This window comes from Ereboglobus luteus (assembly GCF_003096195.1).
Taxonomy (GTDB): Bacteria; Verrucomicrobiota; Verrucomicrobiia; order Opitutales; family Opitutaceae; genus Ereboglobus; species Ereboglobus luteus.
On record NZ_CP023004.1, the window covers coordinates 3601722 to 3659392 of the forward strand.

The 57671-nt window shown below is 60.0% G+C and carries 36 protein-coding genes and 2 pseudogenes (2 of these 38 cut by a window edge); 23 read left to right on the forward strand and 15 right to left on the reverse strand.

What is annotated here, in order from left to right; translation table 11 throughout:
* The 4 genes from CKA38_RS13135 to CKA38_RS13150 form a co-directional block, all read left to right on the forward strand.
* Nucleotides 1-1277, forward strand: partial view of a beta-N-acetylhexosaminidase gene (locus tag CKA38_RS13135; RefSeq protein ID WP_161554909.1) — the 3' portion only. The gene continues 394 nt to the left of window position 1, outside the view; 1277 of the gene's 1671 nt are visible here — the last part of the coding sequence; its start codon lies beyond the left edge, outside the window; it ends in the stop codon at nucleotides 1275-1277.
* A gap of 60 nt (nucleotides 1278-1337) precedes the next feature.
* Nucleotides 1338-3308 carry a sodium:solute symporter family protein gene (locus CKA38_RS13140; protein WP_108825889.1) on the forward strand — a complete coding sequence of 657 codons (1971 nt, stop codon included), beginning with the start codon at nucleotides 1338-1340 and terminating at the stop codon, nucleotides 3306-3308.
* A 54-nt stretch (nucleotides 3309-3362) separates the two neighbouring features.
* Entirely contained in the window at nucleotides 3363-4772 is a 1410-nt protein-coding gene (locus CKA38_RS13145; protein ID WP_108825890.1) for an ROK family protein, read from the forward strand.
* Nucleotides 4773-4942: 170 nt separating this feature from the next.
* Nucleotides 4943-5794 carry a PIG-L deacetylase family protein gene (locus CKA38_RS13150; protein ID WP_108825891.1) on the forward strand — a complete coding sequence of 284 codons (852 nt, stop codon included), beginning with the start codon at nucleotides 4943-4945 and terminating at the stop codon, nucleotides 5792-5794.
* Between the two features lie 57 nt (nucleotides 5795-5851).
* Here CKA38_RS13150 and CKA38_RS13155 read toward each other — a convergent pair whose 3' ends face one another.
* From CKA38_RS13155 to CKA38_RS13170, 4 genes are all read right to left on the reverse strand, one after another.
* The gene (locus CKA38_RS13155) at nucleotides 5852-7201 is read right to left on the reverse strand and encodes a glycoside hydrolase family 30 protein (RefSeq protein ID WP_161554910.1); all 1350 of its coding nucleotides are present in this window, start codon (nucleotides 7199-7201) and stop codon (nucleotides 5852-5854) included.
* A 229-nt stretch (nucleotides 7202-7430) separates the two neighbouring features.
* The gene (locus tag CKA38_RS13160; protein ID WP_108825893.1) at nucleotides 7431-8390 is read right to left on the reverse strand and encodes a helix-turn-helix transcriptional regulator; all 960 of its coding nucleotides are present in this window, start codon (nucleotides 8388-8390) and stop codon (nucleotides 7431-7433) included.
* The gene (locus CKA38_RS13165) at nucleotides 8369-9298 is read right to left on the reverse strand and encodes an NAD-dependent epimerase/dehydratase family protein (RefSeq protein ID WP_108825894.1); all 930 of its coding nucleotides are present in this window, start codon (nucleotides 9296-9298) and stop codon (nucleotides 8369-8371) included. The genes CKA38_RS13160 and CKA38_RS13165 overlap by 22 nt, the downstream gene beginning before the upstream one ends.
* Nucleotides 9295-10398: a phosphotransferase enzyme family protein gene (locus tag CKA38_RS13170; protein ID WP_236919038.1), complete on the reverse strand. Its 1104-nt coding sequence runs from the start codon at nucleotides 10396-10398 to the stop codon at nucleotides 9295-9297. Before CKA38_RS13170 ends, CKA38_RS13165 begins: the two co-directional genes overlap by 4 nt.
* A gap of 219 nt (nucleotides 10399-10617) precedes the next feature.
* On the opposite strand from CKA38_RS13170, the gene CKA38_RS13175 reads away from it, so the two are divergent.
* The 3 genes from CKA38_RS13175 (at nucleotide 10618) to CKA38_RS13185 (ending at nucleotide 14115) form a co-directional block, all read left to right on the forward strand.
* Nucleotides 10618-11451: a bestrophin-like domain gene (locus CKA38_RS13175; protein ID WP_108825897.1), complete on the forward strand. Its 834-nt coding sequence runs from the start codon at nucleotides 10618-10620 to the stop codon at nucleotides 11449-11451.
* A 31-nt stretch (nucleotides 11452-11482) separates the two neighbouring features.
* A complete protein-coding gene (locus CKA38_RS13180; protein WP_202863912.1) occupies nucleotides 11483-13102 on the forward strand; it encodes a sulfatase family protein in 1620 nt (539 codons plus the stop codon).
* Between the two features lie 71 nt (nucleotides 13103-13173).
* Nucleotides 13174-14115, forward strand: a complete 942-nt coding sequence (locus tag CKA38_RS13185; protein WP_108825899.1) for an amidohydrolase family protein — start codon at nucleotides 13174-13176, stop codon at nucleotides 14113-14115.
* Nucleotides 14116-14190: 75 nt separating this feature from the next.
* Here the strand turns inward: CKA38_RS13185 and CKA38_RS13190 are convergent, their stop codons facing one another.
* From CKA38_RS13190 to rph, 3 genes are all read right to left on the reverse strand, one after another.
* Entirely contained in the window at nucleotides 14191-14790 is a 600-nt protein-coding gene (locus CKA38_RS13190; RefSeq protein ID WP_425482472.1) for a DUF1287 domain-containing protein, read from the reverse strand.
* Entirely contained in the window at nucleotides 14780-15181 is a 402-nt protein-coding gene (locus CKA38_RS15545) for a hypothetical protein (protein WP_152032869.1), read from the reverse strand. The genes CKA38_RS13190 and CKA38_RS15545 overlap by 11 nt, the downstream gene beginning before the upstream one ends.
* A 176-nt stretch (nucleotides 15182-15357) precedes the next feature.
* The gene (gene rph / locus CKA38_RS13195; protein ID WP_108825902.1) at nucleotides 15358-16110 is read right to left on the reverse strand and encodes a ribonuclease PH; all 753 of its coding nucleotides are present in this window, start codon (nucleotides 16108-16110) and stop codon (nucleotides 15358-15360) included.
* A gap of 313 nt (nucleotides 16111-16423) precedes the next feature.
* On the opposite strand from rph, the gene CKA38_RS13200 reads away from it, so the two are divergent.
* From CKA38_RS13200 to CKA38_RS13220, 5 genes are all read left to right on the forward strand, one after another.
* The gene (locus tag CKA38_RS13200; RefSeq protein WP_108825904.1) at nucleotides 16424-17197 is read left to right on the forward strand and encodes an endonuclease/exonuclease/phosphatase family protein; all 774 of its coding nucleotides are present in this window, start codon (nucleotides 16424-16426) and stop codon (nucleotides 17195-17197) included.
* A gap of 173 nt (nucleotides 17198-17370) precedes the next feature.
* Nucleotides 17371-17829 carry an early set domain-containing protein gene (locus tag CKA38_RS13205; RefSeq protein ID WP_108825906.1) on the forward strand — a complete coding sequence of 153 codons (459 nt, stop codon included), beginning with the start codon at nucleotides 17371-17373 and terminating at the stop codon, nucleotides 17827-17829.
* A 215-nt stretch (nucleotides 17830-18044) separates the two neighbouring features.
* The gene (locus CKA38_RS13210) at nucleotides 18045-19814 is read left to right on the forward strand and encodes a hypothetical protein (RefSeq protein WP_236919039.1); all 1770 of its coding nucleotides are present in this window, start codon (nucleotides 18045-18047) and stop codon (nucleotides 19812-19814) included.
* Nucleotides 19815-19933: 119 nt separating this feature from the next.
* Entirely contained in the window at nucleotides 19934-20695 is a 762-nt protein-coding gene (gene hisF, locus CKA38_RS13215) for an imidazole glycerol phosphate synthase subunit HisF (RefSeq protein ID WP_108825910.1), read from the forward strand.
* Nucleotides 20696-20817: 122 nt separating this feature from the next.
* Entirely contained in the window at nucleotides 20818-22209 is a 1392-nt protein-coding gene (locus CKA38_RS13220; protein ID WP_108826589.1) for a class II fumarate hydratase, read from the forward strand.
* A gap of 85 nt (nucleotides 22210-22294) precedes the next feature.
* On the opposite strand, the gene CKA38_RS13225 is transcribed toward CKA38_RS13220, so the two are convergent.
* Nucleotides 22295-23782, reverse strand: coding sequence for a CobW family GTP-binding protein (locus tag CKA38_RS13225; RefSeq protein ID WP_108825911.1), 1488 nt, complete (start codon nucleotides 23780-23782; stop codon nucleotides 22295-22297).
* A gap of 104 nt (nucleotides 23783-23886) precedes the next feature.
* Between CKA38_RS13225 and CKA38_RS13230 the strand changes: the two genes are divergently transcribed.
* From CKA38_RS13230 to CKA38_RS13240, 3 genes are all read left to right on the forward strand, one after another.
* On the forward strand, nucleotides 23887-25161 hold the full coding sequence (locus CKA38_RS13230) for a glutamate-5-semialdehyde dehydrogenase (RefSeq protein WP_192881138.1): 1275 nt from the start codon (nucleotides 23887-23889) through the stop codon (nucleotides 25159-25161).
* Nucleotides 25162-25261: 100 nt separating this feature from the next.
* Nucleotides 25262-27727 carry an MG2 domain-containing protein gene (locus tag CKA38_RS13235; RefSeq protein ID WP_108825913.1) on the forward strand — a complete coding sequence of 822 codons (2466 nt, stop codon included), beginning with the start codon at nucleotides 25262-25264 and terminating at the stop codon, nucleotides 27725-27727.
* Between the two features lie 315 nt (nucleotides 27728-28042).
* Nucleotides 28043-31195: an alpha-2-macroglobulin family protein gene (locus tag CKA38_RS13240; protein ID WP_161554911.1), complete on the forward strand. Its 3153-nt coding sequence runs from the start codon at nucleotides 28043-28045 to the stop codon at nucleotides 31193-31195.
* Between the two features lie 396 nt (nucleotides 31196-31591).
* Here the strand turns inward: CKA38_RS13240 and ruvA are convergent, their stop codons facing one another.
* The 3 genes from ruvA to dapA all read right to left on the reverse strand — a co-directional run bounded on the left by ruvA (nucleotide 31592) and on the right by dapA (nucleotide 34347).
* Nucleotides 31592-32203: a Holliday junction branch migration protein RuvA gene (ruvA, locus tag CKA38_RS13245; protein ID WP_108825916.1), complete on the reverse strand. Its 612-nt coding sequence runs from the start codon at nucleotides 32201-32203 to the stop codon at nucleotides 31592-31594.
* Between the two features lie 255 nt (nucleotides 32204-32458).
* A complete protein-coding gene (gene dapB, locus CKA38_RS13250) occupies nucleotides 32459-33193 on the reverse strand; it encodes a 4-hydroxy-tetrahydrodipicolinate reductase (protein WP_108825918.1) in 735 nt (244 codons plus the stop codon).
* A gap of 263 nt (nucleotides 33194-33456) precedes the next feature.
* On the reverse strand, nucleotides 33457-34347 hold the full coding sequence (gene dapA, locus CKA38_RS13255) for a 4-hydroxy-tetrahydrodipicolinate synthase (protein WP_108825920.1): 891 nt from the start codon (nucleotides 34345-34347) through the stop codon (nucleotides 33457-33459).
* Nucleotides 34348-34483: 136 nt separating this feature from the next.
* On the opposite strand from dapA, the gene CKA38_RS13260 reads away from it, so the two are divergent.
* Entirely contained in the window at nucleotides 34484-35449 is a 966-nt protein-coding gene (locus CKA38_RS13260; protein ID WP_152032870.1) for a hypothetical protein, read from the forward strand.
* A 105-nt stretch (nucleotides 35450-35554) separates the two neighbouring features.
* Complete coding sequence (locus CKA38_RS13265; protein ID WP_108825923.1) at nucleotides 35555-37609, forward strand: sulfatase-like hydrolase/transferase; 2055 nt, start codon at nucleotides 35555-35557, stop codon at nucleotides 37607-37609.
* 71 nt (nucleotides 37610-37680) lie between these two features.
* On the opposite strand, the gene CKA38_RS13270 is transcribed toward CKA38_RS13265, so the two are convergent.
* Nucleotides 37681-38379 carry a L,D-transpeptidase family protein gene (locus tag CKA38_RS13270; RefSeq protein WP_108825925.1) on the reverse strand — a complete coding sequence of 233 codons (699 nt, stop codon included), beginning with the start codon at nucleotides 38377-38379 and terminating at the stop codon, nucleotides 37681-37683.
* 110 nt (nucleotides 38380-38489) lie between these two features.
* On the opposite strand from CKA38_RS13270, the gene CKA38_RS13275 reads away from it, so the two are divergent.
* Both CKA38_RS13275 and CKA38_RS13280 read left to right on the forward strand, forming a co-directional pair.
* Nucleotides 38490-39293 carry an Hsp33 family molecular chaperone HslO gene (locus CKA38_RS13275; RefSeq protein WP_108826591.1) on the forward strand — a complete coding sequence of 268 codons (804 nt, stop codon included), beginning with the start codon at nucleotides 38490-38492 and terminating at the stop codon, nucleotides 39291-39293.
* Nucleotides 39294-39426: 133 nt separating this feature from the next.
* A complete protein-coding gene (locus tag CKA38_RS13280) occupies nucleotides 39427-40461 on the forward strand; it encodes a redoxin domain-containing protein (RefSeq protein WP_108825926.1) in 1035 nt (344 codons plus the stop codon).
* A gap of 110 nt (nucleotides 40462-40571) precedes the next feature.
* Here the strand turns inward: CKA38_RS13280 and argC are convergent, their stop codons facing one another.
* On the reverse strand, nucleotides 40572-41606 hold the full coding sequence (argC, locus tag CKA38_RS13285; RefSeq protein ID WP_108825928.1) for an N-acetyl-gamma-glutamyl-phosphate reductase: 1035 nt from the start codon (nucleotides 41604-41606) through the stop codon (nucleotides 40572-40574).
* Between the two features lie 273 nt (nucleotides 41607-41879).
* Between argC and CKA38_RS13290 the strand changes: the two genes are divergently transcribed.
* From CKA38_RS13290 to CKA38_RS13300, 4 genes and pseudogenes are all read left to right on the forward strand, one after another.
* Nucleotides 41880-50483 carry an autotransporter outer membrane beta-barrel domain-containing protein gene (locus tag CKA38_RS13290; protein WP_108825930.1) on the forward strand — a complete coding sequence of 2868 codons (8604 nt, stop codon included), beginning with the start codon at nucleotides 41880-41882 and terminating at the stop codon, nucleotides 50481-50483.
* 226 nt (nucleotides 50484-50709) lie between these two features.
* Nucleotides 50710-53130: pseudogene (locus CKA38_RS16570) on the forward strand (glycosyl hydrolase); the annotation flags it as partial.
* A 137-nt stretch (nucleotides 53131-53267) separates the two neighbouring features.
* A pseudogene (locus CKA38_RS17005) lies at nucleotides 53268-53453 on the forward strand (hypothetical protein); the annotation flags it as partial.
* Between the two features lie 111 nt (nucleotides 53454-53564).
* Nucleotides 53565-54242 (forward strand): glycosylhydrolase-like jelly roll fold domain-containing protein, encoded by a 678-nt coding sequence (locus CKA38_RS13300; RefSeq protein ID WP_236919040.1) that lies wholly within the window; start codon nucleotides 53565-53567, stop codon nucleotides 54240-54242.
* A gap of 160 nt (nucleotides 54243-54402) precedes the next feature.
* Here CKA38_RS13300 and CKA38_RS13305 read toward each other — a convergent pair whose 3' ends face one another.
* Nucleotides 54403-57171: a glycoside hydrolase family 2 TIM barrel-domain containing protein gene (locus tag CKA38_RS13305; RefSeq protein WP_108825936.1), complete on the reverse strand. Its 2769-nt coding sequence runs from the start codon at nucleotides 57169-57171 to the stop codon at nucleotides 54403-54405.
* A 38-nt stretch (nucleotides 57172-57209) separates the two neighbouring features.
* A protein-coding gene (locus tag CKA38_RS13310; protein ID WP_108825937.1) for a sugar porter family MFS transporter crosses the window boundary here: on the reverse strand, nucleotides 57210-57671 show its 3' portion. It continues 963 nt past the right edge of the window; 462 of the gene's 1425 nt are visible here — the last part of the coding sequence; its start codon lies off the right edge, out of view — the gene reads right to left on this strand; the stop codon is at nucleotides 57210-57212.

The following is a 57671-nucleotide window of genomic DNA, read 5'->3' on the forward strand; positions in this document are numbered from 1 at the left end:
TGCAAACACTCGCGCAACTCGTGGCGCGGGACGGCGCGCGCGTCACGCTGCCAGTCGTGCGCATTCACGACGCGCCGCGATTCAAGTGGCGCGGCGTGTTGTTCGACGACGGACGGCACTTCTTCGGCCCGGTTGCGGCGAAGCGATTGATCGACGCCATGGCGCTGTATAAATTCAACACGCTGCACTGGCATCTCACCGAGGACCAGGGCTGGCGCATTGAGATAAAAAAATATCCCAGGCTCACGCAAATCGGCGCGTGGCGCGCCAACTCTCCCACGCCCGGCGACCGCAACAAGCCCGACGGCGTGCCGCACGGCGGTTATTACACGCAGGACGAGGTCCGCGAGATCGTCGCCTACGCGCACCAGCGCGGTATCACCGTCGTCCCCGAAATCGAAATCCCGGGGCACGCCGCCGCCGCCATCGCCTCCTATCCGGAGCTTGGCAACAGCGACATCGAAGGCTACGCGCCCAAGGTCGTCGAAACTTGGGGCGTCAAGCCCTACGTCTTCGCGCCCAAGGATGAGACGTTTCGCTTTTTGCAGGATGTGCTCGACGAGGTTTGCGAGCTGTTCCCCAATTCAAAATACATCCACATCGGCGGCGACGAGGCTCCGAAAAAACAATGGAAGGCGTCCGCCTTCGCGCAAAAAATCATTCGTGAAAACAACCTGAAGGACGAGTTCGAGCTGCAATCGTGGTTCCTCGCGCGCATCGAAAAATATCTCAACGCGCGCGGCCGCCGCATCGTCGGCTGGGATGAAATCCAGGAGGGCGGCCTGTCGCCAACCGCGACGATGATGGTCTGGCGCGATTGGAAGTGGGCGCGGCTCGCCATCGAAAAAGGCAACGATGTCGTGATGACGCCAAACTCCCATTGTTATCTGGACTACCTCGCCTCCGCCGACGACAAGCTGGCCGATCCCTATTACGAGCAGCCCGCCCTCAATCGTTCCGGCAACCGTCCGCAGCGGCTCGTCACGCTGGAGAAGGCGTATCACTTCGAGCCCATTCCCGAGGGCACGCCGCCGGAGCGCGAGAAGCAAGTGCTCGGCTGCCAGGCGAACCTTTGGGGCGAATATCTTTTCGATTGGAACCGCGCCGAGTATAACCTGTATCCGCGCATGTTCGCGCTGGCGGAGGTTGCGTGGAGCCCGAAGGAGGCGCGCGACTGGAGCTGCTTCCAAAAGCGCCTGCCTTCCGCGATTCGTTATCTCGACAAGGTCAACGCCAACTACCGCCGTCCCGACGGCTCGCCCGCGCGGGCGCGATAATTAATTGTCTCAATACGCATCATTGCTTCCTTGTTGTAGAAGAAAACCCACACACTCCCCATGCTAACAAACCTCTCGTTTCTCGATTTGGCGATCATCGCCGGCTTTCTGATCTCGGTGGTGCTCGTCGGTTCCGCCGCCGCGCGCCGCTCGGGCCGCAGCGCCGGCGACTTCTTTCTCTCCGGCCGCTCCATGCCCTGGTGGCTGCTCGGCGTCTCGATGGTGGCGTGCACGTTTTCGTGCGACACGCCGAACCTCGTCACCGACATCGTGCGCACGCACGGCGTGGCGGGCAACTGGGTGTGGTGGGCGTTTCTGCTGACGGGCATGCTGACGGTTTTTGTCTATGCGAAACTCTGGCGCCGCTCGGCGCTCGACACCGACCTCGGCTTTTACGAGATCCGCTACAGCGGGCGTCCCGCGGCGGCCCTGCGCGGATTTCGCGCGCTGTATCTGGGCGTGTTTTTTAATGTCATGATCATGGCCACCGTGTCGCTCGCGGCGATCAAGATCGGGCAGGTGCTCTTCGGCCTTTCGCCGGTGGAAACATTGCTGTGGGCCATGGCGGGCGTGGCGGTTTACGCGACGCTCGGCGGATTGACCGGGTCGATCTGGGCGGATTTTTACCAATACTCCGTGGCGATGGTAGGCGCGATTTTTGCGGCGGTTTACGCGGTCAAATCGCCCGAGGTCGGCGGCATCTCGTCGTTGGGTGAATTGTTTTCCAACGCCGACGTCTCGGCGCGCATGGCGATGTTTCCCGACCGCGAGGGCGGACTTTCGACACTGATGACATTGTTGATTCTCCCCGTGGCCGTGCAGTGGTGGAACGTCTGGTATCCCGGTTCCGAACCCGGCGGCGGCGGCTACATCGCGCAACGCATGCTCTCGGCGAAAAACGAAAAGAACGCCGTTGGCGCCACGCTCCTGTTCAACTTCCTGCACTACGCCGTCCGACCTTGGCCGTGGATCATCGTCGCGCTGGTTTCGTTGACGCAATTTCCCATCACCCCGCCCGACCAGCAGGCCGCCGCGCGCACGTGGCTCGCCGCGAATCAGGATCTCGTCACACGCTACGAAAGCGGCGACGCGACACTCGGCGAAACCGTGCGCAACGAGGTGCGCCAGGCGCGCGCCGACGCCGCCGGAACGGGCAGCCTCGCGCGGGAGTTTCCCCGGGTGGACGAGCAGTTCTTGCGGCACGACATCGCGTATCCCGGCATGATTTCCAAGATGCCCAAGGGCTGGCTCGGTTTGATCGTCGCCTCGCTCATCGCCGCCTACATGTCCACCATCGCCACGCACCTGAACTGGGGCTCCTCCTACGTGGTGCAGGATTTCTACACGCGCTTCATCCGCAAGGACGCCAGCCCGCGCCACGCCGTGCTCGTCGGTCGGCTCTCGATGCTCGCGCTGCTTGTGCTTTCGGGAGTGGTCGCGCTCTGGATGCAAAACGCGAAGGATTCCTTCGACATTCTCCTCCAAATCGGCGCCGGCACCGGGTTGCTCTACATCCTGCGCTGGTTCTGGTGGCGCATCAACGCGTGGAGCGAAATCACCGCGATGATCGTCTCCTTCGCCGTCGCCTGCTTCTTCCAATGGGGCGCGCCGCATCTCGGCATCGAGGCGGCCATGCGCGAGAGCGGCTGGTTCTCGATCATGGATTACAGTGCGTGGAAACTCGTCCTCGGCATTTTGCTGACAACCGCCGGCTGGCTGACCGTGACGTTCCTCACGCAACCGGAGCCGCAGGAAGTGCTCGCGAAGTTCTGTGAAAAAATTCGCGCGGGCGGTCCCGGCTGGCGCAAGGTGAGCGCGGCGATGCCCGCGTCGTCGGTTGCGAAGGGCAAGTGGGACGTGCCCACCGGCCTGCTGTGCATGATGGTCGGCTGCCTTGCGATCTGGTCGGCCCTGTTCGGCATCGGCAATTTGCTCTACGGGCGCTCGACGCTGGGCATCGTGCTCTGCGTCGTCGCGGTGCTCGCCACGCTTGCCACGCTGCGGCTCTCCACGCGCATCAAGCTGGGCTGACACCAGGGCGCACGCAAGGTGCGCCCCTACAAATTTCAAAAATCTATTTTTCCCATGACAGACATTCGTCCGAAAATCACACCTCCCCTCGATCCCGCCTTTGTGCCCGCCTCGCTTTGGACGCGCGCCTACGGCCGGCTGGTGGCAAACGACAACGGCGCGCGCGACGTCGAAATCACGCTCGTGCGCGGCGATGGCGGCCGCACAACCCATCGCACGCGCGCACTCGCCGCGGGTCATCCGCGGGCCGCGCTCACGCTCCGCCACATCGAGCGCATGATCAAGTTTCTCCTCTGGCAGCGCGGCGGCTGCCGTGTGCTCATCGCGGGCGCGGACGAACTGGTCGAGCCGCTCAAGCGCATTTACGGAGCGCAGGGCGAGCGCGCGTTCGACTGCGAAATGATGGGGGCTAAGATTTACGGAAACCCCTTCGAGGTCGCCCGCGCGGATGAGTCGAACGCGGCGTCCGCATTCGAGTCGCAGGACGAGCTTTCGGTTGGCGGGCATCTCGACGGCTGCCGCATCGGTTTCGACCTCGGCGGAAGCGATCGCAAAGTCGCCGCGCTCATCGACGGACGCGTGGTGTTTTCCGAGGAAATCCCGTGGAGTCCGTATTTCGAAAAAGATCCCTCGTATCACATCGACGGCGTGCAGGATTTGCTTGTTCGCGCCGCCGCGCACCTGCCGCGCGTCGATGCCATCGGCGGCAGCTCCGCCGGCGTGTATGTGAACAACGAGGTGCGTGTCGCGTCGCTTTTCCGCAACATCACACCCGAGCTTTTTGAGAAAAAAATCCGCCGCATGTTTCCCGACCTGCGCGAACGCTGGGGCGGCGTGCCCTTCGAGGTCGTCAACGACGGCGAGGTGACCGCGCTCGCCGGCTCGATGTTCATGAAGGACAACGCCGTGCTCGGCGTCTCGATGGGCACCAGCCAGGCCGGCGGCTACGTCACCACCAAGGGCGGTATCACGCCCTGGCTCAACGAGCTCGCGTTCGTGCCAGTCGATTACCGCGAGGACGCGCCCCGCGATGAATGGTCGGGCGACGGCGGTTGCGGCGTGCAGTATTTTTCGCAGCAAGGCGTGGCGCGCCTCGCCCGCGCCGCCGGTTTCGGATTCCCCGAAACCATGCCGATGCCCGAGCAACTCGAAGCCGTGCAGGAGGCCATGAAAAAGGCTGATCCGCGCGCGCGCGCCATCTACGAAACCGTGGGCGACTGCTTCGGCTATTCGCTCGCCCACTACGCGGATTTCTACGAGCTGCGCAACATCCTCATCCTCGGCCGCGTGACATCCGGCGAGGGCGGCCGCGTCATCATCGACCGCGCGCGCGCCGTCTTGGATGCGGAGTTCCCCGAACTCTCCTCGCGCCTCGCCTTGCGCACGCCCGGCGAGCAGGAAAAACGCCACGGCCAGGCCATCGCCGCCGCCAGCCTGCCGGCGATAACTGACATGCAAAAATGACGACGACGATTTTTCTTTGGAGTGCGGTGGCAGAGCGAAGCGGCGACACCGCTTTGAACGATTTGCGAATTTTCTCCGCATTCGAAAGCGGCGTCGCCAGGCTCTGAGCCCTCTGCCGCCGCACTCCAAAACAGGCAATTTTCAACAACCAACAACCACACATACGCATCATGAAATTCACACGCAACGAAGCCGACACCTTTGTTCCCGAATCCGCGCTCGCGCCCGCCGACGCGCTCAAGCGCACCACGCACCTGTGCATCGCCGCGCATCAGGACGACATTGAAATCATGGCCTACCAAGGCATCGCCGCCTGCTTTGGCCGCGACGACAAATGGTTTTCCGGCGTCGTCGTCACCAACGGCGCGGGCAGCCCGCGCTCGGGCCCCTACAAGGATTACACAGACGAAGCCATGCAAGGCATCCGCCGCCGCGAGCAGCGCAAGGCCGCCTATGTCGGCGATTATTCGATTCAGTTTCAGCTCGCGCATCCCAGCGCGGCGGTGAAGAACCCGGCCGACGCCGGCGTGCAAGCCGACCTCGCCGCGATCCTCGCCGGATGCGCGCCCGAGGTCGTCTATTTGCACCAGCCCGCCGACAAGCACGACACGCACATAGCGGTGCTCTCGCACAGCCTCAAGGCGTTGCGCGCGCTTCCAGCGGAGCGTCGTCCGAAAAAAGTGATCGGCTGCGAAGTCTGGCGCGACCTCGACTGGCTGTGCGACACCGACAAGCACGCGCTCGACACCGGCGCGCACCCGAACATCGGTGCCTCGCTCGTCGGCGTCTTCGACTCGCAGATCACGGGAGGCAAGCGCTACGACCTCGCCACGGCGGGCCGCCGCCTCGCGAACGCCACCTACCACACCTCGCACGCCACCGATGTTTACGAAGGCATCAACTGGGCCATGGACCTGACGCCGCTCGTGGAAAACCCCGAGTATTCAATTTCCGAATACACGCTCGCCTACATCGACCGCTTCCGCCAGGACGTCGCCGACCGCATCAAGAAGTTTTCTTGATAAGCACGCACGCAAGGGCGCGCCACAGCGCGCGCCCCCGGCATTGCGATGAGATAATTATTGTTTGTCGATGATGACGGTTGTCAGCGACCAGCTGTTCAGCGGCAGGCAGACGGCCAGATACTGGTTCTTGAATTTGACCTGAAAGCGCTGGCGCACCTTGGGGTTTTCACCGGCGGCAACGACGATCACAAACTGGCCGTCCGGGTTTTTGAATGTGATGGCGGTCAGCGCGTCGTCCGGCTGCTCAATGGCCATGATCTGCGCGCCCCGCTTTACGTAGGGGCTGAAGTGGTAGAACACTGCGCACTGCGTGCTCTTGCTCACTTTTCCGGTTTCGGTGTCGATCGACATCAGGCCGCCGCAAGGGAATCTTCCGGTGTTGGGCTGGCCGTCCTCGTCCAAGAGCAGATTCCAACTGGTGAAGGAGGAGCAGCCGTTGTTGAGGGCGCCAAAAATCACCTCCGACCACCATTTCGGAGTCTGGATGTCTTTCAGCGCCAGGTTGGGGCCGCGCTCGGTCAGGTGCATTTTCGTGCCCGGATTTTGTTTCAAAACTTCCCGCATCATCTCGGGCTTTCCGGCGTAGGGATGCCATGCCACGGCCGCCGCGTTGCGCTTCACATCGGGATCCGCGAGCATCTGGTTCACGCGATCACGGCCTTCGTAATCCCAGTCATACAACCATATTTCCGTGTCGAGTCCCGCATCCTTGAACGCCGTGGGCATCAGTTTTCCGGCCAGTTCGATTTCCTGTTTTGCGGAGACAAGCGTCGCGGGGCAGCCGCCGCGCTGGTCGGTTCCCGGTTCGTTTTGCACCGAGACGGCGTCGATGCGAATGCCGCGTTCCTTGTAGGCCTTGAGATAGGCTGTCCAATAGGCCGCGAACGACGGCAAATATTTGTCGAGCAGGCTGCCGCCGCACATGGCGCCGGAATCTTTCATCCAGCCCGGGACGCTCCACACGGCCGCGTAGGTGAACAGGTCGGAGCGGTAACTGTGGACGCGCTTGATGATCGGAATCATATAGGCCTCGTCGCGCGCCACGGAAAATTTCTTCATCTCAACATCGCCCTCGTGATCGTTGTAGTTGTAGAGCTCGGTTGCGTAGTCGCTCGATCCGCAGTTGAGGCGTATCATTGAGATGTTCATGCCGCGGGAGCTGAACGCTTCCTTGAGCACTTTGTGGCGGGCTTCGATATCCATCTGTGAAAGCAGCCAGCAACTGGCGTCGGTCATTGAAACCCCGATGCCGAAATATTCGTGCGAAGGCCTGGCGGCATCCAAGTCGATCGACTTGAGCAAACTGTATTCGTGTCGCGTGAAAGGTGTCGACGACACTTCGCGCAGGGCCTTGTCCTTTGTGGTTTGCAGGATGCGAAACTGGATTTCGTTGTCCTTCGGCACATAAGATCCGGCGAAGGCGGATAACGCACAGCCAATCAGGGCAGGCACTAGGAGGAGGTTTTTAAGAGGGCGCATAGCGCGCATGTGAAACGCAAGGAATTGCTGAGTCGATTAAAACATTCAGAATAAATATTTATTAATGTTTGGCGCAGTCTGTTTGGGGCAGGGCGAACCGTCCCGGTGAATCGCGCATAGTCTCAGCTCACCGGGACGGTTCGCCCTGCCAAATTTATTCGCGGGAGGTTGTTCGCACGAATTTTCCGTAGGCGCGCGGCGACATGCCCATGGCGTTTTTGAATGCGCGGCTGAACGCGAAGATCGACTCGAATCCGCATGCCCTTGAGATTTCCTCAATGCTGCCGCGTTCCGGATCGCCGAGCATTGACGCGGCAATCAACAGTCGCGACTCGCGCATGTAGCTGCCGAGACTCACGCCCAGGTTTTTGCGAAAAATCGCCCGCAAATAACTAATCGAGTAGCCGGTGTGCGCGGCGAGATCGGATATGCTCACGGACTCGCCGAGGTGCGAACGCACATAGGCGTTGATTTTTTCCAAAATCGCGCCGCGCGTGTCCGACTCCTCGCCGTCGTTGCGAATCACGCAATCGGCTTCGCGGCATTTGGCGAGTCGTTGCAAAAAGCTGGAAACCTTGAACACCAAATTCAAGCCGCGCCCGGGGCCGGAGGGGGGCGACACATATTCCTTGATCAGCGCATCGAGGTCTTCGATTTCGCACGCGCCGAGTTTGCGCGGCGAGTTGCGCAGGAGCTGCAGGGTGGCGGCGCTTTTCATCTCGAAGGTGACAAACACCCACTTCATCGGCCCTTTCTCAATGTCCAGATAATGGTGAAACTGGTGCGGAAATATCAGGCAAGCCATGCCGGGTGTGAGTTGATACGGCACGCCGTCCACATGAATGCGTCCGGTTTTCTGAAGCGGCACCACCAATTCGTAGCGATGATGGTAATTATGCGTCACGCCGCGCGGCCGCAGCATGTCCGGCGAGGTGCGCTTGAAAATGATGATGTTGTCGGCAACCGCGGCGTCCTCCAGTTTCGCGCCGGAAAACAAGTCGGCCGGATTGACCAGCCGGGTGAGCGATTTGCCGATTCGATCGCAGGCTGCCTTGAGCGAAACCTGGTCGTTTGCGCGCGCGCCGCTCTTTTCTATCGGGCTTCGTCGTGGCATGCCTTGTAATACGCGAGCGTTTCGTGCAGCCCCGTCTCAAGCGATCCCGACAGCGGAACGCCGGCCTGGCGCAGCGCGTCCACGTTTGCGCGCGAATGGCGCACGTCGCCGGCGCGCTCCGGCGCGTGACGGATTTCGGAGCGCGAGCCGGACATGGCGATGATGCGTTGCGCCAGTTCGAGTATCGTGATCTGCCCGCCGTAACCCGCGTTGAACACGCCGGCCAGTCCGGGAGTGGTGGCGGCCTGAATGCACGCCGCAGCGAGGTCTTTCACGTAGATGAAATCGCGCGTCTGTCCGCCGTCGCCGAAGAGGGTGAGCGGTTCGTTCGCGAGCGCCTTTTGCATGAAAATCGGCACCGCGGCGGCGTAGGCGCTTCCGGGGTCCTGGCGCGGGCCGAACACGTTGAAGAACCGGAATGCGACCGTGTCGAGCCGCCCCGTTTCGGCGAACTGGCGGCAGTAGTATTCGCCGTCGAGCTTGGTGACGGCGTAGGGGCTGCGCGGTTCGGGAAGCATTGCCTCGAGTTTCGGCACGGAGGGGTTGTTTCCATAGACGGCGGCGGACGAGGCGAAGAACAGTTTGCGCACGCCGGCCGCGGCGGCCTCCTCAAGCACATTGAGCGTGCCGGTCACGTTGAGGGAAACGCATTCGTGCGGACGCTCAACGGATTCGGGCACGCTGATCAGCGCGGCGAGGTGAAACACATAATCGACACCGCGCATGGCCGCGCGGAGCGCGTCGCGGCTCAGGATGGAGTCCTCGATAAACTCCACGTTCATGCCCGCCAGATTTTTTTCGAATCCCGTGCGCAGGCTGTCGAGCACGCGCACTTCGGCGCGGCCTTGCAATTGTTCCGCGATGTGGCTGCCGATGAATCCGGCTCCGCCGGTGATGAGCACTTTCATTGTGAGGTCTCCTTGTTTGCGATGCGTGTGGTGATGGTTTCCATTGCGGATTGTTGAGAGTCGATGCTGCGCGCGAGGGCGAATTGCGTGCGACAGCGGTCAAGGTTGTGGCCGGGGCGTTTTGTTTTGAAATACACGTCGCCCTCAAGGTAATCGGTGAGAAAGCGCAGACCGATTTCGAAGGTGATGAGTTTGCCCGAAAAAGCGAGGTGCGCGCGCTCGGCCTCGTTCAGGAATGAGCCGGCGGCGCTCAAGTAGCCGGAGACAAGCCCCTCGTAAAAGGGCATGCGCATGGAGATTTTGGAGAGGTCGCGCTCGTCCTCCGCGCCCGAGTTTGTCGCGGAGCGCACCATGTCGCCAAAGTCGTAGAGGGCGAGGCCGGGCATCACGGTGTCGAGGTCGATCACGCAAATGCCCTCGTGCGTGGCGTCGTCGAGCATTACGTTGTTGATCTTGGTGTCGTTGTGCGTGATTCGCTCGGGGATCGCGCCGCTTTTTTGGAGGTTGAGCAGCACGTCCACCATGGATTCGCTTTTTAGCGCGAAGTCGATTTCATCGCGCGCATTCGCCGCGCGGTTGTGCGCGTCGGCCGCGAGCGCGCGCTGGAAGTTTTCGAAGCGTTTGCGCGTGTTGTGAAAATCGGGGATGGTTTCGCGCAGGCGCCCGCCGGGCAGGTCGTTCAGCAGGCCTTGAAACGTGCCGAAGGCGCGGGCCGCCTCGCGCGCGTGCGACGGGGTTTCGACGATGTCGTAGGTGCGCGCGTTCTCGATAAAAAGGTAACACCGCCAGGCGTGGCCGCCGGCGGCATTGAGATGGGAGCGCCCGTCACGGGTCGGCACAAGGGTGAGCGCGCGGCGCGAGGCGTCGGCGCCTTTTTCCTTTGCGCGGCGAGAGGCGTGGCTGGTGACGCGTTCGATGTTGTCCATCAGCGCCGCGACATCCTTGAAAATATTTTGGTTTATTTTTTGAAAGATGTAGCGAACCGGCGCGCCCGACTGGTCGAATCGCGCGACGAAGGTGTCGTTGATATGCCCGGAACCGTAGGGTTGCGCGTCCAGGAACTGCCCGTGCAGCATGAATTGTCCGGCTACATCGGCCAAGTCCGAGGGTGGGGAAGGGGGGCGTTATGGCTCATCGTAAAGAATTATGGGTAGGTCATTAAGATAGTCGTTTTTGTCAATTAATTTTCATTTTTAACTTTTTAGATGCTCGCCAAAACACCGGCATCCGCGCGGTGATAGGGATTGTCAAACAACAGCCTCCCGGCAAACCATCAACTGTGTATTTCACCAACAACCCTCAACTTCATCCTTTTCGCCATGCCCAAGCCATTGCCTGAAGTTTTCCATTATTTCCACGAGGCCGCGTTTTTTATTGTTCTGGTCGCGCTTCTGTTGCTCGTCACCGAATGCGCGTTCCGCTACGGGCGCCGGCGCGCCGCAAATGCGCGCGAGCATCTGAGCGGCCAGGTCACCGCGCTCGGCGGCACGCTGCTGGGGCTTGTCGCGTTGATGCTCGGTTTCGCCTTCGGCATGGCGCTCGGGCGCTTCAACACGCGGCAGGATTTGCTGCGGCAGGAGGTCAACGACCTTCAAACCTCCTACCTGTTCGCCGACCTCCTGCCGAGGGATGGCGCGCAAAAAATGAAGTCGCAGATTTACGAATACACGGGCCTGCGCGCCGAGTATTACACGCCGGGCACGCGCGCCGACCAGATGCGCGACAACATCGACCGCACAAACATCCTGCAAAATGAAATGTGGACGGAGACCGTGCGATTGCTCGAACGCGCCAACACCGAAAAGGCCGGCGTCGGCGCGGATCAAATCGTAAACTTCATGGACACGCTCACCCGCGTGTTTTCCGATGAAAACGACCGCACCGCCGCGCGCGGCAATCACATTCCCGAGGCGATCATCTGGCTGCTGATATTTGTCTCGGCCTGCGCCACCGGCACGCTCGCCTACGGCATCGGCTTGAAAAGCACGCGCATCTTCTGGCCAAACGTCGTTCTGGTCATGGCCATTTGCTCGGTGTTGACCATCATCCTCGACCTCGACCGCCCGATCCGCGGCGTCATCATCATCAACCAGGGCAGCATGGCCGCGCTTCACCAGACGATCGGCGGGGATATCAAGGCGCCGAGGGAGTAGATTATCAAGGAGCGCAAAAAATAATACCGGCATGAAGATTGTCAAAAATACCGCGGGCGGCGTTTTGTGCGCGATGGCCGCGCCGTTGCTGTTCACGTCCGGCGCGGTCGCGCAGCCGGACGCCGACAATGCAGGCCGGCCCAACATATTGTTTTGCATCGCCGATGACGCGTCGTTCGGGCACATGTCGGCATATGGTTGCAAGTGGGTGAGCACGCCCGCGTTTGACCGCGTGGCGAGGGAGGGTGTTTTGTTCATGCGCGCCTACACGCCGAATGCCAAGTGCGCGCCGTCGCGCGCGGCGGTGCTCACGGGGCGCAACAGCTGGCAGCTCGGAGCGGCGGCGAACCACGGGTGTTATTTTCCTGTGGAATATCGCACATTCATGGAGGCGATTTCCGGAATGGGGTATGAAACCGGCTTCACGGGAAAAGGGTGGAGTCCGGGCGATCCGGGGATCGCGGAGGATGGAACGCGCCGGCAATTAACCGGCGCGGAATACAATGGGGGGAAAACAACCCCGCCGACAAAAGGCATTTCGCCAATCGACTACGCGGGGAACTTCGAGTCGTTTTTAAAATCGAGAAAACCCGGCCAACCGTTTTGTTTTTGGTATGGAGGGCGCGAGCCTCATCGCAAATATGAATACGGCTCCGGTGTCGCTGTCGGTGGCAAAAACACGGCGCAGATTGACCGCGTGCCCCCGTATTGGCCCGACACCGAAACCGTGCGCAACGACATGCTCGATTACGCGTTGGAAGTGGAGCATTTCGACAGGCACCTCGGACGCATGCTGGAGGCGTTGGAGCGAGTGGGCGAATTGGAGAACACAATCATCGTCGTCACTTCCGACAACGGCATGCCGTTTCCCCGGATGAAGGGGACCGCTTACGAGGCATCCGTGCACATGCCGCTGGCGATTTGCTGGCCGCGCGGCATAAAAAATCCCGGGCGTGTTTCACGCGATTATGTGAGCTTTATAGATTTCGCCCCGACAATCATCGAGGCCGCCAGCGGAGCTCCACAGGCGGCAACCATGGCCCCGGTTCAGGGGCGGAGTTTGATGGATATATTTCAGAACAATGCGCGGGGACGGGAAATGTTGCTCGTCGGACAGGAGCGGCACGACCTGGGGCGTCCGAATGACACCGGATACCCGATACGCGGCCTGCTCATGGACGGCTTTTTATATTTGAAAAACTTCGAGCCCGCGCGCTGGCCCATGTGCGATCCGGTAACCGGATATTTGAACACGGACGGCGGCCCGACCAAGACCGCAATCCTCGAGCAAAACAGACGGGGCGTTAATCACTGGATGTGGGAGCTCAATTTCGGAATGCGCCCGGAGGAGGAATTGTATGACCTGTCAACGGATGCCGATTGCATGAACAACCTGGCTCGCGCGCCGGAGCACAGTGCGCGGTTGTCGCAAATGAAAGAGTGTTTGTTTGCCGAGTTGCGCAGGCAAAACGACCCGCGCATGGAGGGGTGCGGCTATGTTTTCGACCAATATCCCTACGCGTCGAAAAACAGGGATTTATACAATCGCTTCATGGACAAAAACGAACGCGCCAAGATAAGAACCTCGTGGGTGGAACAAAGCGATTTCGAGGCGCCCGATTTTGATCCGGAGCGTCCGCTGAAACGATAGGGCGGTCACAGTCTTGAAAGATTGGAATTGGGAGTGGCTCCGCATGACTTTTTTGTCTTGAAACCAAGCAAATGGAAATCGTCGATTCGCATGTGCATTTGTATCCGCCGGAGCTGAACGCGGCTCCGACTGAATGGGCGGCGGCGCGCGGCGAGGCGCACTGGGCGGTGCTGTGCACGCGCACGCGAAAGGACGGGCGGCGCGTGCAGGAGTTTCCAAGCGTCGATGAATTGCTGCGCGCGATGGATGCGGCGGGCGTGGCGCGCGCGGTGCTCCAAGGATGGTATTGGGAGCGGCCGGAGACATGCGAATGGCAGAATGGCTTTTATGAAAAATGCGTGCGCGCGCATCCGGACCGGCTGAGCGCGTGCGCGGCCCTGCATCCGGGCGCGGGAGCGGATGCGGCGCGCGAATCGGTGAGGCGCGCGGCGGAGGCCGGGTTTGTCGGGCTTGGTGAATTGTCACCACATTCGCAGGGCGTGATGGACGATGCGGCGGCGCGGGAGGCGATGGATGCGGCGCTGGCGCTTGCGGGCGAGCTGGGGTTGTCGGTGTGCATGCACGTCACCGAATCGGCGGGCGAGGCGGGACGAAGAAATTATCCGGGAAAGGTGGAAACGCCCCTCGGAGATTTTGTGCGCTGGGCGCGGCGGCATCCGGGGACGCGCTTCGTGCTGGCGCATTGGGGGGCGCGGTTGCCGCTGGATGCGGAATGGAGTGAGCCGGTGCGAAACCTCGGAAACATTTTTTATGACACAGCGGCGTCGCCGCTGACGTATGGCGCGAATACTAGCGCGGGCATTTGGCGCGAGATGGCGGATGCCGCGGGCGCGGAACGGATTTTGTTTGGAACGGATTATCCGCTTGTTCTGTATCCAAAAAACAATGACGCGAGCGCCGCTGATTCGATGGCGTCGTTGATCGCCGAGTCGCGCGCGGGAGGACTGGCTGAACCGGAACTAGCCGCGGTTTTGGGCGGAAATGCGATGCGGGTGTTTGCGCAATCGCGTTAATTTTTAACCCGAAACAAACCGCTCAACCTTTCGCGCCTCCCTCAAAGTGGGATGGCTCAATGGGTGTGAGGTTGGTCACAGCCGGAAGTGCCCGGTGATTTGGTATTGGAAAAGGATATTTTCCTCGCGGGTGCCGGAGCCGATGTTGTGAATAATGAGCAGGGTGCCGTCGGGGGCTTTTTTGTCGGAGACGATGCCGATGTGCGGGAGCGAGCCCTTGGGACGGAGATTCCACGCGACGATATCGCCGGGCTTGTAGTCGGCGGCTTTGTCGGTGACGGCAACGGATTTCCCGGCGCGTTTGAAATAGGTGCAAAGATTGGGAACGCGGCGGTGGTCGATGTTTTTGTCGGTTTTGCGGAGCCCCCAGATTTTTGGGTAGGCGGAAAAGTTGGCGCGCATGTCCTCGTGGACGAGTTGCTGGAGGTCGGCGTTTTGCTTGCGCAAGGCGCGCACGATCACGTCGGCACACACGCCGGTGTCGATGGGCACATCACCGTTCGGGTATCCGATTTTTCGATACGCCGGATCATAGGAAGTGGTGACGCCGATTTGCGCGCGGGCTGCGGCAATGGTTTGGGATGGGGTGATTTTAGGGAGTGCGGCGGAGGCGCTTGCGGCGATGACGAGCAAAAAAAAGAGAAGTGCGGTTCGCTTCAAAAACTTATCTCTCATCGTGATATTCATCATCAAACACAGAGAGTTGTTGTTTAGATTTCACCAATCGTTGTATTTGTCGTTGAGACATTTTTCCTCGTTCAGTCCATAACACCTCTGAACCATCTTTCATTTTTTCATAGATGGGTAAAAGCATTGAGATACCTGCAAAACGCCATTCTCCACCGTCTGTTTTTGATGGAAATGTCTTTTTACTCAAACGCATAGCCTTTTGAAAGGCCTCATGGCGATTTTTAGCCATTATGATACGCGTATTTTGCCATACCAAGCATCGACTGTTTGGCGTTAGTCTTTTCTGTCGATTTGATACCCACTGCTCGATCTCTTCATATATCCACCAACCGGTGGGGCTTTGATTGCGATAGGGAATCTGTTTTTTGCGAGGCATATAAATTGTTACAGCAATTTAGATTTTCATTTTGAATCTACTCCCGTTGCCCTAATCAGATGTTTTTCTGAAATAGTCGATATACATTGAATCGCTTGGCAAACCACAGACCTGTTCGATGTATACTGTTCCGGTAGATTCAATGAAACGATTAATACGATAGTGTTTTTCACACCTCACCCGATCTTCACCGTTCCCAGCAGTTGTTTCGTCAAAAACGCGGTTTGTTGCGCGGCCAAATCCTTGAGGCCTTTTTGGGCGAGAACGAGAAGGCCTTGGAGCTGGTCGTTACTGAAAGTGGCTTCCTCGCCCGTGCCCTGCACTTCGACAAACTGGCCCTTGCCGGTCATCACGACGTTAAAATCGACTTCGGCGTCCTTGTCCTCAAGATAGTTTAAGTCGAGCAGTTCCTTGCCTTCGTGGATGCCAACGCTCACGGCGGCGACGGAATCCAGGAGGGGATTTTCGGCGAGCTTTTTGGCGTCGATGAGTTTTTGCACGGCGAGGCGCGCGGCGAGGTAGGCGCCGGTGATCGAGGCGGTGCGGGTGCCGCCGTCGGCTTGGAGCACGTCGCAGTCGATCCAGAGGGTGTTTTGGCCGAGTTTCTGAAGGTCGATGATGGCGCGGAGGGAGCGACCGATGAGTCGCTGGATTTCAACGGTGCGTCCGTCGATGCGGCCCTTGGAAATGTCACGCGACTTGCGGTCGAGGGTGGAGTAGGGGAGCATCGAATACTCGGCGGTGAGCCAGCCGCCTTTCACGCCCTGCTGTTTCATCCAGTTGGGGACGTTGGGTTCGATGGTCGCGGCGCAGATGACGCGAGTGTTGCCGAAGCCGATGAGCACGGAGCCGGTGGCGTGCGGTGCGATGTCGGGAACGAGCGTGATGGGACGGAGTTGATCGGGTGTGCGGTTGTCGTTGCGTTGCATGGATGAAAAAAGGAGTCAGGAGTCGGAATTTGCGGTTTGGCGCTGTTGTGCCGTGGAGGTTGCGGAGCCGAAACTGTTAACTGAAAACTGTAAACCGTAAACTGCCTCTGCCGTGGGGCGCGCTCGGCAACGGTGTTTCGAGCGATAGCGGCAGTCTGCAACCGCCCCGCCCTCGGATTCTTAATCACACCCGGCGGCGGGCGTCGCATAAAATAATCATGATTTCTCATTGCAGATGAAACGCGGGGCGGAGTATTCACTCGGATTCATTTTTAATTCCGAAAATTAAAACCCCGCGTTTCACGTTTCACAAATGTCCTCGTTGCGCATCGTCACTTACAATATCGCCCATGGCCGCGGGCTGCGGCCGTTTTCGGCATTGTCTTCGCAGCGCCGGATTCGTTCGCAACTGACCAAGATCGCGAAGCTGTTGTCCACGTTCAAGGCCGACGTCGTCGCGCTGCAGGAGATTGACCAGGACTCGTCGTGGGCGGGACATTTCGACCACCTGGAATACTTGAGACGGTTCACGCGGTTTCCGTATGCGGTGTTCGGCGTGAACACGCGCAGGGACGGGTTGTTTCACTTCAACTACGGCAATGCGTTTTTGTCGAAGCATCCGATTCTGGACTCGGAGAATATTGCGTTCGGAAAAAAAACACTGGGCGAGAAGGGCTTCTTGTTCGTTGAGCTGGATGTGGGCGGGAAACGCGTCCCCATGGTCAACATGCACCTGCATCACCGGTCGCGCGCGCACCGCATCAAGCAGGTGGAAATGCTCATGGGGTATCTCACAAAAAAATCCGCCGAGATGCGTCCGAAGTGGACGGTGCAGCCGATTGTGTGCGGCGACTTGAACAATCCCTCGCACACGGCGGACGCGACGCGGTCGCTGTTTCAATATTTCTCGCAGCACGGCGATTACCGTTTGTTTCCGATGGATGAAAAAACATATCCCTCGCCGCTGCCCCAGCGCACGCTGGATTTTGTTTTTCTGCCGCCGTCCTGCACCAACGCTTCGTGCAGTGTGGTGAAATCATTTTTGTCGGACCACCGCCCGGTAGTGGTGGATTGCAAATTAAAGTAAGGCAGGGCGGCTTCGCGCGCGTTTTAGTTTTAGTAATTTTTTTACGCGGCCGCGCAAACGAATATCAAATACGGTTGACTGCAAATAACTATTGCAGAGAAGGGCATTTAATTAAGAGTAAACGCAGTCTGGGCGAAAAATTGCCTGATTAATTAAAACGGAGAATACAAATCATGAAGAAAACAACAAAAGCCAAAGCTACCCCAGCGGCGCCGGCGCCCGTTCCGGCAAAAAAGAAAAAAACCAAAGCGGTATCCTCGGCTAAAGTCACTTCGCCCAAGGTGGCGAAAGCGGCGGCCGCGGCGGTCGCTCCCGCGCCCGCACCGCAAGTGAAAAAAGCCGCGGCACCCGCGTCCGTCGGCCAGCCAAGGCCCGCGATCATCAAGATCAAGGCGCAGATCGACATCGGTTTCGGCAATTCGCTCACAATTCGCGGTCTCGGCGCAGGCCTGAGCTGGGACAAGGGTATTTCGATGAATTGCGTCAACGACGACCTCTGGTCGATCACGCTCGTCGGCGTCAGCGGACCTGTCTCGTTTAAATTCCTTGTCAACGACCTCTCTTGGAGCGATGGCGAGGACTACATTGCGCAACCGGGCGACGAACTCGTTCTCAAGCCCACCTTCGAGTAGGCAACGCGCACACAATCCATTTCTTGCAACATGCGGGAACGGCTTTCGGGCGGTTCCCGCTTTTTTTTGCGAAACGCTCGCGATTACAGCTTTTACGGCATATTTTTTTAACTTTACGAAAAATTACCTCTTGCACACGCATCCAAAACACTGGCAAAACTTACGACTTCATTGTTGCGCGCGTGGTGCGCTCGACAGATCAGCCTACTACCTTCATGCACAGCTTCTCCGAGCAATGTCTCGAAATGGCCCGCACAATGCTGGCCCACAATTTAACCTCAATACAGCCGGAAGGCACTATTCTTCCAGTTGAAGGCGAGCTCTCCCGGCCCGACGAACCCGGTCACGCCGCGCTTGCCCTTGGCGAGTATTACCGCGCCACCAGCGCCACCACGCTCAAAGGCTACGACCTCGTCGACCTGACCGCGCGCTGCATCACCGCGCAGATGTTCACCGAACCCGCCGCCGAAAACGGCCTCGCCTACGCCTCGCTCGGCCTGCTCTGCTTCGGCCCGTCCAAGGAGCGCAATCTTGTGTGGGAGCGCCTCGTCGACGAAACCCGCGCCCGCATCGACAAACAATTGCTCCACCGCTCGGACTACGACAATCACTGGCAGGCGTTCAATGTCGCCAAGGCAGTCGCCCGTTTCTCCTTCGGCCTTTCCAAGAAGGACGAAACCTCGCGCCTCATCGAGCGCATGGTCGAGCGCATCAACGACACCAGCTCCACCGGATTTTTCGACGACGCGGCTCCCGGCATCGGCGGCAACTTCTCGCTCTACGGCGTGATGACCTACGTGTTCATCCGCTCCTCGCTCCAGCTCCACGCCAACTCCGGAGTGCGCGACCGCAAGCTCCCCACGCTTCGCACCTATGCCGAGAAATACATCAAAATGATGCCCGACCTCGTGCGCGGCGACGGACTCGGCTGGGCGTTTGGCCGCTACTCGGGAGCCTACGGCCAGATGCACTGCATCAGCCTCATTCTTCAGGGACTGCGCGACGGCTGGATTGCCGAGGATCAAAAACCGAAGTATTTCGACATTCTGCGCCGCCTCTTCCTGTTCTTCTACCAGACCTATCTCGACCAGGAGCACGGCTTCCTCGACATGCGCGACAACGAGCGCACGGCCAATCCGCACCATACCACGCGCATCGCCAATTTCGACGCCGCGCGCTTCCTCTGCCAGTGGTCGCGCCTCGCCAAAACCGTGCAAATGCCCGCCGCGCCAATCAAACCCGAGCCCGTGCGCACCAATCCCACCGGACGCTTCGTCATCTTCGACAAGTCGAACCGCAAGGAACAGGGCCTCTTCCTTTACCGCGATCCCTCAAGCGGTATCCATGCGCAAATCCCGCTCGTCAGCTCCGGCAAGGTGCCGAGCGCCGACACGCTGCCTTTCCCGCATTGCCCGGGCGTGTTCGACTGGCCGTGCAATGTTTACGCGCCGATCATGCTCCCCGAGCTCACCTTCGGCGACGACACTGTCACGATCCCCGCGTATTACGGCAAAAACTGCGTGACCGGCCTCGGACTGCGCAACAGCTTCTATTTCCGCTACGAGCAACCCGAGCTCATCACCAAGGACGAGGAACTCACAAAAAACCTCGGCTCGGTGAAAGTGCAGTGGAATTTTGCGGGACCAAGCATCAGCTGCGAATTCGCCTACACGGTGAAACAGCAGGTCACGCTCACAAAGTTCCGCTACATGCTCGCCATCGCGGCGCCGCATTCGCGCTATCGCGTGGCCGGCTCGCTCGCGCTCGGTGAGCAAGCGCACCGCTGCACCGTTCAGAAGGACGATTTCCAAGCCTCCTGGCAGGAAACCGAAGTGGTGAGCGATGATTCGCGCTATTGCACGAACTACGGCAAAATCCACTACTTGCAGCACCTCGTGCGCGACCATCCGCTCATCATGCGCCCCGGCAACGTCTACCGCCTCATCGTGAACTTCGAACCCGACGTTGCGCGAATCGAAGAATGATATTTTTCAGATTTTATTAAGAACGAACACAGAGGCACACGCGCCTCTGTGTTTTTTATTTCCAATTCGCGCAGGCTTTAGCATTACATCATTACAAACTAATAATCCTGATTTTCACAATGCTTTCAAAACGAGTCATTCCCTGTCTGGATGTCAAAAACGGGCGCGTCGTCAAAGGCGTGCAGTTCGAGCAGCTTCGCGACGCCGGCGATCCGGTCGAGTGCGCCAAGGCTTACGATGCGCAAGGCGCCGACGAACTCGTCTTTCTGGACATCACCGCCTCGTATGAGGAGCGCAACATCATGCACGATGTCGTCGCCCGCACCGCGGAAAAATGTTTCATGCCCCTCACCGTCGGCGGCGGACTTCGCACGGTCGATGACATTGAGAAAATGCTCAAATCGGGTGCGGACAAGGTTTCGCTCAACACCGCCGCAATCAAAACCCCGCAGCTCGTTGCCGACGCGTCAAACCGGTTTGGCAACCAGTGCATCGTCGTCGCCATCGACGCCAAACGCGAACCCGATGGCAAGACATGGCGCGTTTACACGCACGGCGGACGCAACCCGACCGAACTCAACGCGGTTGCCTGGGCGCGCGAGGCCGTCGCGCTCGGCGCGGGCGAAATCCTCCTTACCAGCATGGATTGCGACGGCGTGCAAAATGGCTACGACTGCGCGCTCACCTGCGCGGTGAGCGACGCCGTGACAGTGCCCGTGATCGCCAGCGGCGGCGCGGGAAAACTGGAGCACTTTGCCGAGGCAGTGACGGAGGGGCACGCCAGCGCCGTGCTCGCCGCGAGTCTCTTCCACTTCGGCACGCTGAGCGTCCCGCAAGTGAAAGGTTACCTCGCCTCCTGCGGCATTCCCGTAAGGCTGTAACTTTCAAGTCGGTCCAAAATCGCGAGGCGCGTTCGGCGCGCCCGATGTTAAGTTTTTGGCAAACAGCGACAAAAACGGGCTTCCGCTTTGATTTTTTTGCCAAAGCGGTTATTGGTTTATCCATGCGTATTGAAAGAGATTCCATGGGCGAAATGTCCGTTCCGGACGAAACACTCTACGGCGCGTCCACCCAGCGCGCGTTTTTGAATTTTCCGATCAGCGGGCGTCCGCTGCCCGAGAGTTTCATTCGGGGCCTCGCGCTTGTGAAGTTCGCCGCAGCCGCCGCCAACGAGCAGCTCGGGCAGCTCTCACCCGAGAAATCGCAACTCATCCAACAAGTCGCGCAGGAGATCATCCAAGGGGAGCACATCGCGCACTTTCCACTCGATATTTTCCAGACCGGCTCGGGCACCTCGACCAACATGAACATGAACGAGGTCATCGCCAACCGCGCCAGCCAGATAACGGGCAATCCGATCGGCTCCAAAAAACCGCTTCATCCGAATGACGACGTCAATCACGGCCAGTCGTCCAACGACGTCATTCCCACCGCCCTGCATGTTTCGGTTGCGCTTGCGTTGCACGCGCAGCTCGTGCCCGCGCTCAAGCACCTGCACACCGAGCTCGACGCAAAGGCGCGCGCCTTCGACGGCGTTGTGAAAATCGGGCGCACGCACCTGATGGACGCCACGCCCGTCACGCTCGGGCAGGAGTTTTCGGGTTACGCCGCGCAAGCCAAGAAGGCCGCCGACCGCGCGGAAAAAGCCATCGCCTGCCTGCGCGAACTTGCGATCGGCGGCACCGCGGTTGGCACCGGCATCAACACCCATCCTGAATTTGCCGCGACAGTCTGCCGCATTCTCACGGAACGAACGGGCATCCTTTTCTACGAGGCGGAAAACCATTTCGAGGCGCAGGCGGCGCGCGACGATTGTGTTGAGGCCGCCGGCCATCTCAGCGCCATTGCCGCGGCGCTCACAAAAATCGCAAACGACATCCGGCTGCTCGGCTCCGGCCCGCGCAGCGGCCTGCAGGAAATCAAACTTCCCGCCACGCAACCCGGCAGCTCGATCATGCCGGGAAAAGTCAATCCCGTGATGAGCGAAATGCTCGTGCAAGTCTGCATCTACACTCAAGGCATGGCCAACATTGTAGCCATGTGCGGACGCGACGGACACTTCGAGCTCAACGTCACGCTTCCGCTGATGTCCTACGCGCTGCACGACTCGATTCGGTGCCTGGCCGCCGGCGCGCGACAGTTTGCCGACGCCTGCGTCAAGGGCATCGAGGCGGATCCCGAGCGCTGCCGCGAACTTGTTGACCGCTCGCTCATGCTCGTGACCGCGCTCAATCCCCACATCGGCTACGATGCCGCGGCCGCGGTTGCGAAAGAGGCGTATTCAAAAAATAAGACATTGCGCGAAGTCGTCCTCGAAAAAGGCCTGCTCGACGCCGCCACGCTCGACCGCGCCCTCGATCCGACAACCATGGTCCGGCCCGGCGCCAAGCAATAGACGTGACTCGGACTGCCTGGTCCGCCTCCGAAAAACGGCGGGGGAACTGAAGGCAGACTTGGCAGTCCGCGCTACTTCGCATCGCTCACGCCAGGCACTTGTTGAAGCCTTCGTTGAGCGCGGTGCGGTCCAGGTTTTTGCCGATAAAGACAAGCGTGTTTGCGCGCGTCTCGCCCGCGGCCCATTCGCGATCCATCTTCGCGTCGAAAAGCATGTGCACACCCTGGAAAACGAGGCGGCGGTTCGCGCCCTTCACGCTGAGCACGCCTTTCATGCGGTAAATGTCGTTGCCCTTGGTGCGCAGCAATTCGCTGATCCACGCGTTCAGGCGCTGGCCGTCGAGGTCGCCGGGCGTGTTGATGCCCACCGACGAAACATCGTCCTCGTGCGAATGCGTGTGCTCGAAATCGCGCTGCCAGTCCGGGCGCACATTGTCGTCCTCGCCCGCGCCCTCGGGATAAATGTGCAGCGGATGCTCGCCGCAGCCCTCGAACACAAGGTAATAACCGGGCTCGGTGACAGTGAACTTAAAATGCCCGTGCTCATGCTCGCCGAGATGCAGGCGTTGAAGCGTGTCGCCGGGCGTGAACGTGTCACCGTCGCGCACATTGTTTTCCCAATCGGAAAACGTGAGCACCGTGGTTTTCACCACCGCCTCGATATCCGCCTCGTCGAGCGATTTCACCGGCGCAACAACGACATCGAGCTCGCCCGGATTGCCGTGGTGATGATGGTGGTGATGCTCGTGCCCGCCATGTCCGTCGCCGTGTTCATGCTCATGGTCATGGTCGTGATCGCAACCCTCATGCCCGTGCTCGTGGCAATGGCAGTGGCCGATCACGAGCTTGTGCGTGCCGGCGGGAAGTTTGTAAGCGCCGGCCCACTCGAACGGATAACTCGGCTGGAGAAATTTCGGATCGACCGACAGTGCGCGCGCCGGATCAAAGCCGGCGATGTTGATGACGGCGTCGAGCGGCACGTCGCAATTTTGGGCGCGATAAATCTTAGCCGCGGCGTTCATGGCGTGAATGCGTTTTTCGAGCGAGTCGAGTTCGGCGGCGGCAATGAGATCGGTTTTGTTGAGCACGAGCACGTCGGCGAAGGCGATTTGTTTTTTCGCCTCGGGCGAATCGTCGATGTGCCGGAGTATGTGCGCCGTGTCCACGATGGTCACGATCGCGTCGAGACGGAAGTTCGCGCGCATCTCGTCGTCGGTGAAAAACGTCTGCGCCACGGGGCCGGGATCGGCGAGGCCGGTGGTTTCGATGATGATGCCGTCGAGCCGGTCCTTGCGCTTCATGAGGCGCGTGAGGATGCGGATCAAGTCGCCGCGCACCGAGCAGCAGATGCAGCCGTTGTTCATCTCGAAAAGCTCCTCATCGGTCTGGACGACGATCTGGTTGTCCACGCCCACCTCGCCGAATTCGTTTTCGATGACGGCGAGCTTTTTGCCGTGCTGCTCGGTGAGAATGCGATTGAGGAGCGTGGTTTTGCCCGCGCCGAGAAATCCGGTGAGGACGGTGACGGGAATGGGCGCGGGCGCGGTGTTCGTGGAATCTGCGGAATTGCTCATGAAGAAAGCATAACAAACCCGTCCAGCCCGCCGACGCAAGCGCGGCTTCCGCTCTCCGCTTGCATGTGGGGCGCGCAACGCTAAATTGCATGCTTTTCAACATCATGTCCGCCGATCTCGCACAACTCGTCACCACCATCGCCCAACGCGCCCGCGCCGCATCGCTCGCCCTTGCCACGGCGACGCCCGAACAGAAAAACGCCGCGCTCACACGCCTGGCCGAGTTGATCGCCGCTTCACAGGACGCGCTTCTCGCCGCCAACGCCCGCGACCTCGCCGAGGCGAAAAACAACGGTTTGACCGACGCGCAAATCGACCGGCTCACACTCACACCCGCGCGCATCGCCCAGCTCGTCGAAAGCGTGCGGCAGGTTGTCGCGCTGACCGATCCGGTCGGCGAGGTATTGGAGGATGCCACGCGTCCCAACGGCCTGCGCATCCGCCGCGTCCGCGTGCCCATCGGCGTGATCGGCATCATCTACGAGGCGCGCCCCAACGTCACCATCGACTGCGCGATCCTCTGCCTCAAGAGCGGCAACGCCTCGATCCTCCGCGGCGGCAGGGAAATCTTCAACACCAACACCGCCTTCGCAGCGCTCATCCCCGACGCGCTTCGCCACGCCGGCCTGCCCGCCGACGCCGTGCAGCTCATCCCCACGACCGACCGCGCCGCGCTCAACACGCTGCTCAAGCTCGACCAATACGTGCACTGCATCATCCCGCGCGGCGGCGAGTCGCTCATCCGCTTTGTCACCGAAAACGCCACCGTGCCCGTGCTCAAGCACTACAACGGAATCTGCTTCGTCTATCTGGACGCCGCGGCCGACGCCGACATTGCCGAGCGCGTGACAGTGAACGCAAAAACGAGCCGCGTCTCCGTCTGCAATTCCGCGGAGCAACTCCTCGTGCACCGCGACGCGGCGGAAACGCTGCTGCCCCGGGTGGCGCGCGCGCTGGTCGCCAAAAACGTCTCGCTCCGCTGCGACCCCGCGAGCGCGGCCATTCTTGCAAGGGAAAATATTCCTCACACCGCCGCGACCGAGGCGGATTATCGCACCGAGTTTCTCGATTACGTTATGGCCGTGCGCGTGGTTGATTCGCTCGAAACCGCCATTGCAACAATCAACCGCGACAGCTCCGCGCACAGCGACGCCATCATCACGCGCGACGAGCCGACAGCCCGCCGCTTCCTCGCGGCCGTGGACAGCGCCGCTGTTTTCTGGAACACCTCCACGCGCTTCAACGACGGCTTTGAGTTCGGTTTCGGCGCCGAGATCGGCATCAGCACCGACCGCCTCCACGCCCGGGGCCCCATGGGCCTGCGCGAACTCTGCAGTTACAAGTTCCTGGTCGAAGGCACCGGCCAGGTGCGCGAGTAGGGTGGTTGGTTCGGGGAAGGGCAGGGGCGATGTCTGCGATTGTCTTTGTGATTAAGAAAAGCGAAAGTCGCGCGTCTTCTCATCAGACACTCCTCGCCTCATGAAATTCCCCTCAATCACTCGTCGCCTCGCATTGTTATTTTTCGTCGTAGTTTTTTCGCAGGCTCCAATCGCAGGCGCGGACAAAACATACGAAGCACAACTGGCCGAGGCGCGACGTTTCGACGATGAAAAATCCTGGGCGCTGGCACGCGACGCCTATGGCGCGGCGCTCAAGCTCGCGCCCGACGACGAGGCAAAACGCTGGTGCGAGTTGTGGCAGGCGCGAGCGGAGTGGCGGGCGAAAGGCCCCAAAAACTGGTCTGTGCAACACAATTTTGATGAGAAACTGAACGAGTGGATTTCCCCTTATCAAACAAACGAAAGGGACTCCGGCGCAAATGTGGCGGGCAAGAATGCGGTTCGTGCGAAGGATGAATTTTGGCTAGGCATCGTGGAATGTTGCATGGAGGCGCGCCTTGAACATTCAGAGCGTGGAAAACTTTGGGATTTGCGACGGGAGACGCTTGATTATTTGGCGTCGGCAACGCCGTCCGAAAAAGCAAATGCACGACTCATGGCGTTTGTTCGGGGCATGAATTATTTCAGAAACTCATCTTCCTCGGATGAGCCTGAAGCCAAGGCAAGGTTTGCCGAGGTGCTTGGCCACATTGCCCATGCCGGGGTGTTGCCGAGGGAAGACAGGGCTTGGTGTGCATTGGCGAGTTATGGTTTGAGCGAGCCTGATATTGCCGCGCGCCACATGAGGGTTCTCGCAACATTATGCGCGGACACCCGTTATGAAGCGGCCGCCAATGCGTTGATTTTTTCCAAGGAAATGCGGTGCCGCGATGCGAAAACGATTTTGAATGCGGTGACTGCCAATCGCGAGATACTTCGCGATGGCTATGCGGGTTTGCTGGAGCGGGCGACACAGCTGCGCGCTAAATTACCGAAAAAAACGCAAGATCACGTTTTTCTGGCCGCAACCGATGCGTTGAACGATTTGATCGGACAGTGGAAATTCCCCTATTTACGCGGTCACATGGCATCCACTTTTGGCACCGCGGATCGGGTGCAATTCAGCGTGGGCACGGCGCGGGTGCGCAATATCAAGGCGGATCTCCACTCTTACGACCTGACAACTTACCGCGCGCTGCTGGAAATGGAGGCGGGCTTGGATAAATTGCAAGGGACAGCTTTGCTTGAGAAATACCGTGCGGTGCCGGGCGTGCGATTGTTGCGTTCGATGCCGTTGTTTGTCTCGCCGCCAGAGGATTCGTTTGCGTGGCAATCGGAGGTGTTTCACTTGGAGCAGCCGCTTGAGCCGGGTTTTTATATGCTGGCCTTGTCCGGCGATTATGGAGACGGAGAGACGGTGGCGAAGCTTTGCCATTTTGTGGTTTCCGACGTGCGTGTGGTTGGCATGACATCGTCGAATGCGATGATTGATTTGTATGTGCTCAACAAACACGACGGCGCGCCCGTGGCGAATGCTGAAGTGAACATGGACGCCTATGCTTCCAAATGGCAGCACTCGCGGAATGGCGATAGCCGGATCGTTCAGTCATGGACGGGGCGAACCGATGCGGACGGACATTTGCGGCTGGCCGCATCGTCAAAAGAAAACGATTTCGCAACCATTGTTGCGGGCGGACACCCGGTGGTGACGAGATACTTGCGAACCCATGTTCGTAATTATCAGGACGACACCAAGTTCGTGGCGGATTTGTTTCTCGACAGGCCGCTCTACCGCCCGGGCGAAACCGTGCATTGGAAAATCATCGCGAGGGAGCGCAAGGAGGGACGATTCGATGTTTGCTCACTGCCCGCAACAGTGTCGGCTTCGACGATCAACGCCGAGTTTTTGAAAGATGAACCTATAAAGTTTAATTCGTTTGGCACGGCGCATGGAAAATTTGTCATTCCCGAAAGCACGCGTCCTGGCGATGCTCGCTGGAGGCTCAAGCTGGGCGACAAGGATGCGCATTTACGCGGTTCCTTCGGGGTGGATAATTTCACTCCACCTGCGATGCGGGCGAGTATCGAGCTGGCGTCATCCTCAGAATCGGTGAGACCGGGACAGGAAATGACGGTGCGATTTAGCGCCCGATACTATTCCGGCGGCGCGGTGGTTGGCGCGCCGGTTGAGTGCACGATACGTCCGGATTTTGACAGATTTGATTATTCCGAGGGATCGGAGGCTGCCCATCGTGAATATGAGGAGTGGAAGATGTCGCAAGGGCGCCGATTGTTGCATGGTGTCACAAACGCCGATGGCGAGGCAGAATTTCTCTTGTCACTGCCAAAGACGGTGCCCGCTGGCACCATATTATATGTGCTTGCGGAGGCAAAGCCGGAGGGAATGCCGGACATTCGCGCGGAAGCGGGATTTTGCGTGAGCGAGACAGGGGTGTTTGCAAATCCCCGCACCGAAACACATCCGCGACTGGTCGGGCCATCCAAGGAAAATGTGTTTTGTTTCGATATGGCGGATGCAGCCGGGAAACCGTGCGCCTTTGAATGAAAAATCGTTTTTTCGGAACGCCGCTGGCTGGAAATTTGGCTCGATCCAGAGGGGCGCGAGGTGCGTGGCGCCACACTGGCTGAAGCCAGAAAAATCGAGGCGGATCGGCGCAAAAATTTACCCCGTGAATTTCATGACAACAACGGCTGGTATTACAACGACGGCTGGACGTGCGATCTCATGCCGGATGGGTGGAAAAAGATTTTTGCGGATTATGTGATCACACCCGTTTCCGAACAGCGCGTCTCCTGCGGAGCGGACGGATGCATCGAGGCGAAATTCAAACCTCCGCATGAGGGCATTTTTGAGGTGCGTGTGGAGAAGGAGGGCCGCACGCTCATATCACAAAAGGGAACCCTGCAATGGAACGGAGGGAGAGTTGACTTTTACCGACAGCCCGCCGAGATGCGGCAAGGGCAATGGGTTTTTGTCGCCGCCGACGAAACGACAAAAACGCTAGCGTTCAAACCGGATGAAGCACTCATCCTCGGACTTGAAGACTATCGCGGTGAGAAAGCGCTAAAGGCGTTGGTTGTGCTGCCGGAAAACTGCTCCGATGCGTATTTTTCAGTTGCGGGTGAACAACAGGTGCTCACTCGACGTCTCAAGTTTTCGGACAGAACGGGCGTCGTCATTTTTGATGAAGCTCCAAAACTGATGTCGGCAATGCAGGCGGCGGTTTTTGATTTCAAAAATGATGAGACGGTTGCCAAAGCTAACGTGTCAGTTGCTGACGTCCGCACTCAAATTGCACTGGAAATTAGTCCGGGCTCGAAAAAGCAACGTCCCGGGGAAAGTGCTCGCGCGGACATCGTGGCGAAAGACTCCACAGGCAAACCTGTATCCGTGGAACTGACGCTGGCCGCCGCCGACAACGCGCTGGTCGAACTGAGGGGCGCGCGGTATTCGCAAACTCACGCCCCAGTGTTTTCGTTGTTCAAAAACTCGGTGCATATAAACTGGCACGCATCGGATTCCGGGCGTGAAAGGCATACAGTTTCTCGCAGTGCCGATCCTCGGGATGGCGCGCTCATTCTGGCAATGTTCGGAGGCGGGAAAATGAATGGCGAATTAATTTGGGATAAAAATCCCGGAATAATCCAAGTGGATTCATTTACCCAGCAGATGACTCCACCTCCGCCATCGGAATCAGACAGGGTGGGGAACAGTATGGGGGCTGCGTTTGATCTGAGGGATTTGGATGACGGGCGCGTTTGCAAAGACGGAACCGACGGCATCCGCCTGCGCCGGCATTTTGCGTGGACTGCGTTTTGGGAACCGGAATTGCTGACGGACAAGGACGGCCGGGCGTCGGTGAACTTCACTTATCCGGACAACCTCACGCAGTGGCGCATCGCGGCATACGCGGTGGGCGAGGATGGGAACACGTTTGGCACCGCTCAGGTGATGACGCGCACATCGCTGCCGTTGCAGGCGCGCGCGCAGGCTCCACGATTTTTAATTGAAGGCGACGAGGCGGCATTGTCGGGATTGTTTGTCAATCGCACGGACGCGGATTTGCGGGTGTCGGCAAACATGAAGGCCACTGGCGCGGTGGACTTGGTTTCCGCTCAGCGAGATGTCTTCGTGCCAAGGCAGGCCGAGACGCGCGCATCGTGGCAGGCAAAGGCGCGCGGGCCGGGCGAGGCCGTGATCTCACTCACCGCCAAAGCAGGTGCGGAATCGGATGGAATGGCTCAGGAAATACCCGTGCTCGAAGACGGCATTCGCCAGGATATGGCGGCGTGCGCACGGCTGGCAGCGGGCGAGGGGAGGGCGTCGATGACGCTCGCGCTACCGAATCCGCTCAATCACGAACGGCTCGCCGCGGAGGTTATCGTGGCGCAAGGCCGGGCGGATGTGATGATCAACGCGCTGCCGTATTTGATTGATTATCCGTATGGCTGCGTGGAGCAGACGATGAGCCGGTTTTTGCCGGCAGTTGTTGTGAAGAAGACGCTCTGCGATTTCGGTTTCGACGCGGGCGCGGTTGAAAAACGGATACTCGCTCCTGAATCGGATGCGGCGAAAGCCCGACGCGAGCGCTCGGCGGGTTTGCAAAAACTGGACGATGTGGTGGCAAAGTCGCTTGGTAGTTTGCGCGAGGCACGACACTATCGAGAGGGTTTCGGCTGGTGGCCAAACAGCCGTTCATCGGATTTGTGGATGACCGCATACGTGGCGTGGGGATTGCAACTCGCGAGCGAGGCGGGCGTCACTGTTGATGAACGATGGCTCGATGATGTCAGGAAAGTGCTGGCGAAAATGATTCAACGACATGAAAACGTCGATGACCGCCTGGCATGGGCTTTGTTTGTCATGGCGGAGGTTCCGACATTTAAGATCGCGATGAAAGATTTTGGGGCATTGAAGAAAACCTATGCGCGCGTTTATGCCGCGCGCGAAAATTTGTCTGCATCGGGGCGCGCGTGTTTGCTGGCGGCGTCGGCGCGCTGGGGCGCGGATGCGGAGCGGGCGGTGTTGTTGCGCAATTTGAAAAACGGCATGCAACGCACGGCGCACGGCGTGCATTGGGGCGCGACGAACGGCTACTGGCGCGCGACCGAGGGCGCGGTGGAATCGACAGCGCAGACGGCGATAGCGCTGATGAAAACCGACCCAGGCAACGCGCTACTGGAACCGGCACTCGACTGGCTCGTGATGAATCGACGCGGCAACGGCTGGCAGAATACGCGCGCGTCCTCCTTCGCAGTGCTGGCGCTCGCGCGCGCGGCGGCAAGATCGGGCGACGAAGCGTTTGAGGGAGGCGTCGATGTGTTTCTCAACGGGAAAAAATTGAAAAGCGTGATGTTCTCGAAGAAGGCATTGCTTGCGGGGGCGACGCGTGTGGCGTTGCCGGCGGCGTTGTTGCGAAGCGGGGACAATCGCATCGAGCTAAAGCGGAGCGCGGCAGGGAAGGGTGATGTTTATGCGACGGCACTGGCGTCAGCCTGGGCGCGCGGTGACAGTGTGAAACCGGAGGCCAATTTGGTGTCGGTGGCGCGCGATTTCAGCGGACGCCGCATCGAGCCGACCTTGGGCGGCGATGGGAAATTGCGCGCGACGGCGATGGCGGAAACCGGAATTGCACAGACGGGCGACGAGGTGACCGCGCGCGTGGCGTTATCCGTGCCGGATTCGCTGGAATATATGATGGTCGCAGTGCCAAAACCGGCAGGCTGCGAACCTCTTAATCCGCTGAACGGCTGGGATGCGGAACTGATTCAAGTGAGTGCAACAAATGATTCAACGCCACCCGTGAGCCGCCGCATTTACCGCGAGGAGCACGATGATCACAGCGCGTTTTTCCTCGATCATGTCGAGGCGGGCGAATGGGAAATCCGCTTCGCCATGCGCGCGGTCACGCCGGGCGATTTCCGCGCGCTGCCGGTGAAGGTCGAGGCGATGTATGTGCCGGAAATTCGCGCCAACAGCGACGCTCGTCGCGTGCGGATCGAGGCGAGGTGATGCGGTGAAAAAACAATGGGGTTCGCGCGGATGTGCCGGTTTCATGCGAGTGAATCGTAATGCTGCGCCCCCGCGGGCTTTTCCTGTCGGAACAGTGGATGTCTTGCGCAGGGCGCATTTCAAAATCGCGCAAGGCGCGAAGGGACGCTTGCGCAAGGAGCGGCGCGCGTCCCGCCGCCGGACGAGGCTGGCGGCCTCGCCTTTCGGCTGTGAGCGTGCGAATACAAACGCGCAGATGAGGTCATTTTGTATTCGAAAATCGGATACGCGAGGGGCGCTCGCTTTGCTCGCGTCCGGCAGCGAGACGCAGCCACTCCTTGTCGCACGCGTGAGTTCGTCAAAATTTTAAGATGCACCCACTGCGCACAGACAGGAATGTCCGTGCTACCTTGCGGATTAACCGAGCGCTTTTTTGATGAGTTGCTCGGTGGTGGCCTTGGGGCCGAGGGCGAGGTTCGCGCGGCGGATGGCTTCATCGGCGGCGGCGGTTTTGTAACCGAGCGCGGCGAGTGCGAGCACTGCGTCGCGGATGCGCGAATCGCCGGCGGCCTGGGGCTCGCCGGAGGCGTTTGTCGCGATTGGCGAATCACCGGTCGCGGTGCCGGTTCCGAGTTTGCCGCGGAGTTCGACGACGAGGCGCTCGGCGGTTTTTTTGCCGATGCCGGGGCATTTTGAAAGGGTCGCGATGTCTCCCATGCGAATCGCCGACTCGAGCGAGGCGAGCGAGAGCTTGCTCATGATTGTGAGCGCGCTTTTGGGGCCGATTCCGCTCACATTGTTGATCATGAGCTGGAAAAAATCGCGCTCTTCGGTGGTTGCGAACCCGTAGAGCGTTTGCGAGTCCTCGCGGTAGATCGCCACGGTGTGCAGTTTCACATTGGAGCCGGCGGCGGGGAGTTTTTCGGCGGTGGTGACGGGGATGTTCACGCCGTAGCCAAGGCCGTTGATTTCGATGGTTGCGTGGAGCGGTGTGGCGGCGGCGAGTGTGCCTTGGATTGAAACGATCATGTGGAATGTTGAGTGCGGAATGGCGGCGGACGGGAGAAAGGAGCCGAAGCGCCTGAATCTTAAACTTGGAGTTTAGGGATTATCCTGAATTAAGGGTTTCGGATTTTTTAACCACGGAGAGCACTGAGAGGCACGGAGAAATTCGGGCGAAATCGACGGGGAATTCTGCTCCCACCTCCGTGTATCTCAGTGTCCTCTGTGGTTATTCTATTTTGGTTTTCTATCACTCTGACCTCTGCTCTTCTGGCTCCTTCTTCAGGCCGTCAGGCCTAAAACACGCTGCATGTCGTAGACGCCGTTTGGCTGGCCGGTGATCCACTCGGCGGCGCGGAGGGCGCCTCGGGCGAAGATGGCGCGGTCGCTGGCTTTGTGCGTGAGTTCGATGCGTTCGCCGAGGCCGGCAAACATGACGGTGTGGTCGCCGATGACGTCGCCGCCGCGCAGGGAGTGCATGCCGATTTCGGATTGCGTGCGTTCGCCGGTGATGCCTTCGCGTCCATGACGGACGGCGTCGGCGGCGAGTTTGCGTTCCTCAAGGATGATTTCGAGGAGGCGCGCTGCGGTGCCGCTGGGGGCGTCTTTTTTGAAGCGGTGGTGCATCTCGATCACCTCGGTGTCGTAGTCGGCGCCGAGGACGGCGGTGGCGCGGCGGGTGAGCGCGAAAAGGAGGTTCACTCCAATGGAATAGTTGCCGGACCACACGCAGGGAATTTTGGCGGCCTCAACGAGGAGCGCTTTTTTCTCGGTGTCGGTGTGCCCGGTGGTGCCGATGATGAGCGGCTTGTTGTTGGCGGCGGCGAGCCGGATGATGTCGCCCGTGATTTTGTGCGAGCTGAAGTCTATGATTACGTCGCCGGCTTTAGCGCCCGCGTCGAAGTCGTCGCCGAGGTCAACGGTGGCGGCGATGGTGTGGCCGAGTTGTTGCGCGGCGTTGATGATGGCATGGCCCATGCGGCCGTTGGAGCCAAAGAGTGAGATGCGTAGTGACATTTTTTTAAAAGGAGAAAGGAGTCAGAATACAGGAGTCAGGAGGAAGATGCCGGAAAGCCAGAGACCAGAGGACCTGAATCTTAAACTTTCAGCTGAAACTTGGAAATTGGAGGTTAAGAGTTTCTGATTTTAAGCACGGAGGACACGGAGAAACACGGAGAAATCGTGGAAAACTGTCGGTGATTTTTCTTCGTCTCCGTGCATCTCCGTGTCCTCCGTGGTTATTCTATTTTAGGCTTTTGGCGCTCCGGCCTTCCGACTCCTTATGCTTTGCCGAGTCCGTCGAGCGTGGCGGCCAGGATTTTTTCGTTGGCGGCGGACATTTCGCAGAGAGGCAAGCGCACGACGGCGGAGCTAATGATGCCGGCGCGGGCGAGCGCGGTTTTCAGGGGAACGGGATTCGGTTCGATGAAGAGCGCCTTGAACAGCGGGTAGAGTTTGCGGTGCAGCTTTGTGGCGGCGGCGTAGTTGTTGGAGAGGGCGAGCGCGGTGAGTTTCACAACCTGGCGCGGAATGAGGTTTGAGGCGACGCTGATGACGCCCTCGGCGCCGACCGACATGAAGGGAAGAGTGAGGCTGTCGTCGCCGCTGAGCACGGTGATGTCCTTGCCAAGCGCGTTTTTGAGCTGGTCAACACGATCGACCGAGCCGCCGGCTTCCTTGATGTAGCGGACGTGCGGATACTTGGCGCGGAGGCGCTCGACCGTGGGCACGCCGATTTCGATGCCGCAGCGGCTGGGGATTGAGTAGAGGATGAGCGGACGGTTGGTGGCCTCGGCGATGGCGGCGAAATGCCGGTAGAGCCCCTCCTGGCTGGGTTTGTTGTAATAGGGCGCGACGAGGAGCATGGCGTCGGCTCCGGCCTCGTGCGCGAAGCGCGTGTATTCTACGGCCTCGTGCGTGGAGTTGGAGCCGGTGCCGGCGATGACGGGCACGCGGCCGCGCGCGGCTTCGATGACTGCGCGGATCACGTCGAGATGCTCGTCGTGGAGAAGGGTGGGGGACTCGCCGGTGGTGCCGACGGGGACGAGGCCGTTGATGCCCGATTTGATTTGAAACTCGACCAGCTTGCGCAAGTCGTCGTAGGCGACGGCTTCGTTCTTGAATGGCGTTGCGAGGGCGGTGATGGCTCCTGTGAGTGGACGCAGTTTCATGTCGGATGTTGTTAAGAGAATTTCCCATCAACAAAAGCATCCATTTGAATCAATGCGACATGATTTTTCGAATTAGCGCGCGATGTGAGGCGGCTTGCCACGGGGCGCGGGATTGTGCATATTCGGGGCAAGCTCAATGATTGCCCATATGATTTTCCCTCGCGTCCAAGTCCTCGCCGTCTGTGCTGTCCTCGTAATGGCGCTCACACCGTTGCCCGACAACGAGGGGCCAAAGCAAGCGAATGCGCAACCGCAGCCAGCGCCGTCGAACGCGGGCAAGGAATTGCAGGCAATGGCTCCCGCGCCGGTTCCGCAAACCGGCCTGAACGCGGGCGCCGATGATTCCGCGCTCGCCCCGGATCGGATCGGCGGCCTTTCAATCGTGCATCCCTCCGTCAACGAATACGCGCCGACCCCGCGTGATCGCGTGACTCCGACGCCGACGAACAATGTCGCGCACCAATTGCCGGGAAGCGCGGCCTACTCGCCCAACTGGCTGGTTGACGGCATGGCTCAGCTCGAGGCGGATGAAAAGCGGCAGAAGGAATTTGAGGCGCGTTTCGGCAGGCGCGAGGACGGGAGCGCGCGTGATGCGTTGAACGAAAAATCGGAGCGCGACCGCGACATCGAAACTAATCTCGAAAATAGAAACGCCGTCGCGGCGAATGATCCGCTGGTGCAGTATTTGCAGAAATGGGCGGATGCCTCGCCCGCGGCCGCCGGCATCGCCGCCGCCGCGCAGAATGCAGTTTCCGGAGACACACCCCCAAACGCGGGCGGTGTCGTTAATGCGGCGGATGCCGGCGCCGGCGACGCGCCGTCGAATATGTCGCCGCGCGCGGCGGGCGGTGCCGATCTCGCCGCGATGATGGGACAGCCCATGCTTGAGGCGACGGGCCCGAGCATTGTGCTGCCACCGCCACCGCCCGTTGCCCCGGCGGAAACAACCTTCCAGGGTGTCGGCGATCAGCCGTCCGCGCCGGTTGTCACGGGAATTCCCGAGCACGCCGCGTTGAAGATCAAGCCAATCGAAAAAGACACCGAGCCGACCAGGCCGATCGTGAACGACAAAAAATATTTTCCGCAATTGCAGCGGTTTTGAGCCGCTCAAAAGGCGTTCACAAAAACGGCGCGCCGCCATGCGCATTCAGTCTGGCGCGACCGGAGTCATCATTCTTTTTATTGCCTCTCCAAAAAACAACCCAACATGAATCCCGCCGCCCGCCTCACTGCCGCAGCCGCCATCGGTCTCGGAGCGCTTGCCTCCGCAACCGCCCAGCCCGCGCAACAACCCAACATCATTTTCATCCTCACCGACGATCTCGGTTATGGTGACCTCGGCGTGTTTTACCAAAATCAGCGGCGCGCCGACAACAATCCCGGGCGTCCCTGGCATCGCACGCCCAACATCGACCGCATGGCCGCCGAGGGCGCGCGCTTCACCAGCCAGTATGTCGCCGCGCCCGTCTGCGTCGCCTCGCGCGCCTCGCTCATGCAAGGCGTCCACCAAGGGCACGCCACCGTCCGCAACAACCAGTTCGACAAGGCGCTCGAGGAAAACCACACCCTCGGCACCGTGCTTCGGCAGGCCGGTTACTCCACCGCCGCCATTGGCAAATGGGGGCTGCAAGGCACGGGCAACGGCCCCGACTGGACCAGCCATCCGCTCAATCGCGGCTTCGATTATTATTACGGCTACATTCGGCACATCGACGGTCACGAACACTACCCCGTCGAGACGATCTATTTTAAGAAAAAGGCCCGGCAGCGCGGCCCGTTGATCGTTTGGGAAAATCGAAACGACGTCACCGCCGGACTCGACAAATGTTACACCACCGACCTGTTCACCGCCCGCGCAAAAAAGTGGATCGTCGAGCAAAAGCAAAACGCACCGAGCAAACCCTTCTTCCTCTACCTCGCCTACGACACTCCGCACGCCGTCCTCGAACTGCCCGCGCAAGCCTATCCCGCGGGCGGCGGACTTCACGGCGGCATGCAATGGCTCGGCACGCCCGGGCGCGCCATCACCACCGCAAGCGGCACGCCCGATTCCTGGATTCACCCCGAATACAAGGACAAACCCTGGACCGAAGTTTACAAACGCCACGCCACAAGCGTGCGCCGCATCGACGATGCCGTCGGCGACCTCCTTCAACTACTCAAGGATCTCAACATCGACGACAACACGCTCGTCGTGTTCACCTCCGACAACGGCCCCGCCGCCGAGTCCTATCTTTCCGAGGATTACAAGCCGGCCTTCTTCGGCACCTACGGTCCGCACGACGGCATCAAGCGCGACTGCCTCGAGGGCGGTTTGCGCGTGCCCACCATCACCCGCTGGCCCGCAAAAATCCCGGCCAATCGCGTCATCGCCGCGCCCACGGCGTTTTGGGATTGGATGCCCACGTTTGCCGACGCAAGCGGACTCACGCCGCCCGCGCGCACGGACGGCGTTTCACTGCTCCCGATTCTCTCCAACAAAGGCGCGCCGCCAAGCCGCGCGTTCTATTTCGAATACGTCAACAAAAGCAAAACGCCGGACTATCCCGATTTCGAACCCGCGAGGCGCGGCCGCTTGCGCGGCGAAATGCAGGCCATCCGCATCGGCGACATGATGGGAGTGCGCTACGACATCAAATCGCACGCCGACGATTTTGAAATCTACAACGTCGTCACCGACCCGAAGGAAACACAAAACCTCGCCGCCGGGCAACCCGCGCTTCAAGCCGAGATGAAGGCGCGAGTCCTGCAAATGCGCGTCGCCTCGGCGCCCGCCCCGCGTCCCTACGACAATGAGTTTGCTCCCGCAATCGACGCGCCCGCGCCGCTTGCGGACGGTCTCGCGTGGAAGTTTTATCCGGGCCAGTTCCCGTGGGTGCCCGCCCTCGACGGCATGGCGCCGGCTGACAGCGGGATGGTCCCGCGCCCCGACACCAAGCCGGCAAAACAGCATGTCGCCGGCGCGATTAGTTTCACCGGCTACCTGCAAATCCCCGCTGACGGTGAATACACATTCCACCTGCTCGCCCGCAACGGCGCCACGCTGCGCATCCACGATGCCACGGTTGTTGACGCGGACTATGGTTATCAGGGAGACACCGAAAAAACCGGCGCGATGAAACTCAAGGCGGGCCTGCATCCGTTCCGCCTTGTCTGCCGCAATGCCAAGGATCGCACCGCGCCGCGCTTGGATGTTTCATGGAGCGCGCCCGGCCTGCCCAAGCAGCCGATTCCCGCCGGGGCGTTCAAGTCAGACAAATGATCGTGCCTGCCCGCCGGCGCATGCACCAACCATTGCGCAAGAACGGCTCGCGCCGGGTGTGATTGTGCTCCTCATTTATAATCCTCGAGCGCGAGCTTCAGGTTTTTGTAGATTGTGGCGGTCCACCCGGGGGCGGTGAAGGGCGGGAGAAAGTTTTCCTGCGAGCGCAGATCGCAGGGGCAGAGGAGGACGCGGATGTTTTTAACGCCGGTTTGCGCGGCCATCACGAAGAGTTCCTCCGCGGCCTCGTCACCCATCGCGATGCAGCCGATGGACACCGCCTTGCCGTGGATCATGATGTCGCCGCCGAGGTTGGCGCGACGCTCCTCCCTGGCACGGGCGCGGTCGAAGGTGTTCGGATAATTGATTCGCAACGAGAGATGGTAGCGGCTGTTGGGATTGAGCGATTCGATGGCGTAGATGCCCTCGGGAACCTGCCGGTCGCCCTCGCGGAGCTTGGGGCCGGCGGTGCCGCTGGCGGCCTTGATATCGTAGGTTTTGACGAGGCGCATGGGCGTGTCCTTGGAGGTGTTGTTGCCCGCCCAAAGTTCAAGGCGCTTGACGTCCTTGAGCACGATGAAGGTAAGGCGCGCGGCGGGGTAGGTGAGGCCGGCCGCCTTGAAGTGCGGTTCCATGCGCGCGCGAACCGCGGCGCCGTATTGGTTGACCCGCTGCTGCACGGTGGCGGCGCTCGCCGCGGATGCGAGGGCGGCAAGAAATATGAAACCGATGAAAAAAATACGATTCGTGCGAGTGATGCGGGTGCCCATGTTTTGAACCGCGAATGAACGCGAACAGGCGCGAATATTTCAAACCAATTAGCCTCAATGGCCGCATATTGCGGCTTTTCAAAAACGGGGAATTCGCGTTGCCTGTTTGCATGCCTGAAAACACACCGCCCAACCTGAAAGACGCCGGCCACGAAGTTCGCACGTATTTTGTCCGCAATCGCAACGCACTCGTCGCGCGCGGCATGTTCAGCGAGTTGTATGTCGATTACTTTTTGCACGCCGGCGAACAAAAACTGCACGTCGCGCCCGAACATGCGGAATTGTTCAAGCGCGCGCTGGCGGGCTTTGCTCTTCACATGGCGTCGCGCCCGTGGAACGAGATGACCGCGTGGACGATTCATTTTCAGCAGCCGCTCTTGAACCTGTTTCTCACCGGCGACAACGAGACCGGCGCGATCACCGGGCGCGTGTTCGACGAGGACGTGAAGGAAATGCAGGGCAACTTGTTTTATGCCGACACGGTGCGGCCCGGCGAGCCGAAGCGCCGCAGCGCGGTCGAGTTTGATGGCGGCGATCCGCTCGCGGGCGTTGAAAAGTTTTACGCGCAAAGCGAGCAGCGTCCGGCGCGTTTTTTTCAGCTGGGCGAGGAGGATTTTGTGATGGTCGCGGAGCATCCCGATTGCGACAAGGCGTGGTTCGACGCGCTCACGACCGACGCCATGCGCGAGATCGACAAAAGCGAAACGCTCGCGCTGCTCGAAAAACGAATCTACCGCTGGCACTGCGGATGCAACCAGAGCCGCATGATGGAGGTGCTGCTGCCCGCGATGAAACGCGACCCCGGCGGGCTTTTCGGCGACGAGCCGAAAATCGAGATGCGCTGCCCGCGCTGTGGCGCGCGCCATATCATTACGCGCGAGGCGATGGAGGCGTTTGCGTCGGGCAAAAAGTAAACCGATTGTGAAACTTGCGCATCCGCGCCGTTGTTGGTTTTTTCAGGGAAAGTTCCAGCCTTAAAAATATTGAAATGGCGCAACGCGGTTGTTTCATGAACTCACCCTCCGCCCGACCCCGAATAATTTTACCATGAAAAACACACTCCGTATCATCACCCTCACGCTCGCATGTTTTATTGTCACCACGGCTTGGGCGCAAAACGCCGACGAGTCCTTTAACAAATTCAAGAACATGCGCAAAAGCCCCAAGCAGGACGTCGCATTCAGCCAGCAATTGTGCGATGCCGGCGTAAGTTTTCTCGCCGACCATGGGGACGCGGCAAAGCGGGCGAGGGAAGTTGTCAACGACATGCTCAGTTTCGGCACGGGCGTTCTCGCCAAAAACGACGCGCTGCGATCCGACTGGTATGCGAAAGTAAACTTTGCGCTCATAGACAAGCAGCCCGCCGTCAACGCCAAGAACAAGGCCGCCTTTGCCGCGCTTCGCGCCGCGATGGCCGAGGGCGAAACCCTCGACGCGCCCTCCTTGAGCGCGATCAATGACTGGCGCAGGCATATCGACGACCTTGCGCAAACCCCGGGCAGCGACACTTACATGCTGGATCGAGAGAGGGGCTTTTACTTGGTCTTGAACCGCATGAAAACCCGGATGCCGTCGGCGCAAAAGGTCATCGACGCGCAGCTTGAGGAATGTTCAAAAAGCAAGATCAAGGACCTCGCCAACTGGGCCAAGCGGGAGATCCGGGTCGGCGAAATGCGCAAGACACCTTTCACGCTCGCGTTCACCACGATCAATGGAAAGACGTTCGACTCCGCCAAGCTCAAGAGCGACACGCTGCTGTATGTTTTCACCTGGAGCACGACTTCCCGAAACGCCGCGGGCGAAATGGACCGGATGCTCGACCAGTATTACAATTACAGCCGCAGGCAGATTGAGTTTGTGGCGGTGTGCATCGACCCGGAAGACAAGAGCGCCGAGGTGAAGGCTTTCATCAAAAAAACGAAGTGCAAGATGCCCGTTTATTTCGACGGCAAGGGAACCAAGGGCGAGCTCTATCAACGCCTGGTTGCCGGCGGCCAGTGGAGCGGACACATTTTCGACGGAAAGGGGAATGTTCGCGCCACGGATATCAGGGCGTGGGATTTGAAGAAATTCATCAAGTGATGGTTGGGCAGGGCAGGGCGATCCATCCCGGTGGGCCGCCTCTGCCATCCCGGCTCACCGGGACGGTTCGCCCTACCTTTGAATCAGCTTAACCTGATCGGATTTTCGCCTCACACCAGTCCGGCAGTTTCGTCGAAACCGCACCAGAGGTTCATGATCTGCACGGCCTGGCCGCTCGCGCCTTTCACGAGATTGTCGACGACGGAGGTAATCACAAAATTGCCCGTGCGCTCGTCGAGCACGGCGGACATGTCCACGCGATTCGTGCCCGTCACATGCGCGGTGTCGGGAGTTTCGCCCGTCGGGAGGATTTGCACGAAGGGACGCCCGTCATAAACGGACTTCCACTCGGCGTAGAGCGCGTCGATCGTCGCCCCCGGCGCGGCGGGCACGGTGATTGTTGTCGCGATGCCGCGGCGCATGGGGGCGAGGTGCGGGTTGAACTGGATCGCGATGGGGCTGCCGCCGGCGCCGAGCGAAAGTTGCTCCTCGATTTCCGCGAGATGGCGGTGTTTCACCAGACCGTAGGCCTTGATGCTTTCGGCGCGCTCGACGTAAAGATACATTTCTTGCGCTTTTTTGCCCGCGCCGCTCACGCCGCTGTAGGAGTTGGCGACGATATGCTTGAGAGAAATAATGTTGCCCGCGCGCACTAGCGGCAGGAGCGGGGTGAGGATGCTCGTCGGATAACAACCGGGCGCGGCGATTAACTTGGCCTCGGTTTTCCAGGAGGGCGGCGCGAGCTCGGGAAGCACAAAACGCGCGCCGGGCAGCAACTCGGGAGCATGATGGTTTCCGTAGTATTTTTCGTAGGTCGCGAGATCGGCGATGCGGAAATCGGCGCTCAGGTCGATCACGCGCTTGCCCGCGGGAACGAGCGCCTTGGCAAACTCCGCCGCGGCGCCGTGGGGAAGGGCGAGAAAAAACAAATCGATGTCGCTCGCGGCAAGCGCCGCGGCGTCGGAATCGACAAACGCGAGCCCCCGGTCCTGCCCGCGCAAAAACGGCACGACTTGCGAGAGCGGCTTGCCCGCCTGCGAGCGCGAGGTGACGGCCGCGAGTGTGACGCGCGGATGCGCAAGAAGCAGCTTCAACAGCTGCTCGCCCGAATAACCCGATGCTCCAATGACTCCGACTTTTAACATAGGTCGCGAGGTTCAAATAAAATCCTTCGAAGCGCGAGCGGTTTTTTGCCGCACCGGGAACGCGCATTGGAAAATTCACCCGGGTTTTATTGGACCGTATTCAGTCCATTAAAATTTTTGAAAACTTGCCCGCTAAACCCGCATTAGAGGATTGCAAAAATCTCCTGTAAGTAAAAACGTGAACGTGAAATAAAAAAGCTTTCTCCTCAGCGTCTTCAACAGGCCAGGGCATTACTTTGAAGACGCACACCAACCCACAATCATATTTCCTCCATGCATACTACCAATTGCCTCACTCACCGGCCGATCCGTTTCCTCGCGCGTAACACTGTTGCGCTGTTTTCGCTCGCTGTTTTTGCGGCGCTCCCGGCACAGTTGACCGCGCTGCCGATAACCATCGACAACTTCCACACCAGTTACACCTTCACCGGTTCCGGAGAGTATGTCCTTACCAGCACCGTCAGCGGCGGCGGCGGCATGTCGGGCACGATGACCGGTGTGAACCTCACCATAAACGCCGGCGCTCTCGCATCGGGCACCCCCACCGGAGTTCACTTTAAAGTCGGCGGCGGCACTGTCACCAATAACGGCACAATCATAGGCTCCAACGACGGCATAAGCTCCTCCGGCAGTGTATCGACCCTGGTCACCAACAACGGGCTCATCCGTGGCATCGGTGATGAGGCGATATCCCTCTCCGGAGGCGGCACCGTCGCAAACACCGGCACGATCAAGGGGAATTGGGGTGTTTTTGTGAGCGGCACCACTTCCTCACTGGTCACGAACACGACGAATGCGGTTATCTCCTCCACGGGCAATGCGGTGTATATCAGTGCCGGCGGCACAGTTGCGAATGCAGGTTCGATTATCAGTGAAAAAGACCATGGCGTCTATTCAGACAGCACGGCGCTCATCACCAACCAAGCCGGCGGCACGATTCGATCTGACGGATCTCGCTATGGCGCGTATTTCAATGGCGTGTATCTGAAGAATGGCGGCACGGTAAGGAACCATGGTGAAATCGCGAGCGCCGGCGGTTACGGCGTGAGTATTCTAGACGGGGTGGGGCTTGTGGAAAACAATGCCGGCGCCACAATCACCGGTGGCATCTACGCGGGCGGCACCACCAGCGTGGTGAACGACGGCACCGTTTCGGGCACCTTGGGCATCAGGCTGGGCGCGAATTCCACGCTTACGGGAACCGGCGTCATCGATGTCACCGGCACCGCATTGGTCCTGCTGGACGGGGCGAGCCATGCCAACGCGAACTTGATCAAGGGCAGTGAGACGGGTGTGTCTTTCGAGGGAACCGGCTCGCTGGGCAACTCCGGCACGATCATTGGCACAAACGACATCGGCGTGGAGGCCAAGGCGGGGTCGGTGGCGATCACCAACAACGCCAACGCCTTCATCCAGGGCGGCGAACACGGCGTCTTTCTTGCGGCCGGCGGCACGATTGCCAACTCCGGCACGATTGCAGGGGGATTCGCCATCACCGGGACCAACGACGCCATCGTCGTCACGAATACCGGTGCGGGTGCTTCGATTATCGGCTCAACCCATGGCATCGACTTGAATGCCGGCGGCACGGTGACCAATGACGGTTCGATAATCGGCACGAATCGGGCGGGCATCAATGCCGGGGATGTCGTCACAATCACCAATAATGATGGCGGCTTGATCGAAGGTCGTATGACAGGGATGAATCTGGCCAAGGGCGGCACGATCACCAATAGCGGCACCATTGCCAATACATCCCTTTCATTTGGCCAAGGCATTTTTGCCGAGGAATCCCTTGTGCTCACAAACACGGGTGATGCGGCGTTGATCAGCGGGTTCGGCCATGGTGTGAACCTGGCGGAAGGCGGCACCATAACAAACGACGGAACAATCAAGGGTTCCGGCATCAATGGCATCGGCATTGAAAGCACCGGCGCCCTGACACTGACAAATAACAGCTTCAGACTGATCGCGGGCGGCCAGAACGGCATCACCGCAGCCGGCGGCCTTACCTTGAACAACTCCGGCAATATAGAGGGTGATAGCAACTCCGGCATCCTTTCCTCCGGAGCCGCCGCGCTCATCACCAACGATGGGAACGGCACCATTTATGGCGGCCTTGACGGCATCACGCTCACAGCCGGCGGCTCCGTGGCCAACGAAGGCCTGATCCAGGGCGGCACCAATAATGGCATCAGGCTCACCGCCGGCGGCACCATTGTAAACTCCGGCGAGATTGAAGGCGGCGCCGCCGGCCATGGCGTGCGCGTGGAAGGCGGCGAGGCGTGGATAGAAAACAAGGCCAACGGCATGATCACCGGCGGCATTTACGCCGGCGGCACAACGACCCTTCGCAACGACGGTCTGATCAACGGCAACAACGGTGTTTATCTCGGCGCGGATTCCACGCTCGCCGGCACCGGCACAATCAATACCAGCGGCACCGCATTGATTTTGGCGGCCACCAAGACGCACACGAACGAGGGCACTCTCAACGGCAGTCAGATGGGCGTGCACTTGCTGGGCACCGGCTCGCTGGGCAACTCCGGCACGATCATTGGCTCCAGCGAGGCCGGCGTGCGCGCGAGCGGGGCGGCCACGATCACGAACAACGCCACCGGTTTCATCTCGGGCGGGACTTACGGCGTGATGCTTGAGGCGGGCGGCACCGTCAGCAACTCCGGCACGATAAGCGCCGCCTCAACAACAGGCGTCGCGGCGGCGGGCGCGCCTGCGTTTGTCGAGAACAAGACGGGGGCGCTCATCGGCGCGTCCCGCACGGGCGTCGAGCTGCTGGCGGGCGGCACCGTCAGCAACTCCGGCACGATCACAAGCGGCAACATCGGTGTTTCCGGCAGCAACACCGCCATCCATGTCGCCAATGAAACGGACGGCCTGATCGAGGGCGGCGCTTACGGGCACGGCGTGCGCATCGGCCAGGGCACGGTGGCCAACTCCGGCACGATCACAGGCGGCACGGGTGTCGGGACAACGTCCGGCGCCGTTCTCGTCAGCAACAGCAACGCCGCTCTCATTCAGGGCGTCGCGGTTGGCGTTTCCCTCACCGCCGGCGGCACGGTGGCAAACAGCGGCGTGATCGGGGCCTCGGCCTTGAACGGCATCGGCATTTATTCCGACAACGGCGCCACGCTCATTTCCAACACCACCAACGCCCTCATCCAAGGGCTCGGATACGGCGTGAATCTGAACCAGGGCGGCACGGTTGCAAACTCCGGCACGATCATCGGCACCGCCTACAACGGCATCGGCGTCTATTCCGCCGCCAACGCCACACTCGTCACCAACGACACCGGCGCCCTCATTCAGGGCGGAGCAAGAGGCGTTTCCCTCCTCGCCGGCGGCATGCTGAGCAACTCCGGCACGATCACCGGTGGCACCGGCGTCTATTCAGCATCCAACGCCACGCTCGTCACCAACACCACCGGCGCCCTCATTCAGGGCGACCTCTACGGCGTGCTGCTCGCCGCCGGCGGCACCGTGCGCAACGCCGGCACGATCACCGGCACCTCCGCCTCAGGCTACGGCGTCAATTCCGAAGTCTACGCAGCCTTCGTCACCAACACCACCGGCGCCCTCATTCAGAGCGGCTACAGAGGAGTTTCCCTCCTCGCCGGTGGCACGGTGAGCAACTCCGGCACGATCATCAGCACGGCCACCAACTCCACCAGCGTCTTTTCCAACGCCAACGCCACGCTCGTCACCAACGACACCGGCGCCCTCATTCAGGGCGGAGCAAGAGGCGTTTCCCTCCTCGCCGGCGGCACGGTGAGCAACTCCGGCACGATCACCGGCACCTCCGCCGTGGGCATCGGCGTCAATTCCGAAGGCAACGCGGCCTTCGTCACCAACGCCACCGGCGCCCTCATTCAGGGCGGCACCTACGGCGTGCGGCTGGTTGCCGGCGGCACGATCACCAATCACGGCGCCATCGTCAGCGACACGACCCGCGCCGGCAGCATCGGCGTGTATTCCATCGGTCGTGTCGACATCACCAACAGCGGGCTCATCGAGGGCAACACGTCCGGCATCTCGCTCGACACGGGCGCGGCGGGCAGCACGGTGACCAACACCGGCACCATCCGCGCGGTCAGCGACACGGCGGTTTTCTCGAGCACGAGCATCCTCGTCACCAACACCGGCGCGGGCGCGCTGATCGAGTGTGCCAACATTGCCGTCTTTCTTAAACTCGGCGGCACCGTCGCCAACCACGCGCTGATCACCGGCGACCACATCGGCGTCCAACTGAAAGAAAACGGGGAAATTATAAACAGCGGCCTCATCAAGGGCGGCGGGTATGGCGCTTTCCTTAACAACGGCGGCACGGTGATCAACTCCGGCACGATCACCGGCACTTCCGCGGCCGCCGGCCTTGGAGTTCACACCAAGATCGGCGCGATTGTGAACAACGCCACAACCGACAGCCTCATCTCCGGCGCCGTCACTGGCGTGGAACTCGGCGGCGGCACCCTCACCAATGCCGGCACCATCACAGGGAGCACCGGCGCTGGCGTTTCCGTCACTAGCACCGTCCTTGTCGAAAACACCACCGCCACCGCCCTCATCACCGGCGGCACCGTCGGCGTGTTCATCAAGACCTCCGGCACGCTGACGAACCACGGCACGATCCTCGGCGTGTCGGGCAGCGGCTTGGGCGTTTATTTCAACAGTTCCGCCCTGCTCACAAACACGGGCCTCGTCCAAGGCGGCGGCACCGGCGCTCACCTCGCGGGCAGCGGCACGACGCTCAACACCGGCACCATCCGCGGCCTCGCGGCCGATGGCGCGGGCATCCACGCCTTCGGCACCATCGAAATCACCAACACCTCCAACGCCTTGATCGAGGGCGGACTCTACGGCGCGTATCTGAACGGCAGCGGCACGGTGACCAACTCCGGCGAAATCACCGGCACCTCCGCCTCCAGCCACGGCATCTACGCCGACAGCATCGGCCAGGTCGCGATTGTCAACAACGACACCGGCCTTATCCGGGGCAATGACAACGGCGCATACCTCGCCAACGGCGGCCGTGTGACCAACTCCGGCACGATCACGGGCGGCGCCACCGGCATTTACGCCGGCACGAGCGGCCGCGCCATCGTCACCAACACCACCGGCGGCCTCGTCAGCGGCCCCGTCAACGCGATCAACCTCACCGCCGACGCCGCGAACGAAGTCCACCTCTGGAACAGCGGCACGATCGATGGCAACCTCAACATCGCCGGCGCGGCCTCGCTGCTCACGCTCAACGGCAACGCGCTCACAACGGGCACCTACTCGGACGCCGTCCTCGGCGACACCACCTTCACCGGCACGCTCGTCAAGCAGGGCGCGGGCGCATGGACAATCGACAAGGATCCCGGCGCGGGCATTAAACAACAAATCACACTCGTGAAAACCGGCACCCTCAACGTCGCGTGGGACGAATACCAGCTCAGCGGAAGCGCCGCCTCCATCGACGCCGGCGCCACCCTGCAAATCTCCGCCACCGCCGCCGCGACCGTTAGCAACGCCATCTCCGGCGTCGGCCTGCTCGACCTCGCCAACACCGCCCCCATCGCCGGCACCATCGACTACACCATCGATATCGGCACGGCCTTCACCGGCACCGTCGGCATTCGCGGCGACAACGGCGGCGCGCACCTCGTCCTCGACTCCAACGCGCTAGACACCCTGCTCAACGCCACCCTGAGCCTCGGCGAAAAAGGCAGCACCACGGTCGATTCCGCCATCACCGGCACCCTCGGCACGCTCGACATGGCCGGCGGCGCGCTCGTCGCCGTGACCAACACCAACACCAGCCCCGTCGCGCCCTCCGTGCTCAACACCAGCACGCTCACCGTCACCAACGGCGCGAGCCAAATCCACGTCGCCGACGGCATCCTCAACGGCCTCGACGCCACCGGCGCCCTCAGCGGACACCTCTTCGACGTTGACGGCGACAACCAAGCCCTCGTCGTCAAGGCGGACGTCCTCGGCGTCGGAGCCACGGACGGTGTCTCCTTCACCGTGAAAGACGCCTACGGCAACGAAATCGCCAACCCGCCCGGCACGGCCTCCACCACGATCGAAAACGCCGGCGGCGTCACGGTTGGCAACATTCACTACGGCTACACCGCGACCGTCGTTGACGCCAGCGGCACCCTCGGCGCCGCCGGCATCGCCCTCGGCTACGGCGTGAGCAAAATCGAAAGCACCACCTCCATCGCCGACGGCCTCGGCGTGGTGCTCGACCACACCGGCTCGGTTGACAAAACCCTCAGCGCGCAACTCAGCGGCTCGGGCGGATTCACCTTCATCGGCGGCGGCACCCTCTCGCTCGGCCACACCGGCAACGACTACACCGGCGCGAGCCTCATCACCGGCACCACGGCCGTGAAAGCCCTCACCGACAACGTCCTCGGCCAAACCTCCAGCCTCACGATCGAAGCGGAGTCGGTCTTCGATCTCAACAATCAGGAGCAAACCATCGGCGACGTTGACATAGCAGACACCGCCAACATCAACCTCGGCGCCAGCGGCGTGCTCAATATCCACGGCTCCGGCACGCTGCACGGCGACAACGCGCTGACCGGCGGCGATGCCTCCACGATCACCCTCACCGGCTACTCCGATGTTTACATCCACGGAGCCAACACCGGCTTCACAGGCAACGTATATGCCGGCAACGCCTCTTCCTATGGCGACTTCCACCTCACCAACCTCGCCGGCCTCGGCAACTCCGGCACCGTGTTTCTCAACGACGGATCAATATTTTCATGGCTCTACCTCGACGCCAGCGGCACCTTCAGCAAGGATCTCGCCAGCAATAGCGGCGTCGTCATCATCAAGGAGGACCGCACCGTGCTCCTCACAGGAAATAACACCGGCCTCACCGAAAACGCCGCCTTCTGGATTGAAGAAAGCGGCACGCTCCGCGCGCAAAACCAAACCGCGCTTGGCTCCGCGCTCGTCTCCGGCGTCGGCAACGACGCCATCCTGCGCCTCGAAAGTTACATCGACGAACTGCGCAACGAGCTCGACGGCAGCCTCACCGTGCACATCGCCGAATCCTCGACCGTCACGATCTCGCGCGACAACTCCGGCCTAAACACGGGTGCCCGCGCCGTCATCGACGCCGGCAGCGCGCTCGCCCTCACCGGCTTCTCTGCCATGGGCGGCGCCTCGCTTCTCACCAACGACGGCCGCCTCTCGATCACGCACGCCGACGCCGTCGTCGCCACCGCCACGCTCGCCAACAACGCCGACCTCTACATCAGCTACGGCGGCACCGTCTCGAACCCATTCGTCAGCACCGCGGACGCCACCGCCACGCTCGACGCCGACGGCTACGACATGACCCTCGCCAGCAACATCGGCGCGGGCAGCCTCGTCCTCCCCGGTTCCGGCGTCACGACAATCACCGTCGCGCAAACGCACGCCGGCGCCACGCTCGTCGAAAACGGCACCCTGCGCGCCGGCACGGCCAACGCCATTCAGAACAGCAGCACGCTGACCCTGCGCAACGCCACGCTCAACCTGAACAATTACTCGCAGACCGTCAAAAACCTGCACTCCGAAAACGGCTTCATTAGCTACAGCACGGACGACGGACTCGCCACGAAATACGCCTCGCTGAAAATCACCGGCAACCTCACCGGAGACACCACCAGCGTCATGAACGTGGACCTGTTCAACGAAAAGAGCGACCTGCTCGAGGTCCAAGGCGTCGCCAGCGGCACGCACTTTGTTTATCTCAACTCGACCAACGACACGCCGCTCGACGACCCGCTGCGCACCTACGCGCTCAAAGTCATCGACTACAAAAATGGCGACGCCGTGTTTGAATCCGACGGCCTTGAGTCGGGCATGCATACCTACCATCTCCACAAGGGTGACGGAGGCCTGATCATGCCCGACAAAAACGCCTACTACCTCTCCGGCGGCGACGCCCTCAGCCGCGCCGCCGACGCGATCCTCCTCACCGCCGGGGTGATGGGCGCCGACTGGCATTACAACCTCGACAATGTCCACAAACGCCTCGGCGAAATCCGCGTGAACCTGCCCGTTGACACCGGCAACGTCTGGGCTCGCGTGAACAACTACCGCCTCAACGCCTCCGCGCAACTCGGCGGCAGCGCCTTCGAGCAGGACAGCTACGGCGTCACCGCCGGCGGCGACAAAATCTTCCGCCGCGAAAACGCGGTGCTCATTGCCGGCGCCTACCTCGGCATGAGCCGCAGCGACCGCACCTTCGACGACGCGCGCAACCAATACGGCGACGGCAAGAGCAACATGATCGGCGCCGGCCTCTACGCGCTCTGGCTCTACGACAACGCCTGGTTCGTGGACGCGACCCTGCGCTTCGACCGCGCGACCAACGAACTCAGCGCGCGCGGCGTGGACGGCTTTGTCTCGCGAGGCAAATACACCAACCAAACCCAAGGCATCTCGGTTGAGTTTGGCCGCCGCCTCATGAACGGCCGCTACTGGGTTGAGCCCAGCGCGCAAGTGGCGGTTGCGTGGATCAACGGCGCGGACTACACCGTCTCGAACGGAGTGAGCCGCGACCTGCAAGTGCACATCGGCGATTCCGACGCCTGGCAATACCGCGGGCAAGTGCGCACCGGCGCGGACTACGGCCGCTGGCAGCCCTACCTGAAATTTGCCGCGGTGAAGAGCGACACCGGCGGCGGCAGGGTGACGGTTGAAGGCCGCTCCTACCAACCCTGGTTCGACGGCTGGCGCATGGAAGCCGGCGCGGGTGTTGGCTACCTGATCGACGCGCGCAGCCAGGTGTATTTCGATTACGAATACAACAAGGCCTCCTACTACGAGCGCCCCTGGTCGCTCAACCTCGGCTACCGCCGCGCCTGGTAACCCGTAGGGGCGCGCCTTGCGCGCGCCCTCGCCTCCGCCCTTCGCTTTCATTCAAAACAGGCTCGATACCTCGGGGCCTGTTTTGTGATGGAGGGACGACCGCTGTGTCGTCCGGTTTGGAAAACGAACGACTCCGATTGTTTGCGGACGGGACAGCGCTTGTCCCTCCAACACCTCGGAACTTGTCCCGAGGATCATTACTTTCTTAATTCCAAAAACCCTCCAAATGAAAAAAAGCCTGGTTATCGCACTCTTGTCTTTCACGGCCATTTGTCTGCCGGCGCAGACGTTAAAGGATAGTTTTTCGAATCCCCCTGACGAATACCGTCCGCACACGTTCTGGGTGTGGATGAACGACCTCGTGTCCAAAAAAGGAATAAAGGACGATCTTGATGCCTTCAAAAAATTCGGCTTGCGAGGAACCCTGGTGATGCTCGTGGGCGGGCACGGCGACGGCAACATGACCACACCGCATGGCATGGCCAATCCCATCAAACCCGTAAGCCCGGAATTTTTCGATGCGTGGAAGTATGCCGCGGAGGTCTCCGCCGCCAATAACATGACGATCGTTTCGCAACTGGGTCCCGGCTGGTGTCACAGCGGCGGGCCTTGGATACAGCCCAAGGACGCCGTGCAGCATCTGGCTTATACGGACAGGACGGTGAGGGGGCCGGTTAAACGCGCCATGTTCCGAATGTCCCGCGAAGCGGCGGGCAAGGGCATCGGGTTCGTTTCGGCAATAAGTTCAACGGACAATGTCGAGTCGATCACAATAGACTTGGGCCGATACGCGGCGGGCGTGTCGCGCGTTGATATTCACCCTTATTACCACGAGATGATCGAGGGATTTGGTTTCCCGCTGCGCTTCAAACTGGAAATCGCCGACAACCCTGAATTTCAAAATGCGGTGGTCCTTGCCGATTATACTGCGCGCGATTTCAGGAATCCCAAAAACAAGGTCGTCTCGTTTTCGGGAAACCCGGAAAAATACGGATTCGAACATGTCCGCTATGTGAGATTCACATCGGTGAAAAATTATCATTATACAAAAGATAATAAAGACCGTTATTTCATAGCGCTGGGCGGCATCCAGTTGTTTTCCATCGAGGGAACCCGCGTGAGCATGCGGACATCGAGCACGGCCGCCTCCAGCACGGGGGATTTGTCCGAATTGGACAAGGCGGCGAGCGCGGACAAAAAGGAAGGCGGACAGAAAAATAATAATGTCGATGCTTCGGACATAATACTCGAGCGGCCAGGTTATGAGCATTTCACCCGCGACATAGCGGTGGTCGCGTTTCCCAAGGCGTCGGTTATCATCCCGGGAAAAGTCATTGAGTTCCATCCCGATGCCGACGGACGCTTCACGTGGGATGTTCCCGAGGGCGATTGGATCGTTCGCCATTATGCCATACGCAATGCGCTTGCCTACAACAGGCCGGCGCCGGAGGGCGGTCGGGGCCTGGAATGCGACAAACTCGAAACATCAGGAGCAGATCGCATATGGGAGGGCATGGTGGGGAAATTCCTTTCCCAATCCCCGCATCTGGCGGGAAAAACAATAAAAGGAGTGGAGGCCGATAGCTGGGAGGTGGGAAATCCGGAATGGTCGAAAAGTTTCCGCGACGAGTTTAAACGCAGGCGCGGATATGACCCCGTGCCTTGGTTGATGGCCTATAAAACCAATCAGGTCGTGGGCGACGAGGAACTCTCCGCGCGCTTCCGGGAGGATGTTTATCTTACGCAAACCGATATGTTCGCCGACAATTTCTTCTCGTATATGCGCGACAAATGCGAGGCGCGTGGAATGGAGTTCATGACGGAACCCTACACCGGGCCTTTTGATCCGGTGCGTTGCGGCGGGCGCACGCACATCCCCATGGGCGAGGTATGGGCGAGCGGGGAGTGCTTGCTTACGCTCCGCTGGGCGAGCAGCGCCGCAAACACCTATGGTCGCAAGGCGGTGGGCGGCGAAACATTCACCGGCCGCTGGAACGATGGCGCATGGCGGACCGATCCCTACGCGCTGAAGCGCATAGGCGACCTTTCGTTTTGCAACGGACTGAACCGAATATACCTGCATGCCGCGGCGCTGCAGCCTTGGGGGGATAATAAAAAGGCGCACCCCGGAATGCCGATGCGATGCTGGGGCACGATGTTTCTCCCGGGCCAGACTTGGATAACGCCGGGGCGCGAATGGGTTGATTATATTACCCGCTGCCAGCACATGCTCTCGCAGGGCAGGGCGGCAAAGGACATCGCGTTCATAATGCCCACACTCGACTGGAAAAAAACGACGCCCGGCGGAACCCATAAACTGTATGATTACGATCTGCTTTCCGAGGAGCTTTTTATAAATGAAATATCATGGAGCGACGGTTATTTCCGGCTGCCATCGGGGGCGCGCTATCGAATACTCATCTTGCCGGACACCAAGGGCAAATCGAGCGTGGAGTTTCTAACAAAACTTCAATCACTTATAAACAGTGGCGGAATCGTATTCTGCCAGGACAAGCCGCGCAGGGCGGAAGGGATGCGCGGATATCCAGAATCCGATTTAATGGTAAAACAGCTCGCGGATGAAATATGGGGCGATTGTGACGGGAAGGACGTTCGCGCGCGCGATTTGGGAAAGGGCAAACTGATCTGGGCCAAAACATGGACGCAGGAGGAGGACCTCGAAACGCGCTGGTATATAAACGCGAGACCGCCAAAACGGGCTTTCTGGGAGGAGGCCGCGCACACCACGCGCTGGTCGCCCGCACTGCTGGCGGCGCTGGGGGCATGGGGCTGGAGCCTGATGTTGATGTCCTCTCCGCCCGCGGCCTCGCCTATGCGGTCAGCGGACGCGCGGAAACAGAATGCGGGGTGCGCGAAGGCAATGACGCCATCGCATGGATACACCGGGTTACGGATTACGGTGATATATACTTTATTGCCAACCAGACCGGCGATGAGTTCGACGCAAAGATCAAGTTTCGTGTTTCCGGCAAAAAAATACAGGTGTGGGATGCGGAAACGAACAAACAATACCGGATGGAAGGGGATGATTCGGGAAGTGCGACAACGCTTACCCTGCCGATGAGGAAGTTCGGCTCCCTTTTTATAGTATTCACAAAAGACGATAACAGTGGGATGGAGCCTTATCGTGCTCCACGGATAATCAAAAAGAATAAACTGCCCGATGAGTGGACTGTTGAGTTCGAGGATAACCTTGGTGCTCCGCAAGGCGCGTTTAAACTGAATGCCGGTTCATGGACGAAAAGTGACAAGCCGGGTATAAAATACTTTTCCGGAACCGCAACCTACACGGCATCCTTTGCCGTGGATAAAAATGATCTGACTAAAAGCAACCTCATCAGGCTTAACTTGGGCAAAGTGAGGAATCTGGCCGAAATCCATGTGAATGGCGCGCGAGTGGCGACGCTTTGGAAGGAACCCTTCATTTGCGATATTACGGATTATGTGAAGCCCGGAAAGAACGAGCTTAAAATCAAAATTACCAATACGTGGGCCAACCGGATGATCGGGGACGAACAGCACCCAAGCGATATAAAGTGGGATGACCTGCTGCTTTATTACAAGCAAGAGTTCATGGGATATAAAATATCATATATACCAGATTGGATATGGACTGATGCACAGCGTCCCGTCAAAGAGCGCGTGTCGTTCACAACATGGCGCTTCTACGAAAAGGACTCCCCGCTGGAGGAATCAGGGCTCCTTACGGATGCATACGTTGAATACGGAAACAGATAATGCCATTTGCGAGTGAGATTTAGACTTCAAAGGGTGGGGCGCGCCCGCCGGGCGCGCCGGGGTTTGTTGGATGTCAAACGCAGCGGTTTCGGCGTTTCGAACGTTCGCGGTGGTCTGCCAACCGCCCTGCCAAAACGGCCGCACTCTTTATATAAATGCGCTAGTTGCTCAAAATCATTCCGCCGAGTTCATCCGGTTTCATTTCGGTTTTGGGATTAAAGGAATCGCCGGCCATGTAGCCCAGTATGCTGTTGCGCAGCTGGCGCGCGGGCGGGCGGGTTTGCAGGTCGGCGTCCAGGTCGATGGTGCAGAATAGCAGACGTCCGTTTCCAATGCGCGCCTCGAACACGGCGGCGAGCGAGTGGTTGCGGGCGAAATTGTCAATCACCCGCACAATCGGCGTCACGGAGAGGCCGTCGATTCGCACGCTTTTTGATTTCAACGCCAGATCCCACCATTGCCAGTCAGAGTGCTCCCCGGTCGGGAAATTTTTCAGCGCCGGATGTTTCGGGTCGCACAACATGCCCATCGTGCCGGGTTGCTCGGGGAAATGCACCGGGCTCCAGAAAACAGGAACGAATTTCCCATCGATGCCATTGGTTTGCGCGACGGGTGGATTGAAGAGCACTTTCTTGCCAGCGGACAGGGCGGTCAATGCCTCGCCGAGTGTTCTTGTATAGGTGACGTTATCCGGCACGGGTGTTGTTTCCTTCGGATAGACCCACAGGTTCCAATGGTTGCGATACGGCGTGCCGTCGATTGTCACTTCGAGTGTCCAGCGCGCCGCGGGACCGCTGCCTGGAATCGCAACCGAAATCCGACCGCAATCCACTGTGCCGCCGGATGCGATTTCCTGTTTATCAAATTGCCCCGACGCCATCTGTTTTCCCGCCTGGTCCTTGACGCGCCATTTGATGACAGCCGGGTTTATATCATTTCCATAATTTGCCACTTGTATGGCGGCGCTCACGGTTTCGCCGCGTTCATAAACCGCCTTCGGCAGGCGGGCGAGCGGCACGGTGGCGCTGCAAAACTCGCGAAACTCGGACGATTTTATAAAGCGTTTTCCCTCCCAAAACACGTTCACCATGCCGACAAGCGCGGTGCCCTGGCCCGGGAAATCCTGCAATCCCAGCAGCTGGAACCCGTCGAACTCGGGCGTGCGCAGGGCGCGCTCAATTTCCTCCTTGTAGAGCAGGGTGGCAAACCTGCCCGTGGCCTCGGTGAACTTGTCCGCCAGTTTCAAGAGTCCCTTTGCCTTCAAGTCGTTTTGCACGGCGATAAAATTCAACGGCACGAGGTTGCCCTTGTATTTTTTGATTTCGGCGAGATCGGGATAAACCGAATATTGTCCGATTTCGTGCGTGATGATCGGCACTTTTATATTTTTCGCGGCATGACTGTAGTCATTGTCAAAGGAGGGCGGTTTTTCATTAAACACACCCTGCCCGCGAACCCAGCCGTCCTTGGTGTATTGTGTGATGAAGAATTCATCCTGCGGCTCGGGCGAGCGTCCGTGCCCTTTTTTGAATGTGAACGAGGTCGTTGTGTAAAGCCGGCGCGAATCCTCCGCGCGCAGTTCCCCGACCAGCTTGTTCAACAAATCCAGATCGCCTTGCAGTTCATTGCCGAGCGACATGAGCACGAACGAGGGATGGTTTCCATAGGCGGTCAATATGCGCCGCGCCTCCTCGTTTAGATAATTCCAGGACTTCTTGTTTTGACCGACCAGGAGGCTCCAGTGCGGCAACTCGGCTTGCAGATAAAAGCCGAGTTCATCGGCCGCTTGAAACGCGGCGTCGGGCGGGCACCACGAATGGAAGCGAAAATGATTCAGCCCCCATTCCTTGGCCGTGGCGATTATGCGTTTCCACTCGGCGACGGATGTTGCCGGATAACCGGTGAGCGGAAACACGGCGCACTCGAGTGTGCCGCGCAAAAAGACGCGCTTGCCGTTGACGTGAAGCTCGCTGCCTTGCGCCGCGATTTCGCGAAATCCAAGAGTCGTCGATGCAAGCGCGCCGGATTTGCCGGGCGCGCGCACTTCCAGTTTATAGAGATGCGGCGCAAGTTCGTCCCATGCGCGCACACTGCCTTCCGGCAGCGTCCACGCGGCTTCCAGCGAGTCGCCCGTTTTGTTTGGCAGGAATGATTTTGTCGCCGCGGCGACTTGTTTTCCCGCGGCGTTGCGCAGCACCAAATCGAATGTCGCGGCATTGCGCGTTTTGCTTTTTGGCGCGGCGGAATCGAACGCGAGCGCGATTTGAACCGAGAAGCCGGGCGACACGCGCGGGTGCGCCGAGATTGTCTTGATGGCGTCAGGTTCAATCGCGGCCAGGCGCAGAAATCCGAGCGCGCCGTTCCACATCACTTGCGTGTGATTTGTATAGGCGTGAGCCAGCGCGGTGTCGTGGCGGGCCTGGTATTTTCGCGTGTGATGGCGGCTCAAGTCCGGCAGGATTTCCGAATTGTCGATTTGCAAAATCAACTCGTGCCGCCCCGGTTTTAGCGCGGCGGTGAGATCGTGCCGGTGCGGCGTGCTCAGGCTGTCTTCGCGGCTGATTTCCACTCCGTCAACAAACACCCGCGACTCCCAAAGCACGCGCTCAAGCTCCAGCACGACTTGTTTGCCGCGCCAGTTTTCGGGAATGACAACCTCGCGCCGATACCACGCGGGGCCGATGTGAATGTGCTTTCGCTGGAGCCGCGTGAGCACTTGCAGTGTCAGCTCCGGTTTTAATGCGAGCGCCTCGCCGATGCCGGCGTCGTCGAGTGTGCCGGGCAGGCGGATTTCGCGCCATGCCGCGTCGGCGGACGGGGGAGGGCGCAGGCTCACCTGCCACTTGCCGGCCAATGACAATTCATCCTTCGCCCCCGCAAGCGTCTGGACCAATATTAGGGCGAATATAATTACTGTTTTTTTTGACATGGGATAATCAGGTTAAAATTTCGTTGTGGTGTGTGTCATTAATCAACCAGTTCCTTTTCCAATTGCTCGAGTGTTTTGCCCTTTGTTTCGGGCAGCTTGATTTTGATGAAAATAAACCCGGCGATGCAGATCGCGGCATACAGCCAGAAGGTGCCGTAGGCGCCGAGCGCGTTGTTGAGCAGCGGAAACGTGTAGGTGAGCACGAAGCACGCGCCCCACAACGCCGCCACGGCGACGGCCATCGCCGCGCCGCGTATGCGGTTGGGGAACACCTCGGAAATCACCACCCACGTCACGGGGCCGAGCGACATGGCGTAGCAGCCGATCGCGGCGAGCACGAGCAGCAGCATCGGCCAGCCTTGCACGCCTGTGAAATAACAAAACCCCATCGCCGTGTAAATGAGCGCAAGCCCCGCCGCGCCGAAAAGCATCAGCGGGCGGCGTCCGCCCTTGTCCACCGTTCCGAGCGCGACAAACGTGAACGCGAGATTCACCGAGCC

Bases quoted from the DNA above. Each gene is read 5' to 3' on its own strand.
- rph (WP_108825902.1), bottom strand. From the start codon at position 16,110: ATGCAACGCAACGACAACCGCACACCCGATCAACTCCGTCCCATCACG.
- CKA38_RS13180 (WP_202863912.1), top strand. From the start codon at position 11,483: ATGAAGATTGTCAAAAATACCGCGGGCGGCGTTTTGTGCGCGATGGCC.
- CKA38_RS13225 (WP_108825911.1), bottom strand. From the start codon at position 23,782: ATGAGCAATTCCGCAGATTCCACGAACACCGCGCCCGCGCCCATTCCC.
- CKA38_RS13265 (WP_108825923.1), top strand. From the start codon at position 35,555: ATGAATCCCGCCGCCCGCCTCACTGCCGCAGCCGCCATCGGTCTCGGA.
- CKA38_RS13160 (WP_108825893.1), bottom strand. From the start codon at position 8,390: ATGCCACGACGAAGCCCGATAGAAAAGAGCGGCGCGCGCGCAAACGAC.
- CKA38_RS13235 (WP_108825913.1), top strand. From the start codon at position 25,262: ATGAAATTCCCCTCAATCACTCGTCGCCTCGCATTGTTATTTTTCGTC.
- CKA38_RS13205 (WP_108825906.1), top strand. From the start codon at position 17,371: ATGAAGAAAACAACAAAAGCCAAAGCTACCCCAGCGGCGCCGGCGCCC.
- CKA38_RS13165 (WP_108825894.1), bottom strand. From the start codon at position 9,298: ATGAAAGTGCTCATCACCGGCGGAGCCGGATTCATCGGCAGCCACATC.
- CKA38_RS13260 (WP_152032870.1), top strand. From the start codon at position 34,484: ATGATTGCCCATATGATTTTCCCTCGCGTCCAAGTCCTCGCCGTCTGT.
- CKA38_RS13230 (WP_192881138.1), top strand. From the start codon at position 23,887: ATGTCCGCCGATCTCGCACAACTCGTCACCACCATCGCCCAACGCGCC.
- CKA38_RS13200 (WP_108825904.1), top strand. From the start codon at position 16,424: ATGTCCTCGTTGCGCATCGTCACTTACAATATCGCCCATGGCCGCGGG.
- dapB (WP_108825918.1), bottom strand. From the start codon at position 33,193: ATGTCACTACGCATCTCACTCTTTGGCTCCAACGGCCGCATGGGCCAT.
- CKA38_RS13300 (WP_236919040.1), top strand. From the start codon at position 53,565: ATGAGGAAGTTCGGCTCCCTTTTTATAGTATTCACAAAAGACGATAAC.
- CKA38_RS13270 (WP_108825925.1), bottom strand. From the start codon at position 38,379: ATGGGCACCCGCATCACTCGCACGAATCGTATTTTTTTCATCGGTTTC.
- CKA38_RS15545 (WP_152032869.1), bottom strand. From the start codon at position 15,181: ATGCCTCGCAAAAAACAGATTCCCTATCGCAATCAAAGCCCCACCGGT.
- CKA38_RS13280 (WP_108825926.1), top strand. From the start codon at position 39,427: ATGAAAAACACACTCCGTATCATCACCCTCACGCTCGCATGTTTTATT.
- argC (WP_108825928.1), bottom strand. From the start codon at position 41,606: ATGTTAAAAGTCGGAGTCATTGGAGCATCGGGTTATTCGGGCGAGCAG.
- CKA38_RS13190 (WP_425482472.1), bottom strand. From the start codon at position 14,790: ATGAGAGATAAGTTTTTGAAGCGAACCGCACTTCTCTTTTTTTTGCTC.
- CKA38_RS13220 (WP_108826589.1), top strand. From the start codon at position 20,818: ATGCGTATTGAAAGAGATTCCATGGGCGAAATGTCCGTTCCGGACGAA.
- dapA (WP_108825920.1), bottom strand. From the start codon at position 34,347: ATGAAACTGCGTCCACTCACAGGAGCCATCACCGCCCTCGCAACGCCA.
- CKA38_RS13175 (WP_108825897.1), top strand. From the start codon at position 10,618: ATGCCCAAGCCATTGCCTGAAGTTTTCCATTATTTCCACGAGGCCGCG.
- CKA38_RS13145 (WP_108825890.1), top strand. From the start codon at position 3,363: ATGACAGACATTCGTCCGAAAATCACACCTCCCCTCGATCCCGCCTTT.
- hisF (WP_108825910.1), top strand. From the start codon at position 19,934: ATGCTTTCAAAACGAGTCATTCCCTGTCTGGATGTCAAAAACGGGCGC.
- CKA38_RS13290 (WP_108825930.1), top strand. From the start codon at position 41,880: ATGCATACTACCAATTGCCTCACTCACCGGCCGATCCGTTTCCTCGCG.
- CKA38_RS13185 (WP_108825899.1), top strand. From the start codon at position 13,174: ATGGAAATCGTCGATTCGCATGTGCATTTGTATCCGCCGGAGCTGAAC.
- CKA38_RS13305 (WP_108825936.1), bottom strand. From the start codon at position 57,171: ATGTCAAAAAAAACAGTAATTATATTCGCCCTAATATTGGTCCAGACG.
- CKA38_RS13275 (WP_108826591.1), top strand. From the start codon at position 38,490: ATGCCTGAAAACACACCGCCCAACCTGAAAGACGCCGGCCACGAAGTT.
- ruvA (WP_108825916.1), bottom strand. From the start codon at position 32,203: ATGATCGTTTCAATCCAAGGCACACTCGCCGCCGCCACACCGCTCCAC.
- CKA38_RS13140 (WP_108825889.1), top strand. From the start codon at position 1,338: ATGCTAACAAACCTCTCGTTTCTCGATTTGGCGATCATCGCCGGCTTT.
- CKA38_RS13150 (WP_108825891.1), top strand. From the start codon at position 4,943: ATGAAATTCACACGCAACGAAGCCGACACCTTTGTTCCCGAATCCGCG.
- CKA38_RS13210 (WP_236919039.1), top strand. From the start codon at position 18,045: ATGCACAGCTTCTCCGAGCAATGTCTCGAAATGGCCCGCACAATGCTG.